Below are 52,867 nucleotides of genomic sequence, written 5' to 3' on the forward strand. Positions count from 1 at the left end.
GGATGACGGAGTTGTTATCAGGATGACAGAGGTGGTATCAGGATGACAGAGGTGGTATCAGGATGACGGAGTTGTTATCAGGTTGATGGATGAGTTATCAGAATGACTGAGGCGGTATCTGGTTGACTGAGGTGGTCTCATAACGATGGATTTGGTATCAGGATATCAGCAGTCGTCATCCGTGAGTAACGTATATCATTACCACTAAAAATCCAATGAGTACGGTATTTAAAGCAATAATATAAGCAAAACCTTTCACACCTTCTTTTACACTAAAGCCTTTAGCATCTAGATATCGCCACCAAAAAAGGCACATGATAATAGGGAGTAGAAAGAACAGTTTAATCATATTAATTCCTCGGTTTTATTTTTTGTTTCGAAAGGGACTTTTTCGCTCCAAGGAGCAACTTTAAATAACATAAGCATTCCTGGGATCGCGAGGAAAGTACAAAGAAAGTAGAACGATGTCCAACCTATTTGCTCTACAATAAGGCCAGTTGTTGCATTGGCAAAGGTTCGAGGCAAAGCGGTTAGCGCCGTAAATAGTGCAAATTGCGTTGCAGCAAAAGCGGGGTTGGTTGTTCTTGCTATAAAGGCAGTAAATGCCGCTGTACCTAAACCAACACCTAAGTATTCAAAGCCCATCGCAAAAGCTAAAGCATAAGTATTATGACCTATTTCTGCTAAAGCGGCAAAGCCTAATATGCTGATGATTTGCACAAAGCCAAACAGCCATAATGCCTTATTTATACTGAGCTTTATCATTACGATGCCGCCAACAGCAAGCCCAATAGTCATCGCAATAAGCGACGCTGTTTTAGCAACCACACCAATTTCTGTTTTAGTAAAGCCTAAGTCTATAAAAAAGGGAGTTTGCAGGGCTGTAGCCATACTGTCGCCTAATTTGTATAAAAATAAAAAAATGAGAATTTGTAAGGCACTTTTAAAACCTTTTCGTGAAATAAAATCTCTAAAAGGCAATACAACAGCATCATGTAATGTTTTAGGAGCAAGATGTTCGCTTTTACTCTCTTTAATACATAAGGTCAGTAAAATACCGATGAGCATAAACGCAGCAACAATAAGAAAAACTGATTGCCAGCTGATATGGTCAGCCAATATAAAAGCTAACGAGCCCGGCACTAAGCCAGATAGACGATAAGCCTGTACATGGATAGAATTACCTAAGCCCAGTTCGTGTTCTTGCAATAACTCCCTGCGATAAGCATCAAGAACAATATCTTGGCTTGCACTAAAAAAAGCAACAGCAGCGGCAAGATAAGCGACAGACCAAATATTTATAGTAGGGTCTATAAAACCAAAACCAGCGATTGAGAAGAGTAATAAAACTTGCGTAGCGAACATCCAGCTTCGACGTCGACCTAGCATCGGAAAAGAATACCTGTCCATCAATGGTGACCAAATAAACTTCCAAACATAAGGAATGCCAATTAATGAGAATAAACCTATCTCAACTAGACTTACTCCTTCTGATCTTAACCAACCAGGTACCAGTTGATATAAAATAAATAACGGCAAGCCCGAAGTGAATCCGGTGAAGATACAAATCAACATTCTTTTATTGAGAATAGCTTCTTTGAATGTTTGTTGAGTGGTCATGCAATTGCCTACAAAAATCTTAGTAGGCATAGGCTATCAAAATGTTATTGAAAACAGAAGTTTATTCTTGAGTTCTGTGAGCAAGTGTCGAGGATTTTACTAACGTTAGCCTAAGGTAACGGACGCCAACCAATACAGTCAATAGGATAACTGCCAGTACCTGTGAAGAAATCTAAACAGGTCGTTATTTCACTTTTAAAATACAAGTCATGGCTCAGTGATTGTGCTCCATGTAAACTCATCTCATGGACTAAGTGCCAAAAAACGCGCTCTTTTGCACTACTCGGCATTTCATCATTTACCTTGAGCAATGTCCATTCCTCCATGGTATCAAGGATGAATGTGTCGAGTTCGGTATAATGCAATGATTGGTTAATCACAGCTTTAATATAGTAAGCTATTTGTTGTGTTTTTTCGTTGATAAACGGCTCAATTATCATGGCATCCTCAGTTCACTTTCGTATTTAAATCATTCGAGTAGGAAAGTAGCTACCACTTTATTGAAATGGTGAAAATAGTTGTTATTGTTTATTTACTACCTTATATATCGTAGATTAAAAACAGTTTGTCAAAGGTGTAGGCAATTTAATTTTCATTTAATTGTAAGAACGTACAAAAAAGAATGTTTATTATGGCATTATTATAGTCAGAAATATTGCCTCCTGACTATAATTTACAGCTGAAATTTTATTGGATAAATTTATTCTTCTGGTAATAAAGTGGCTTTAATTAAGGTAATAGGTTCTACGGGCACATCGTCCCAGCCCATCGCATCGCTATAGTGTGTTTTAGCTAAATTCATAGCATCAACAACTGCCTGACCTTCAATAATGGCGCCGAATACGGTATATCCCCAGCGACGGCCTGGATCTAAACTTTTATTGTCAGCCATATTAAAAAAGAATTGACGATTTGCGGTATGTGGGCGATTTTCTTTTGCCATAGCAATAGTGCCACGTTCATTTTTTAAACCATTACCTGATTCATTAACAATATTTCCAGTGACTTTTTTAAAATTGAAGTCCTCATCATAGCCACCGCCTTGTACGATAAAGTCTGAGACAATACGATGAAAAATCGTATTGTTGTATTCACCTTTAACCACATACATTAAAAAATTATCAACAGTTAATGGCGCACGAATGCGGTCTAATTCAACAATGATGACTCCTTTTGATGTTTCTAATTTCACTTTTGGAAATAAGTTATTAGGATCAATGGCAATATTATTCGCTGATAGAGTGCCAGATAAAAATATAAGTAAAAAAAATAAACCTTTCATTATCATTTCTTCTTTTAAAGGAGCTGTTAAAAATTACTTTATAAAACGCTGAATTTCAATGTTATTAATAACTTGAGATAATAACTGAGTAAGTTGTTGACTAAAGTCTCGCTCTAATACCGCAATATCTGCGCCCAATGGGCCTTCACTAGTTCCGCGAACTTTAAAGGTGTTGCTCAACGTTTGTGAGCCATTGTTTACAGTTACGCGGATCACAAGTTCATTGTTAACTTGATATTTCATCATTTCTTGTTGCACGCTGCTCAAGCCATTATCAATAATTATTTCAATTGCATTACCCGCTTGAGCGTTAATGTCTAAGCCCTGTTTTTTAAATTCAGCGGCTAACGCTTCCTCAACAATACGGTTTAATGGTTGCTGACTAGAATAAACCTCTGCTGCTTCATCTTTTCTTAATACTTGCACAACATGCTGGGCACTTCGCAAATCAGTGACCGTTAAACTCGCTTGTTTATTTTGATAAGCACTTTGGCTAGATGCACCATTATTTATGCTTAAATCTGGAGCAATAACCACGTAAGTGGGTTTGTTGGCACAAGCCGTCAGTACAAGCAGTAAAGTTGTTGCGGCTAATGTTTTAATTTTATTGTTAATGAATATATTTTTCATGATCTGATTAACTCCATTATTTTATTGATGAAAGCGTGACAAATTTATCATTGCTGGCAATGAGTTTTTCATTACCAAAAAGTCGTTTAAGTTTAATATGGTATCCGAGTTGCCGATTACCAATAATGCGTAACTCACCACCGTTCTTTAATGCTCTATGGCTATCGCGAAACATCTGCCAAGCGATATGGTCTGTGGTTGCATTTTGCTGGTGAAAAGGAGGGTTACACAAAATCAAATCAACACTATTAGGCTCCATATCGGCTAAGCAGTCATTTATCATGAACTGACACTGTTCGAGTTGCTCTGGTAAGTTTTTACTGATATTAGTCTTAGCAGAATCAACAGCCATATAAGATTCATCAACAAAAGTAACTAATGCCTGGGGTTGCTCTGCCAGTACGGCTAAACCAATCACACCATTGCCGCAGCCTAAGTCAATAACACGACTACCTGCTTTGACTTCAGGAAGGTGCTTAATAAAGTGGCGAGCACCAATATCAAGTTTTTCACGAGCATAAACCCCTGAATGATTACTGATAATAAAAGCGCTATCTTCTAACGGCCAAACTGTTGGAAAAGGTGAAGATAAAACTTGCTTGTTATCAAGTTGAGAGAATACTAAACGTGCTTTCTTTACCGCTAAAGACGTTTTTGTTGTCCCTAAATATTTTTCAAATAATTTTAACGTCGAGCTATGGATATCTTTGGCTTTATCGCTAGCAATAAAAATAAGCTCTTGATTATATTTAGCTTTAATCGATAAAAGTTGATCGATCATTAATGACTTACTTTTAGGTATCTTGTACAACACCACGGTAATATTATCGGGTAGGTCATCCAAACTCGTTATTTGGCTAATATTGTCAAGCGACAAACCGTTTTGCTCAATATTATATCTTAACCCTTGGTGGCTTATCCAAGAATCGGAAACCGTAGTCACATTTGACTGAGTAAAGTTAGCGGTAATAGCGCCAAAGCTATCATTGAAAATTAGTAAGTTGTGCTGGCTATCCGCTAAACTTTGCTCATTAACATAATTAATTAAATACTCGTCGGCTGAATCCCAAGCAACTAGTGCACGGTTAACTTGACCAACGGGGTAGCGATCTAAAAAAAGGTTCTTGTCATAAACGCCATCTGCGTTAACAATAAAAGGGCTGATCATAATAAAGAGGTTCGATTTTCACCTAGAAGAATGTCAGCTATTGTGACAAAATATAGGGAATTGAGCCAGTGATAGTTGCCTCGAGCGCTTAAAAACTATTTTATAAATAAATGAATTTTTTTTTATCAATAATGGCAACTGTTTACTCGCCATTAATGCCAATGAAACGACTATAGCCATCCAGACTGATGGCATATTGTCTGTAACAAACTAAAATTACTCCACTACAGAAAAACACATCAGGGATTTAATAATGACCATTGAAGCTGTAATAGAACAAAAACTTCTTTCCGCATTTTCTCCAATACATCTCGATGTTATTAATGAAAGCCATCAGCATAATGTTGCACCGGGCAGTGAATCTCATTTTAAAGTGATTATTGTTACCGACGACTTTATCGGAGAGCGCTTAATTAAACGTCACCGAGCCATTAATTCGTTGCTTTCAACAGAGCTTGCCGAAAAAATACATGCGTTAGCGCTTCATACTTATACTAAAGATGAGTGGGACAAGTATTATGCAGATAATACCCCTTTGTCGCCTAAATGCTTAGGCGGTGGTAAAAAAACAGCGTAACTTTTGCTAATAAATGGGGTAAAACGCTAGCTAACCATGATTCGCGATTTTATCCCTAATTTATTCTACCCTCATAATTGTATTCACTTTTCGTGAAATACCTGTTATTTACTCTTATCATTATCTATGTAAAATGAATAATATTTGGCAACAGCTATGTTACTTAATGGGTTAATTTAGCTAACAAGGTTATTGATGGGTCACCGATAACCCGAAACAATCATTTCAGGATTATTATGACTGATGGTGTGATTTACTTTGCTCATTGTGGTGTTGCGATTTAACTTTAATGTTGGTGGGATGCGGTACAATATTTTGCATTGTACTTCCATGCTAGGGTCATTATGTTAGGCGCTGTTTATACGTTAAAAGCTGATGGCCGGGTTTAGGCAGATGTTTTTTATTAAAATAGCTAGCGGCTTTAATCCTTTATTTTGAGGTAAATGTTTACTGGTCATACCTCGTATTCTTTTTAGTAGCGTAAACTATGCGACAATTTTTAAATTTATGTCGCAATAAATATTGAATAATTACTAAATTGCCGAGTCGTTTGGCGATAAAAATAGTATTAATTAAAAGGTCTTCTTATGGTTATTAAACCTAAAATTCGTGGTTTTATTTGTACAAATGCACACCCAGCGGGCTGTGAAGCTCATGTCAATGAGCAGATTTCTTATGTAAAATCTCATCAACAGGCTAATGCCAAGCCAAAAAATGTTTTGGTTATTGGTTCATCTACTGGTTATGGCTTATCGTCACGTATAACCGCCGCATTTGGTAATAATGCTAAAACATTAGGTATTTTCTTTGAGAAACCGCCCACTGAAAAGAAAACAGCAAGTGCAGGTTGGTACAATACTTCGGCGTTTCAAAAGGCTGCTGAACAAGAGGGGCTTTGGTCTAAAAATATTAATGGTGATGCGTTTTCACATGAAATTAAAGCAAAGGCTATTGAAACCATTAAAGCTGAATTAGGTGAAATTGATCTAATCGTTTACTCACTTGCTTCGCCTCGTCGAACTGATCCAGATACCGGTGAAGTTTATTCATCGACGCTTAAACCTATTGGTCAAAGTGTAACCACTAAAAACCTAAATACCTCAAAGCGTGTTATTGATGAAATTTCTGTTGAAGCAGCAAATGAAGCTGAGATACAAGGTACCATTGATGTAATGGGAGGCGCTGACTGGGAACTATGGATTAAGGCATTGAATGAGGCTGGCGTTCTTTCAGAAGGATTTAAATCAGTAGCTTATACCTATATTGGTAAAGAATTAACTTGGCCAATATACGGAAAAGCGACCATAGGTAAAGCGAAAGAAGATTTAGACCGTGCTGCATCGGCAATTAACAAAGCTACTGCTAACCTTAAGGGCGAAGCCCATGTTACCTCATTAAATGCGGTCGTTACGCAGGCGAGTTCAGCAATACCTATCATGCCACTTTATATTTCAGCAATGTTTAAGGTGATGAAGGCAGATGGCACTTATGAAGGGTGTATCGAACAAATTCAGAACCTATTTGTTGATAACATCTACAGTGAAACACCTCGCTTAGATGATAAAAATCGTTACCGTCAAAATCATAAAGAGCTTGAAGATAGCGTTCAAAAACGCGTGACAGACATTTGGAATACCGTTGATTCTGATAATATTGATGAGTTAACTGACTATGTTGGCTATCATCAAGAGTTTTTAAAGTTATTTGGCTTTAGTGTTGCAGGTGTTGATTACGAAGCTGATGTCGATACAATGGCAGAAATTAAGCATCTTTTATAACGATTAACTTTCATTATTTACGATTAGCATCAATAATAAAAAGCCGACATAAAATGTCGGTTTTTTTAGGTCTGACAAAATTTTTGGCTGATAAATGAGCGAAATCAATAATATTCAACTAATTTGTAATTTAAGTAACTGAGATCGTAGATAGCCTTAGAGTTTTTGTGTTAAAATCGCGCTAGAAATTTTAACTTAGAGCCAGTGGGTCTTTTTTATTCTAAAGCAACTTCCTTTGTTGCCAAGAAAGAAGTACTTACTGAAATACACTGAAATCGATAATTTGCTTTACCTAAATAATATTGATTACAAGTCATCGTAAAATAGTTTGTTTAGGTAAGTAGATGATTGGTTTTGATACTCCCATCAAAAGTAGTGCATGTGTTTATGATTACAATAAAAAAAGGTCTGGATGTTCCTGTCGTTGGTTCTCCCCAGCAGGTAATCCATGATGGCAACGCCATCAAAACCGTTGCAGCATTAGGTGAAGAGTTTGTGGGTATGCGACCAACCATGTTTGTTAAAGTGGATGATCGTGTTAAAAAAGGTCAGATTCTTTTTGAAGATAAAAAGAACCCTGGCGTTAAATTCACAGCTCATGCTGCCGGTGTTGTTAAAGAAATCAACCGTGGTGAAAAACGTGTTTTGCAATCAGTCGTTATTAAAATTGACGGCGATGAGCAAATTACATTTCCTTCATACACAGCGAATGAACTTAACTCAATAAAACGTCAAGATGTTGTTGATAACCTTGTTAATTCAGGTTTGTGGACAGCATTGCGTACACGTCCATTTAGTAAAGTTCCTGCCGTTGATTCAACGCCAACCGCCATTTTTGTTAGTGCAATGGATACTAATCCGCTAGCCGCTAACCCTGAAGTGATTATTAATGAACAAAGTGAAGCCTTTAAAAATGGCTTAACAATACTTACTCGTTTAACGAGTGGTGAAGTGTTTGTTAGTAAAGCGCCGGGTGCTAATATTCCCGTCGAAGCTAATGTGCAAGTTAACGAATTTGCAGGAAAACATCCTGCTGGTTTAGTTGGCACACACATGCACTTTTTAAAGCCGGTTAGTGCAGAGAAGTCTTCATGGAACTTAGGCTATCAAGACGTGATTGCTTTTGGACAGTTATTTACTACTGGTGAGTTAAATAACACCCGTATTATTTCACTTGCTGGTCCTGCTGCTAAGAACCCTCGTTTAGTGCGTACTATTTTAGGTGCAAATACTGACGAATTAATCGCTGGTGAATTTGCCGACGGTGAATTACGTATCATATCGGGCTCTTTACTTTCAGGAGCAAAAGCAAAAGGTGTTCACGCTTATTTAGGTCGTTACCATGTGCAAATTTCGTTGATTTTAGAAGGTCGCGAGAAAGAGTTTATTGGTTACATGTATCCTGGACCTAATAAATTCTCGGTAACACGTGCATATATGTCTCATTTCTTCCCAAAGAAATTATTCAATATGACCACAACAACTAACGGTAGTCCTCGTGCCATGGTGCCAATTGGTAACTTTGAACGTGTGATGCCATTAGATATTCTCCCAACAATGTTATTGCGTGATTTATGTGCCGGTGATACCGACAGCGCGCAGCAACTTGGTGCTTTAGAGCTTGATGAAGAAGATTTAGCCTTATGTACATTTGTTTGCCCTGGCAAAACAGATTACGGCGTTATTCTTCGTGAATGCCTAACCACAATAGAGAAGGAAGGTTAGACATGGGCTTGAAAAAGTTTATTGAAGATATTGAACCGCAATTTGAAAAAGGCGGTAAGCTAGAAACGTGGTACGCTTTGTATGAAGCTGTAGCCACCGGTTTATTTACTCCTGGTCAAGTGAACAAAGGTGCTACTCACGTTCGTGACAGTATTGACTTAAAACGCATCATGATAACGGTATGGTTAGCTGTTTTTCCTGCTATGTTTTTTGGTATGTACAACATTGGTTTTCAAGCAGCTGATGCCTTAGCTGCTGGTTATGCTTTACCTGATACTTGGCAAGTAGGCTTGTTCGAATTCCTTGGAGGTAGCTTATCTGCTGACTCGAGTGTCTTCGGTATGATGCTTTATGGAGCAATGTTCTTCTTACCTATTTATGCGACTACCTTTATTGTTGGTGGCTTTTGGGAAGTTCTCTTTGCTTCAGTACGCAAGCATGAAGTTAACGAAGGTTTCTTTGTTAGTTCAATCTTGTTTGCCTTGATCTTACCTGCAACAATTCCATTATGGCAAGTTGCTATTGGTATTACTTTCGGTATTGTTATTGCTAAAGAAATCTTTGGTGGTACAGGTAAAAACTTCTTGAACCCTGCGCTAGCGGGTCGTGCATTTCTGTTTTTTGCTTATCCAGGTGAATTATCAGGTGATGCTGTTTGGGTTGCTATTGATGGTTACTCAGGTGCGACACCATTAAGTGCAGCAGCAGCAGCCATTCCAGGATCGGTTGATTTTGCAATCAATACTAACTGGTGGAATGCATTCTTGGGCTTTATCCCAGGTTCTATGGGTGAAGTATCAACAGCTGCTATTTTCCTAGGTGGTGCATACATTCTGTATAAAGGTATTGCTTCGTGGCGTATTGTTTTAAGTGTTTTCGCCGGAATGGTGTTCACTTCATTACTGTTTAACAGTATTGGTAGCGATACTAACGCAATGTTTGCTATGCCATGGTACTGGCATTTAGTCACAGGTGGTTTTGCTTTTGGTATGATGTTTATGGCTACTGACCCTGTCACTATGTCTTTTACTAATACGGGTAAATACTGGTTTGGTGCATTAGTTGGTGTAATGGTTGTACTCATACGTGTAGTTAACCCGGCATACCCTGAAGGAATTATGTTAGCTATTTTATTCGCTAATTTATTCGCCCCTCTTTTCGACTATTTTGTTGTTCAAGGGAATATCAAACGGAGGCTCGCTCGTAATGTCTAGTAATAAAGAAACTCCAATTAAAACAATCGGCTTTGTGTTTTTAGTTTGTCTGGTTTGTGCTGCGTTAGTCTCTGTTGCTGCGATTAGCTTAAAACCGTTACAACAAGCTAATAAACTACTTGATAAGCAAACTAAAATTCTTGAAGCTTCCGGCTTATTAGAAAAAGCAGGTACTGATATTGTTGGTACTTACAACAAATATGTTGTTGCTAAAATGATTGACCTAGATTCAGGGAAAATTATTGAAGGTAACACCGATATATTTGACGAACGTGCAGACGCTCGTGATGCCGCTAAAAGCTCAAAGCTTACTAACGATACCGCAGGTATTAATCGCCGTGCTAACCGCGCTGTTGTTTACTTAGTTAATAACGAGCAAGGTCAGCTAAATACTTTAGTTTTACCTATTGTTGGTTCAGGGCTGTGGGACTTAATGTACGGTTATATTGGTTTAGCGCCAGATTTAAATACCGTTCGTAGTCTTATTTATTCTGACTTAAAGGAAACTCCGGGTTTAGGCGCTGAAGTACTTAACCCTAAGTGGAAAGCTTTATGGCCAGGTAAGAAAATTTACAATGATAGCGATGAAGTGGCTATTAAAGTGATTAAAGGTGGTGCTAAAGCCGGTGATGTTCACGGCGTTGACGCATTGTCAGGCGCTACATTAACCAGTAATGGCGTGCAAAACACCTTACATTTTTGGTTAGGTGAGCAAGGTTATGGACCTTTTATTACTAAATACCGCAGTGTTGCTAGCGAAGGAGAGATGAACTAATGTCTTCAGATACTAAAAAAGTACTATTTGGACCTATTGTAGATAACAACCCTATCGCTTTACAGGTACTAGGTGTTTGTTCTGCTCTAGCGGTAACCAGTTCAATGGCAAACGCTTTGGTTATGACCATAGCGGTAATGCTAGTTACTGGCTTTTCTAACTTTTTTATCTCACTTGTGCGTAATCATATTCCATCAAGTGTGCGTATTATTGTGCAAATGGCGATTATAGCGTCATTAGTAATTGTGGTTGACCAAGTATTAAAAGCCTTCTCTTATCAGTTGTCGAAAGAGTTGTCAGTTTTCATTGGTTTGATCATTACTAACTGTATTGTAATGGGCCGTGCAGAAGCCTTTGCTATGAAAGAAAAGCCGGGTGTTAGCTTTTTAGATGGTATTGGTAACGGTTTAGGTTACGGCGCAGTTTTGATGATTGTTGCTTTTTTCCGTGAATTATTTGGTTTTGGTGAGATCTTTGGTATTGAAGTGTTTAAATTAGTTCAAAACGATGGTTGGTACCAAGGTAATGGCTTATTAGTCTTACCATTTAGTTCATTCTTCATTATTGGTTTAATCATCTGGGCTGTACGCCAGTGGAAACCAGAACAAGTAGAGAAGGATTAGCCCCATGGAACATTATTTAAGTATTTTTATTAAAACCATATTTATTGAGAATATGGCGTTAAGCTTCTTCTTGGGTATGTGTACTTTCTTAGCTGTGTCTAAGAAAGTAAGTACAGCCATTGGTCTGGGTGTTGCGGTTGTGGTGGTATTAGGTTTAGCTGTTCCAGCTAACCAAATTATTTATCAAGCTATTTTAGCGCCAGGTGCTTTAGACAGCATGATGGGAATTACTGAACAGAAAGATTCAATTGATTTAAGCTTTTTATCATTTATTACCTTTATCGGTGTTATTGCTGCTTTAGTACAAATTTTGGAAATGATTTTAGATAAATATTTTCCTGCTTTGTATCAAGCCTTAGGTATATTTTTACCTTTAATCACTGTTAACTGTGCAATTTTTGGTGCGGTTTCTTTCATGGTAGCGAAAAACTTAACTTTGGGTGAAAGTGTTGTTTACGGCATTGGCTCTGGTGTTGGTTGGATGTTAGCTATTGTGCTATTGGCTGCCATACGTGAAAAGATGAAATATTCTGACGTACCAGACGGTTTGAAAGGTTTAGGTATCACGTTTATCTCCGCTGGATTGATGGCTTTTGGCTTTCTTTCTTTTGGTGGTATTTCACTTTAAAAAATATCGGTCTAAGTCACTTATTACCAAAATAATTTGAACTTAGGCCCTAGATAATTTAAGGAAAAGTCGATGGAAATCATTCTCGGCATATCGATGTTTACCGCGATAGTGCTAGCATTAGTTTTAGTTATTTTGTTTGCTAAATCTAAGTTAGTCTCTTCAGGTGACGTAACAATTAGTATAAATGGTGACCCAAATAAATCAGTAGTAACCGCTGCTGGTGGCAAGCTTCTTGGCGCTTTAGCAGATCAAGGGATTTTTATTCCTTCTGCTTGTGGTGGTGGTGGTACTTGTGGTCAATGTCGTGTTGACGTGCATTCAGGTGGTGGCGATATTTTACCAACTGAAACGGGTCATATCACTAAGCGTGAAGCTAAAACAGGTTGTCGTTTAGCCTGTCAGGTTGCTGTTAAGCAAGACATGGTTATTGAAGTAGAAGATGAAATCTTCGGTGTACAACAATGGGAATGTGAAGTTATCTCTAATGATAACCAAGCAACTTTCATTAAAGAACTTAAACTTCAAATACCCAATGGGGAATCTGTTCCGTTTAAAGCCGGTGGTTATATACAGATAGAAGCTCCAGCTCATCATGTGAAATATAGTGATTTTGATATTGATGATCAGTACAAAGGCGATTGGAACCATTTTGGCTTTTTTGATGTTGAATCAAAAGTTAATGAACCAACGTTACGTGCTTACTCAATGGCTAATTATCCAGAGGAAGAAGGCATTATTATGCTTAACGTGCGTATTGCTACGCCTCCTCCAGGACGTTTACATTTACCAGCAGGTAAAATGTCATCATATATATTTAGCCTTAAGCCTGGCGATAAAGTCACTATTTCTGGTCCGTTTGGTGAGTTTTTTGCTAAAGAAACAGATAATGAAATGGTGTTTATCGGTGGTGGTGCTGGTATGGCGCCAATGCGTTCGCACATCTTTGATCAACTTAAACGTTTACAATCTAAACGTAAAATGTCGTTCTGGTATGGCGCTCGCTCTAAACGTGAAATGTTCTATGAAGATGATTACAATGGTTTAGCCGCTGATAATGATAATTTCAAATGGCATGTTGCGTTATCAGACCCACAAGCTGAAGATAACTGGGAAGGCATGACAGGTTTTATTCATAATGTACTTTATGAAAACTACTTAAAAGATCATGAAGCACCAGAAGATTGTGAGTACTACATGTGTGGTCCTCCAATGATGAATGCTGCCGTTATTCATATGCTTAAAGATTTAGGCGTAGAAGACGAGAACATCATGCTAGATGACTTCGGCGGCTAATCGTTTATTTTAACTTGCCTATTGGCTTTATTTCGTCGGCTGCTGTGCTCATTGACTAACGTCAACTCCGCACAGCCTTCTCGAACTAAAGGCAATATACAGCGTTTAAATTAAACATTTACTCAATGAATGAAAGCTTCAAATAAAAGACGACTTTGGTCGTCTTTTATTATTTATATAAGACGTTTTCCCTAGACGTTTTACCTAAATAATAAATTTATAGGTATCAAAATGATTAAAGTAAAAGTATTGATGATCAGTTTTATGCTGGTGTTTTTTGCCGGTTGCTTTCCAAGTAGTGATTTAAGTAAGCAAGAAGTCTTGTTGCAAGGTCGTACTATGGGGACTACGTATAATATTAAAGTGGTCATCGAGAATAATGCGATTGATACTAAACAAGTCCACACAGGCATTGATGCACTATTGGTGCAATTAAATCAAGAAATGTCGACCTATATCGTTGACTCTGAATTATCACGATTTAACACATCGACATCACTTACGCCTGTTGCAATATCTGTTGGTTTACAACGCGTTATTAAAGAAGCGATTCGCTTGGGGCAATTAAGTGAAGGCAATCTTGATATTACTGTCGGGCCTTTAGTCAACCTTTGGGGATTTGGCCCAGAATATCGGCCAAATACTATACCAACGGCGGAGGATTTACTGTTAGCGCGCCAACAAATAGGTTTGTCAAAGCTGGTGTTAGACGGGAATAAACTTTCTAAAAAAACGCCTAGCCTTTATGTTGATTTATCAACCATTGCCAAAGGTTATGGGGTCGATTTAGTCGCAGAATATTTAGAAGAAAAAGGCATTAATAATTACCTAATAGAAATTGGTGGAGAAATGCGTTTAAAAGGTTTTAAACACACCGGTGAACTTTGGCATGTCGCGATAGAGAAGCCTATTCAGGATGCAAGTGGTGAGCATCGCTCTGTTTATCAAGTGATCATTCCAAAAGACAATGCAGTGGCAACATCAGGCGATTACCGTAATTATCACCAAGCCAAAGATGGTCAACGTTTTTCACATATTATTGATCCAGCGACGGGCAAACCCATCAATCATAAGTTAGTCTCAGTAACGGTCATTCATCCGTCTTCTATGACCGCAGACGGTCTGTCTACCGCGATGATGGTTATGGGTGAAGTAAAAGCCATCGACTTTGCAGAGAAAAATGGTATAGCTGCTTACATTATTGCTAAGACAGAGCATGGCTTTGTTGAGCAAAGCACGGTAAAATTCATGCAGTATTTAAAGTAACTGGTTAAAGCGAGTTACTGTTTATTCATCTTAATAGATAAAGAAAATAAGTAGGTTAGTTTATGATGATATTTATGATCACTTTAGGTTTTTTCCTTGTAGTTGTTGTTGCTATGTCGGTTGGCTATATCTTTCAACAAAAGTCGTTAGCAGGCAGTTGCGGCGGATTAGCAACAGTGGGTATTGATAAGTCGTGTAATTGCGATAACCCTTGTGAGAAACGCCAAGAGCGCGAACGTATTGCTGCGGCTAAAGAGCAAATGATTGATATTAAAATTATCTAGCTGAGTAACACTTTTATTTTAGCTTGAGAAACATAATCAGTATCTGCTAACTGTGGATACTGTTTAACACTAATGATTTTAATAAAATTGGTTATTAATTTACAACACCAATAACTTGCTAAGCCACACTTAACTTATTCATAATAAGAATTACCATCCCCTCCAATGCTACATTTCGCCTACGATTAAAAATTATATGATTAACAAGCTCGACAGCATACTTGCAGGTATGCGCAGTTAATAAACGACTACAAGTATCGACAAAGCTTACCTGAATATTCATCTTCTAAGTCATTGTTACCCGGGGTGATGAGCGCTTTTGCAGTACTCAACTATAAACTTAGATAAGCATTACTATATAGGTTAAATCACTGCGTAATTTAGGTGATAGCTAGCATGTGTAAACGTCTTAAAGAAGTGCTTAGTTATTACTTAGTCGCGATTATGATGGGTGTAACACTAAGTGCAAGATTGTTGAAAAGTGGTAAATCATTGAAGTCCGCAGATGTGTCTATGCGCGTTATTGTTATTAGAAATTTACAGCGAACTGTTTAATACCATCGCTTAATCATCATAGGATAGAATTAGGCGACTTAGATAAAAATCGTCTTCTCTTACTAGGCGCGATAGTGTCAAATGTTTGTACTTTTTAATTCTTGCCGATTTTTTGTGATAAATACGGAAAATTGTTATTGTGTTCGGCTTACCTAGCCAAATTAAATTCACCTCTATTCTTGTATCCTACATCGTTGATTTACTGTTCAAGCCCGCGTATACACTGGATCCTACTAACTATACTTATAGATGTTAGTTTATTTTTTTATGACCACTTCCCTTACTGGGCATAATTTTTGCTTTATTATTTTTATATAAGCTATTATCTAGATAACACATTATTTTTAATGATATTTCTTACTGATGTTATTTCATTACAAATTAATTTATAGTAGATTTACTACATAGAAAGTAAATGATTATTTCTTTCAATTCATTGCATATCACAAGTGTTACTAAAAGAAATTAAAGCAGATATGACTACAGATTTTTTAAAGTACCAAAAGATAATTGAACAGTTTCGTGGGAAGGTTTTAAAGAACGATTTTGAAACAAATTTTTCTGCGATGACTCAACATATCCCCAAAACAGAGCGCTTTTTGCTTAAAATGGAGCTCAAGCGTTTAGCTGTTCCATGTACGCGTCTAATCGATTTGCGTGGTCATGTTGATGGTGAATGTCGATCTTTTGAGCATGATGGACGCGTTCACTATCTTGATGATATTGCGATTAAAGTTTATCAAGAAAATATAGGTTTTTATCAGGGATATACTTTTGGTGTTTACGAAGCAGTAATGAACACTGAAAATAACTTTCGGGTTATATATCAAAAAGAAAAAAGTAACATGGGTAAACCGGTACAAGTTGAGACGACTAAAGCCAGTAAGACCTTTGAAAAAACGCAGTACCCAGCAAGTTTGTTTACTTTTGGTCCGTATCATAATCGTAGTGAAGAGCGAATGAATTTCGCTATTACCTTAGACATACTGCTTGAAAACGATAAAAATGAATACGAGTGTACGAGTTCAGATATCAGTGTTGAAGGGTGTAAGTTTCGCTTTAATTTCAAAAATACAATTACGGTTGGACAACATATAAGTATTCGGTTTCGAGGTCTCGAAGACGAATTTCAATTTGGTAAAGAAAAAAGTTTTCATTTTGAAGTTAAAAACATACAAAAAATTGAGAAAACTCAGTTAATTGGCTGTCAGAGAGTTTACTCGAAAGATAAACGCGTTGACGGTTTTCAAACTTTTCTTCAGGGCTTCATCCAAGGCAATAAACGCCGTTATAAAGTTAACCTAGACAATACTATTCATGCTATTCAATCACGTAGCTTTGAGCAATATAGTTTACCTAAATTAAATGAATTACCGATTTTTGTAGAAGATAACAAAGGCGATCTTTTACCTAGATACGCGCTCACCTGTCATAATAACCAAGCCACTTTTCAATATTGGCAAGATGAAAATCGCCACTCAACCTTATACTGTCTGATAACACCTGAACGCTTGCTCAGAATGAGAAAAGCCCATGCTTTAGGTAAGTCATTATTAGTCTATAGTTTCGTGCACAAAAGCCAAGGTAAATCATTTTTTTATACGGCAGATGTGGAGCAATTAAATAATGATAGTGATTTTAAGGTACAATTTTTAGGATTTGCTGCGTCAAAGCCGAGCTTTGCTATTACTCAACTATCGATTATGGACGTTGATAATGATAAAGCGCATTCGCCGTTAACGTTATCGAATACGCTAACAAAAAAGAATGAATACTTAAATCTCCCTATCCCTAGTGATGCAATAGAAACCCTTCATAATCTGCAAAGTATCGTGGTCGCTAGTGATGTAACCAACCCAGCATCAACTAGGCAGTATCAACAACTATCATTTGAAAACATTGATACAATTCGGTTAAAAAACTTTGGTCATAAACGACTTACATTACCGCTATTGATGGATGAAGTAGGCATTAATTATAAAAATCAACGACAAGAGTCAAGATTTAAATATGTTACTCCTGTTGAACTTGAAATTGCAGGTGTTCGTTGCTCAGGTAAATCGCATGATTTTTCCATTTTAGGTTTAAAACTAGAACTTGATAAACCTTCGGTATTAAACAAAGGAGACGTTGTCTATTTAACTTTTCCTGGCTTGCAAAAAATTACCTCTGCCTTTGATTTAAAAGGTTTGCCTTATGAAGTTATGCGAGTTAATAAAAAGAAAAACATACTTAACTTACGGGTTTATGTTGAAAAGCATCAACACATGGGAAGAGCATTCTTTAAAGCATTAATTACAAAAAATCGTGATAAGTTAACGCCAGATGAATATGCCTTAATGATACCTGGCCTTGCTAAGGCATTGAGAAATATTTACAGTAGAAGTTTAACTATTCCGACATTAATGGTACAAACCAGTGGCAGTCGCTATAAGTTAGAAGCTATCGTTTGTGGTACTGTTAAAGATAAGTTATTGCCGGTTATGAAACAGTTAAGTGATTCGCCATCACAGTATAATCTATACCCATTACTCAATAATTTACAAGCAACTAGTACCTTAACCTTACCATTGAAGAAAATGCAAACCGATGATACTCCGGTGCTTGAAACATTATATATTGCTGTAAATTTAGATAATGAAATCATTGATCAAGCGGTTACGACCAAAACATCAAGCGAATTAGAGTCGCCGATGTTGCAGCGAATGTTTATATCGCGGGCATTAAATCGTGGTTTATTCTTTTGCGTACAGGTTAGATTATCTCGAACAGATGACCCCGATATGGACCATCTTAATCCAGAATTAAGCTACATAAGTTCCTATGCTATTCACCGTGGTAAACAAATAGAGCAAGATATTTGGAGTGTTGCTGGGGTTATGCAGTTTCTTGATATTACTCAAGAAACTTTAGTTCGTCATGAGCTATTAAGTAACGTTATTTAAAGGGTCCTACGCAAGCCAATGTAAAAGACAATCAAGACCATCGGCATTAATGGCAGTGTCTGCCTTTGCTAAAACTAGTGGCTTAGCATGAAATGCTACGCCCAAATGTGCAGCGGCCATCATGACTAAATCATTGGCACCATCACCCATAGCGACGGTTTGCTCCTTAGCTAAGTGATATTTCTTTTGTAAAGCGACTAAACAATCTGCTTTTGCTTGTGCATCAACAACATCTCCTAAAACTTTACCCGTTAACTTGCCATCAATAATTTCTAAGGTATTAGCGTGGGCGGCATCAAGTTCCAGTAAACCTTTTAAGTGATCGGCAAAGTAAGTAAAGCCACCTGAGGCAATCGCAACTTTCCAACCATGGGATTTTAATGTACTAACAAGTATCTCTAAACCAGCCATTAACGGGATATTCTTAGCAACCTCAGCCAAAATGTTTTCTGAGGAACCTTTTAAGGTGGCGACCCGTTGATGCAAGCTTTGTGCGAAATCAAGTTCACCAAGCATAGCAAGTTCAGTAACGGCTGCCACTTGTTCTCCAACACCGGCAAGTATTGCGATCTCATCGATACATTCAATCTCTATGGTCGTGGAGTCCATATCCATAACCAAAATACCTGGTTCTGATAATTTTGGCGCGTTTTCAATCAGTGCGGCTTCGATTTTATTGCTGAGGGTAAAGTTGACTAAGCTTTCTCTTGCAGTTTTTAAGTTTGCACAAGTAACGCTAAAGCGATAGCTAGTAAGATTATTCCTTAGATTGATAGCATTTACCGCCCAAATTGATAGTTGGCATTGACTGATTAAATTACTGAGCATACTAAGACTAATTTCACTGAAAACTACAAGCTCTAAGGCTGTTTTAGCGTGTATCTTCTCGGCTAAACACGTCTGACCACCTTGTTGTTGGGTAAGGCGCTGATCAACGCACCAGTCACTACCTTCGAAAGTGGTAAAGCAAGGCAAACATTTTTCTGATGTTGTTGAAGAAATAAACTCAGCCAAAGTAAGTTGTTGAATATGCTCAAGGGAAAAACGTTTAATAGCAATGGACACAGTACCGCCTTTTATGTGAATGTTAGTTTTAGCGATTATTTTCAATGAATAATGCTATAGTATAAAAATGAACGTAATGATAAATTTTATACATTTGTAGTGCTTATGACACAAATAGAACAGCCTTTATACCCTAAATTATCATCCATTTATAATAAAATTATGCAATTAGCTATAGCGATTGTCTTTATTGTCGTGCTAATGAATCTATGGATATACAGCCAGACACAAAATAAGCAAACTATCGATCAACATTTTTATGATGTTGGTCAGCAGTATTTGCAACAAGCTTCAGCAGGTTTATCTGTATTAATCACCGAGGTTAACACGAAAGAGAGTCGACAATTACTGCAAAACTACGTTGATGAATTGCAACTGGCTGAGGTAATAAAAGAAATTCATCTCTATGATTTATCAGGGCAATTAATTATTAGCAGTCAAAATGCAAAAAGCGTCAAAGCTCTTTTTGGGCTGTCTGAATATAAATTAAATAAGAGTGAATTCGCCGTGCCTTTCGTTAGTGAAATCCGTAAAGAAAGATTAATTGGCTACGTTCGCTTAACCCTAGACAAAAACTATTTAACCACTAAGTTATTAAAAAATAATGATCAACAGTTTACGCTGTTACGTTTAATGATGATAATCGCTGGCGTCGTTGGCTTTCTGCTTACCAGAGGTCTCAACCGGTTTAGTCGTCAGGGGTTTAGATTAGTCGATAAAGATAAAAGGCTGACTTAAGTAGGCATCATTTGATGGAGCTAGTTAATCCGTTTCATCGCTGAGCCAACTGAAAGAGGGTTGAAATATTATCTTCAATTTTTTCGGCTATTTCTTCTTTGCTCTCTTGGCGCAATTCGGCTAATCTTTCAAAAACATCAATAACACGCAGAGGTGAGTTATCTTCGCCTTGAAAACCATTTAGCGGCATCGAAGGTGCATCTGTTTCTAATACTAGGCTACTCAAAGGTAAGCGCTTAATGGCTTTTATTGTTTTCTCCGCTCTAGGGTAGGTGATTGTGCCACCGATGCCTAACTTAAATCCCAAATCTATATATTGGCAAGCCTGCTGGTAGCTTCCTGAAAAAGCATGAATAATACCTCCTCGGGAAACTTTTATTTGTTTTAATAGTGTGATCGTTTCGTTGTGCGTGCGCCGGTGATGAACAATAATCGGCAGTTGATGCTGTTGTGCAAGGTTAAGTTGGAATTCAAAAAATAACATTTGTTGGTTAATATTATCTTGCTGCTTTGCGATAACGCCATCAAGCCCAGCTTCGCCAATTGCAATTATTTGCGTTTTATTCTCTAATATTTTTTGCGCTAAGTCATCGAGATTTTTTTGCGCTAATCCCTCTAAAAACCAAGGATGAATACCTAAGCAGGCAAAAACATTGCAATCACTCAAAGGTTGGTTTTTATTATGATGGGCTAAGGCTAAAACATTTTGCCAGTTATCTGGTCTAACCGCAGGAACAATAATTTGATGAATACTTTCCTTTGCACATTGCTCAAGCAGTAAATTTGTTGAAGCACTACCTTTATGGGTAAAAGCTTTGAAATCTAAATGACAGTGGCTATCGGTAAATTTCATAAATTAATCGGCTTTACTTGAAGTGTAAATAATGGATGTGTGAAATTATAGCTTATCTAAAGTTTAGCTTGGTGATTACTGCCTTAGCTTTGCTGCTCTTTTTTCCAAAGCGCCAAGCACATTTTCTAATTTAAAATGCTCGATAAATTTTGGCTCGGGTTGTTGCTCTCTTAATAATATATCGGCTAGATAAACGGCTTGTGCGATACCAAATGATTTTTTTAAGAGCTTCTCCGGCTGATGATGCATAACTACCGCCTCAATTAAATGATAAGAAAAGCTCCACAGGTGCAGGAGATAGCCACCAACATGGTTATGATCTGTGCCAAATATTTTTTGCTCTAAGGCATTATTGTTGGCATTTTTAAGCCGATATTGAAAATATGTTTTTGTAAGTGTTGGGTCCATCTCAAATAGTACAATTTTACCAATGTCGTGCAATAAACCCGCAAGTAGAGCATCTCGCTTAAGTTCTACTTTCACCATTGAAGCGGCCAAGCGGGCCGTTGATAAACAGTGTAGTTGTTCTTTGATCAATGAAAAGTCAGCAATGTCGGGTTCATAAGAAAAAAGTTCAGCCGTCATAACAATACAGCAGAGTGTTTCTAGTCCCATACGTGTTATTGCTTCGCTAATGTCGTTGATTGGCTTGCCTTGCTTCATAAAGGAACTATTGGAAAACTGCAATACTTTAGCGGCTAATGCTGGGTCTTGAGAAATTATCTCTGATATTTTTCCTGAATCGGTATTACTTTCTTCTAAAATTGCATTGAGTTGTAAATAGACTTTGGGTGGGCTTGGTAATGTTTTAACTTTGGCAACTGCCTTGATAATATGATCTTTGGTGATCGCTTTATTATCATCGCCAAGGGCTGTGATGGTTTGATGAATATTTTCAACGTTAAGCGGCAGTGCGTAAGTGTAATGGCAATTATTAGCGGCTTGACCATTAAGCTGGCTCTGTGCGATGTTATCATTAGTAATTGCTATTCGTATCATAGCAGGATGTTTAAGTGCTATGGCTTTAAGAAGATCTAAGCCACTTATTTGTCCTAAATCCAATACGCTAATAATAGCGTCAAATTTATATTTCTTTAAGGCTTTCAGGGCATGTTTGCCGTTATCAACATAAGCGGTTTGGCAAGGACCATTATAAAATGCCTGCTTTAATGGCAAGAGTTTTTGGTCTGTATTATCAACGATTAGCACTTTCATTTATTGACACTTCCTACCTTAATACTTGCTCTATGCTGAAACTATTTCAATTTTTTGGCATTGACCCTTGAGTAAACAAGGGCTAATGCCATATGTGCTTTTATGCAGACTACATGCGTTCCATAACGTCAATGCCAAGAATATCTAAGCCTTGTTTTAAGGTTTTCGAGATACTTAAACAAAGTGCTAAGCGAGACTGTTTTACATCTTGGTCAATACCCTCTTTGAGAATAGGGCAAGCTTCGTAGAAGCTCATGTATAAGCTCGCTAACTCATATAAATAATTACACAATAGGTTAGGCATAGATTCGCTAATGACCGCATCTAGCACTTCTTCAAGTTGGAGTAATTTTAACGCTAAGGCTTTTTCTTGTGGTTCAATAATGGTGATATCAGCACTAAAGTTTACTTGTTCAATTTTTGCCTTGCTGAAAATACTTTGAACACGTGAATAAGCATACTGCAAGTATGGGGCCGTAGCGCCTTCAAAACTCAACATGGTTTTCCAGTTAAAAATATAGTCGCTGGTTCTATTCTTAGATAAATCAGCAAATTTAACCGCGCCAATACCTACTTTTACTGCAATTTCATTTAGCTTATCTTCAGGATAATCTGGATTTTTTTCTTTAATGACCGCTTTTGCACGAACAATGGCTTCATCAAGTAATTCTGCTAATTTTATAGTACCGCCAGTTCTTGTTTTAAATGGCTTACCATCGTCACCCATCATCATACCAAACGGGCAGTGATCATAACCAACATGCTCTGGCAGTAACCCTGCTTTACGCGCTACAATTTCTACTTGTTTAAAATGTAAGCTTTGACGGGCATCGGTAAAAATAATGATACGGTCGGCTTTTAGTTCATTGCTACGGTAGCGACAAGCAGATAAATCTGTGGTCGCATATAAATAGCCGCCACCGGTTTTTTGGATGATAAAAACGGGGGCATCACCGTCTTTATTCGCCATTTCATTAATGAAAACCACTTTTGCGCCTTCGCTAACTTCAGCAATACCCTTAGTCATTAATTCATCAACAACCTTGGGTAAATCTTCGTTATACGCACTTTCGCCCATGATATTGTCGCGGGTTAAAGTAACATTAAGTTTTTGATAAATATCTTCACTGTGGGCAATAGATATATCAATGAATAATTTCCATAAGACTAAACAATCTTTGTCGCCACCTTGCAGTTTTACCACATAATCACGAGCACGGTCAGCAAAGCCTTCTTCGTTATCAAAACGTACTTTCGCTTCGCGGTAAAAGTTTTCTAAATCAGAAAGTGCAGTTTCAGCAACTTCGTTGGCATTGAGTTTATCGCTTAAATGCGCCAATAACATGCCAAATTGTGTGCCCCAGTCACCCATGTGATTCTGGCGGATGACTTTGTCACCACGAAACTCTAATGCACGTACTACTGCATCACCGATAATGGTTGAACGTAAGTGGCCAACATGCATTTCTTTGGCAAGGTTTGGCGCTGAATAATCAACGATAACCGTTTGTTTTTTGTCTTCTTCAGTGGCACCACGCTGGGTTACACCTAATTTTTCATCATCAGTCATTTTAGCGAGTTGAGCGGCTAACCATGATTTGTCTAAATGAATATTAATAAACCCCGGTCCGGCTAATTCTATATGGTCAGCAATACCAGTTAAATCTAAGTGGTTAACAACGGTGGTCGCTAATTCGCGTGGGTTCATTTTCAGTTTCTTAGCTGCACCCATAACACCATTCGCTTGGTAGTCACCAAAATTAGGGCGACTTGACAGGCTTACCGCTGGGTTAGTGCCTTCAGGTAATCCAGCCAAAACCATGGCCGCAGATACTTTTTCACTTAGTAATTGCTTAATATTCATTTTGATCTCTGTTTTCTTTTAATAGAAATTATTTGCTCATTTTTTGCAAGTATATGGCATTTTAGCAAAGCGTTTGTTACTTTTTATTGGTGAGTTTAGTTTACTAAATAAGCCAATAAAAAGTATCGAACAACGTGGGTAAAATACCTACTACGCAGAAAAACTTAGTGTTCTCGGGTCTTGTGGAACTGAATGTCAGGATGACGCTCTTGTGCCAAATTCAAATTCACCATAGTTGGAGCAATATACGTTAAGTTATTACCACCATCTAGTGCTAAATTGTCATAGGCTTTTTTGCTAAATTGCTCTAGTGTTCTTTCATTATCACAAGTACACCAGCGCGCAGTTGCTACACTTATCGGTTCGTATATAGCGTCAACTTTATATTCAGTTTTTAAACGTTGTACAACGACTTCAAACTGCAATACACCGACCGCGCCAACTATCATCTCGTTTGAGTTGAAAGGTCTGAATACTTGCACAGCACCTTCTTCTGAAAGTTGTATTAAACCTTTTTGTAATTGTTTAGCTTTTAATGGATCACGTAAACGAATACGACGAAACATTTCAGGGGCAAAGTTTGGAATACCACTAAATTTCATCATTTCGCCTGAAGTAAAGGTATCACCGATTTGAATACTACCGTGGTTATGTAAACCGATAATATCGCCGGCATATGCTTCTTCTACATGTGCACGGTCTCCAGCCATAAACGTTACGGCATCGGCAATTTTTACATCTTTGTTAATACGTACTTGACGCATTTTCATGCCTTTTTCGTATTTACCTGAGCAAATACGCATAAAAGCAATACGGTCACGGTGTTTTGGATCCATGTTCGCTTGAATTTTAAAAACAAAGCCAGTGAATTTTTCTTCTTGAGCGGTTACTTCTCTAACATCAGTTAAACGAGGTAAAGGTTTTGGTGCCCATTTAGTTAAACCATTAAGCATATGGTCAACACCAAAATTACCTAAAGCCGTACCAAAGAATACTGGCGTTAGTTCACCTTTTAAAAACTCTTCCAAATTAAATTCATGTGATGCACCTGCAACCAGTTCTAATTCTTCACGTAAATCGTCAGCATAAGTTCCAATGACCTTATCTAACTCTGGGTTATCAAGCCCTTTGATAATTCTTTCTTCTTGGATCATATGGCCAAGTCCTGACTTATATAAAAATATTTCGTCAGTTAAAATGTTATAGACACCTTTAAATTCTTTACCCATACCAATCGGCCAAGTAATAGGGGCACATTTTATTTTCAGCACATCTTCCACTTCATCCATAACTTCCATCGGGTCACGAACATCACGATCCATTTTATTCATAAAAGTAATGATGGGCGTATCACGTAAACGGGTTACTTCCATTAACTTAACTGTTCGTGCCTCAACACCTTTAGCTACGTCGATAACCATTAAACATGAATCAACCGCGGTGAGTGTTCTGTAGGTATCTTCTGAAAAGTCCTCGTGACCAGGTGTGTCCAGTAAATTAACTAAACAACCGTTATAAGGAAATTGCATTACAGAGGTCGTGATAGAAATACCACGCTCTTTCTCCATTTCCATCCAGTCAGACTTTGCATGCTGGCCTGATTTCTTACCTTTTACCGTGCCGGCTCGTTGTAAAGCCTGACCAAAAAGTAATACTTTTTCAGTGATGGTGGTTTTACCCGCATCAGGATGAGAGATAATTGCGAAAGTACGTCTTAGATTGACTTCATTAGCCTGTAGCGTTGTCATGTTTTAAAAGTTCTCTTTGGTGTACATGCTGATGCACATAAAATGCTTTTTTTAAATACTGAAAGGACATATGAACAATCCTAAATTTTGCGCGCATTGTACCATAAATATAAATAGCCGCATTAGGGGACTGTCTTTAAATGATTATTTTTAGCAAGAATCCGAGACATTAACACTTTTTCTTTTGTTATTTGATTAAGTGGTAAGTGATCGTGCAGATAATAATTATTTGATTGGTTATTTTTAAGGTTGAGATTCAATAATAAATTCAATACAAGCTGGTTTTTTTGAATTTAATAAAGAGATTAATAGTCATGTTATTTGAAAGTCTTGATCGAAATCAATATCTCACCTTCGAGTATAAGATAAATTACTCTTTGGGTAGAAAGTCTGAAATATGATGTAAAAATAACGAGATAGCATGGTTGATTTAGCTAGAAGAAACTTTTTTAAAGCAAAAAAATTAACAACCGCTCCGGCAATCAGATTGCCTTGGGTGCTCAATGAAGCCACTTTTATTGATGGCTGCACACAATGTGGTGACTGTTTAACGTCTTGTCCTGAAAATATCATTCAAAAAGGTGATGGCGGTTTCCCTGAAGTTAACTTTTTAAAAGGAGAGTGTACTTTTTGTCAAGCGTGCGTTGAAAGTTGTCAACAGCCACTTTTTGCCGAACGTGCACTTGCTCCAGAAGTAAATGCTTGGGATTTAGATATCTCCATAAAGGGCGATTGCTTAGCGGTTAACGATGTGTTTTGTCAAAGTTGTCAAGATAGCTGTGAGACAGAAGCTATATCTTTTAAATATATAAATTCATCAGTACCACAACCCCAGATAAAACTTAGTGACTGCACAAATTGTGGGGCCTGTGTTGCTATTTGCCCGCAATCATCTATTGAATTAACACCAAAAAATTCTGTGGGTGAGCAACCCACACATACTAATAGGAGAGTTATATGAGCGCTCTTGAACAAATGATTTGGAATATCTTAGGATATTCATCGATGCCTGTTATTTTTTTAGCTGGTTTTGCCGGTACCGCTTTAGTCGCTATCGCACTTTTAAAAATGTTAGGTATTAAGCCGGCAGGGGAATAATCGTGATCAATCTACTAGAAGAAAAACCTATTAATATTGCTGGTGTGCTTTTTGTTGCTCAGCCAAGTAATACCGCCAAAGTGGCCGAAGAACTGGGCGGATTTCCTGGCGCTGAAGTGCATGAGATTGCTGATAACGGCTCTATGGTGGTTACCATAGAAGAAAATGATTTAAACAGAGGTGAAAAAGGCAAAGGCCTTATTAACACCATTACAGATATGAGTAATTTACCGGGTGTGATCTCTTCATCATTGATTTTTCATCATAATGATTATGGGCTACCACAACATCAGGGGATAAAGGTATGACATTAACAAGACGTGATTTTATAAAAGCGAACGCCATTGCAGCAACAGCTGTCGCCGCAGGTATCGCCGTGCCATCTTCAGCTTCAAACTTGCTGACTAAATCGTCGGATACTACCATTAAATGGGATAAAGCCCCTTGTCGTTTTTGTGGCACAGGTTGTAGTGTGCTTGTTGGAACACAAGAAGGAAAAGTGGTGGCGACTCAAGGTGACCCTCAAGCAGAAGTTAACAAAGGTCTTAACTGTATTAAAGGTTACTTTTTATCCAAAATTATGTATGGGAAAGACCGATTAACTCAACCGTTATTACGGATGAAAGATGGTGTTTATGCCAAAGAAGGTGAGTTTACACCGGTAAGCTGGGATACCGCCTTTGATGTTATGGCTGAAAAATTTAAAGCCGCTTTAAAGAAAAAAGGCCCGACCTCAGTTGGTATGTTTGGTTCGGGTCAGTGGACTGTTTGGGAAGGTTATGCCGCTTCAAAATTAATGAAAGCGGGCTTTTTAACCAACAACCTTGATCCTAATGCTCGTCATTGTATGGCGTCAGCTGTGGGTGGTTTTATGCGTACCTTTGGTATCGACGAACCTATGGGTTGTTATGATGATTTAGAGCACGCCGATGCATTTGTCCTTTGGGGTTCTAATATGGCGGAAATGCACCCTATTTTATGGTCGCGTTTAGCTGACCGTCGTTTAAGTCATCCTCATGTAAAAGTAAACGTATTATCAACGTATAAGCATCGAAGTTTTGAACTTGCTGATAACGGTATGATTTTTACACCACAAACAGATTTAGCGATATTAAACTTTATTGCTAATTATATTATTCAAAATAACGCCGTTAACGAAGATTTCATGAAAAAGCATGTCAATATTCGTGAAGGTGTTACTGATATTGGTTATGGTTTACGTCCTTCTCATCCATTACAAAAAGCGGCTAAAAATCCTGACAGTGGCGCATCTAAACCGATGAGCTTTGATGACTTTGCTAAATTTGTTAGCACTTATAGTATTGAATATACATCAAAACTTTCGGGTGTTTCTGAAGATAAATTATTAACGCTGGCTAAACTTTATGCGGATCCTAAAGTTAAAGTGACTTCGTTTTGGACTATGGGTTTCAATCAACATACTCGTGGTGTTTGGGCAAATAACCTCATGTACAACGTGCATTTATTAACGGGTAAAATATCTGAACCGGGTAACAGCCCGTTTTCATTAACCGGACAGCCATCAGCCTGTGGAACGGCGCGTGAAGTTGGAACTTTCTCACATAGATTACCTGCCGATCTCGTTGTTAAAAATCCTAAGCATAGAGCGATAGCTGAAAAAATATGGAAATTACCTGAAGGTACTATTCCACCTAAACCTGGTTATCACGCAGTTCTGCAAAATCGTATGCTTAAAGACGGTGAATTAAATGCGTATTGGGTTATGTGTAATAACAACATGCAAGCCGGACCAAATATCAATGAAGAAGGGATCCCTGGCTATCGTAATCCAGAAAATTTCATCGTCGTTTCAGACCCTTACCCAACGGTAACGGCACAGGCGGCTGATTTGATTTTACCTACTGCTATGTGGGTAGAAAAAGAGGGAGCGTACGGCAATGCAGAGCGCCGTACACAGTTTTGGCATCAACAAGTGAATGCGCCAGGTGAAGCGCGTTCAGATTTATGGCAAATAGTTGAATTTTCTAAACGTTTTAAAATTGAAGAAGTATGGCCTGAAGAATTACTTGCCAAGAATCCTGAATACCGTGGCAAAACTATGTTTGACGTGCTTTATGCAAACGGTAACGTAGATAAATTCCCAATGAGTGAATCCAAAGGTGATACTAACTTTGAAGGTGATTATTTTGGTTTCTATATTCAAAAAGGTTTATTTGAAGAATATGCGACCTTTGGCCGAGGACATGGTCATGATTTAGCCCCCTTTGATCGCTATCACGAAGAGCGTGGCCTTAGATGGCCGGTTGTTAATGGTAAAGAAACTAAGTGGCGTTTTCGTGAGGGGCACGACCCTTATGTAGAGAAAGGCAGTGAAGTGCAGTTTTATGGCCATAAAGATAAAAAAGCCAATATATTTGCCTTACCCTACGAACCAGCAGCAGAGTCACCCGATGAAGAATTCGACTTATGGCTGAGTACCGGTCGTGTTCTTGAACATTGGCATTCAGGCTCTATGACTGCGCGTGTACCTGAACTTCATAAAGCATTTCCTGATGCGGTGTTATTTATCCACCCTGACGATGCTAAAGCAAGAGGTTTACGCCGTGGTGATGAGGTTTTGATTGAATCTCGTCGAGGTGAAGTAAAATCTCGTGTTGAAACTCGTGGCCGTAATAGACCCCCGAAAGGTTTAGTTTTTATGCCTTGGTTTGATGCAAAACAATTGGTTAATAAGTTAACCCTAGATGCTACCGATCCTTTGTCTAAACAAACTGACTTCAAAAAATGTGCGGTGAAAGTGAAAAAAGTCACTGTTTAGCACTAATTAAATTTACTTAATCTACCGGGTAGAGGTAAAAAATGAAAATATTATCAATAATAATGATAACAGCCAGTTTAGCCATGGCATTAAGCGTACAAGCTTATCAAGAAGTAACGACAGGCGGTTTAGAGACTATTCGTGGCATAGCTAAAATTAATGAAACCAAAAGTGCAGAAGCGCTTAAACGTGTCATTAAAGATAAAAATCCTATTCAGCGTAATTATGTGCATCAACCACCTGTTGTGCCTCATCAAACACGTGGTTATCGGGTCAATAAAGACAGTAATAAGTGTTTAACTTGTCATGGTTGGAAATATGCGAGAGAAACCGGCGCAACCAAAATAAGTTTAACGCACTTTGAAACACGTGACGGTAAAACACTGTCAGATGTTTCTCCGCGTCGCTACTTTTGTTCTCAATGCCATGTTACACAAGCTGATGCACCTGAGTTAGTTGATAATCTTTTTAAACCCGTTGAATCGTTAGGTAATGATTAAATAATGGTTTATCTAAACGTAATTTAGGGGATTAACATGACCAAAAAATCAAAAATAAAAAGCTTACTTTCGTATTTAAAGTCGCCAAGCAGTGCCGCCTTATGGTTTATTTTAGCTATCGGCTTTGCTGGCGGTGTTATCTTTTGGGGGGGATTTAATACCGCCCTTGAAGTGACCAATACCGAAGAGTTCTGCATTAGTTGTCATGAAATGGAAGATAATGTTTATGAAGAATACAAAGAAACTATTCATTACTCTAACCGTTCGGGGGTTCGTGCAACTTGTCCTGACTGCCATGTTCCCAAAAAATGGACACATAAAATCGTTCGTAAAATTGCGGCGAGTAAAGAAGTTTGGGGTATGCTTACTGGCTTGATCGACACAAGAGAAAAGTTTCAAGATCATCGCCGTGAATTGGCAGAACGTGAATGGAAACGCATGAAAGAGAATGATTCACTGGAATGTCGTAATTGCCATAACTTTGAGTACATGGACTTTTCAGAACAAGGTAATCGCAGTGTTAAAATGCACTCAAGTGCACTGGCTTCTGGCGAAAAAACCTGTATAGATTGTCATAAGGGTATCGCCCATGAATTACCAGACATGAAAGGTGTTGAAAATTGGTAGTTTACTTACTTGTTTGAATAGCTTAAACGCTTATTCGTGAAACCGTGATATGTAAAAGCCTCTTTAATTGTCATGATTAAAGAGGCTTTATTTTGTTTTGTGTATGATGGTTTTAACTCTTATCGCCCTTACTATTGAAGCAGTTTTTTTACTGAACCCTATTAACTGGAATCTTATTTATGCCTGCTTTATTAGGTATTAGAGCACTTTCTTCATGACTATAGCGTCTTCATAACCGAAACCAGAGGCACTTGGGTAGTAACCTGTTCTTCTGCCAGTTTCAATAAAACCACTATTGATATACATCATTTGAGCACTGATGTTTTTTGCTCGAACTTCTAACCAAATAACGGTATTGTTAAGTTGTTTTGATTGCATAAAAAAGTGTTCTAGTAATGCTTTACCATAACCCATGCCCTGCAGTGTTGGTAATACACAAACATCCATTAACGTTGCTTCACCAGCGACATGCTCGCCAATATAAAACCCCACTAACTCATTATCCACTTGTAAGTAATGACCAAAATATCGCGCGCCAATACAGCTGTTAAAGGTTTTTTCACTCCATGGGTGAGAGTGACAAGCATTCTCTATAGGGATTAATAAGTCTACGTCGTTATTTGATACTTTATGATAGCTAAAAGTCATGTTATTGAATTTCTTGTAGTTTTTGCCAAAGTGTTTGTTTTAATAGCGGAGAATTTTTCAAAACGTTAATCGACGGGGTAACCAAGTGATGCTTTGTTAGTGATATATCAGTCTGTTCACTAAATTGCCAGGTTAATAAACCTATCGATAAGGCATTATTATTGCAACTTACTTCACCAATAGAGCAACCTAAAGAATGCAGGATGTCGGTAAATATATGAGTATCAACTAATGTAGCAAGTTCTATGTCTAGATAAAGAGGGTGGTCGCTATTTTTCGTTTTTTCGCTATTTTTTAACTGCCAAAGTTCAATACCCATAGCCTGCAAGTGCGAAAACTGTCTTTTAGTCATGGTCATAAATTAAGGCGATAAAGCATAGCGTAAGTAAGAAGCACATAATGACAGAATTTTCACTTAATACCAAATATACCCGTTATTATTGGTGGTGTATTAATCCTGTGACTCTCAATTAATCGCAAATTAAAAGATAAAGCCATTGTACTTTATAGCGTTTTGATTTGAGTCATGACTAGTTGCTCTAACTCTTTAAAACCAATGGCTTTACTGAAATAATAACCTTGATACTCCTGACAGTTTAATTGTTGGAGAAACGCTAAATGCTCACTTAATTCCACGCCTTCTGCGATAACACTTAAATTTAAATTATTAGCCAAGTTAATAATAGAGCGAACAATACTTTGATCGATTGAAGATTCATGCATTCCCATAATAAACGAACGGTCAATCTTGAGAATGTCGATAGGAAATTGTTTTAAGTAACTTAAAGAAGAAAAACCTGTACCAAAATCATCTAATGAAAGCTTAAAGCCAAGTGCCTTAAGCTGTTGCATGGTTAAAATAGCGATATCTATTTTATCCAGTAACATGCCTTCAGTAATTTCAATTTTTATCCTGGCGGGAGAAATGCCATATTGGTTTAGTTTCGCTTTTAAAAGTGCAATAAGGGCTGCTGAATCAGAAAACATTTTTGCTGATAAATTAATGGCAATAGGTCCAAAGTCTAACGCTTGTTTTTGCCATAAAGCAACTTGAGCGAAGACCTTATTTATTGCGATTTTATCAAGTTGGTCTATTAGACCAAGCTTTTCAGAAAAGGGAATAAAACTGTCAGGGTAAATAATATTACCGTCCGCTTCAACCCACCGGATTAAGGCCTCTGCCCCCGAAATCAAGCCAGATTTAGTATCAACAAAGGGTTGATAATAAAATTCAAAGCTCTCATTTTTTATTGCTGTGAGTAGCTTTTGTTCTTGCGCTAATTGTTCTGCAACTTCACTGTTCATGCGCTGTTCAAAAAATTGATAATTATTCTTTTTTTGAGCTTTAATATCAAAGATTGCCAACGCTGCTTTTCTTAATAGCTCCTGAGGAACATCAGCATCTTCAGGGTATCGAGTAATGCCAATGCTTGCGGTAACAGGCAACTGGTGGTCATCAAATATATATGCAGTGTCAAAACAAGACAGTATTTTCCGTGCAACAGCGATAGCGCCATAATTAGGGTCAGAAAGCTCAACTAAAATACAAAATTCAGCACCATTAATACGTGCAATAACGTCTTTTGGGTATAATACCGTACTTAAACGATCGGCAATTTCACGGATAACTTCATCACCGGCACTATGGCCATAAGTGTCATTAATTTTTTTGAAACTATTTACATCAAGTAATAGTACGGTTGGTGACTTTTGAGAGCGCTGAGAGTTCAAAGAAGATTGGACAATCAATTCATGCAATAGGGTTCTATTCGGCAATTCGGTTAAATCATCGTGGGTAGCAAGCTTACTTAATTGCTGTTGTATTTTTACTTTTTCAGTAATGTCTCTAAAAACACCAAGATAATGGATAATTTCATTATTATCGTTTGTTATCGCTTCAATCTCTAATTCTAAACTATAAATTTCACCGGTAGATTTTTGATCAAAAAGCTCCCCTAACCAACTACCATGCACCATAGCCTGAGCGCGCAATTTTTCAGATAAATCAGCAGGCTGGCCATTTATTTCTGCAAAAACTACCTTTTGACCTATTACTTCAGATTTATGCTTGTGGGTATGTGTCACGTAAGCATTGTTTACTACTTCAATTTCGAAGTCTTTATTGGTTATCCATACCGCATCAGCCGTATTCTTAAAAGCAATAGACAATAACATCAACTGTTCTTCATTGGCTCTGATTTGATTATTGTGGCGTGTTAAACGTACTTTTTCTTTTCGTATATAATGACGATTTACCGTAAGTAATAAAATGATTAAGGAAAATAGACTAATAACAATGGTCACAACACTTTGACTTTTTGCTGACTGTAGCTCTAATGTTTGTAATTGATTTTCAGCTTGTAATAAGTTGATCTTTTTCTGTTTTACTTCTGCTTTATATTGATTTTGTAGGACCCTGATTGATTTTTGCTGTGCTTCGTCATTAAGTTTATTAATTAACAGGATATGTTTTTCATAAAAATTAAAGGCTTGTTGCCATTTTTTCTGCGCTTGATAAGCTTTGCTGATGCGTTTATAAGTCTCTGCTTCAAGTTGTTGAAGTTTGGTCTCCTGATAGTAAAGTAATGCGCGATTATAAATGGCTAACGCTCGAAGAGGCTCTCCCTGCAGTAGATAAATATCGCCAATAAAGCCTTCCGCACTAATTTGTGATTTTTTATTCTTGGTTGCTGCAGTTAATTGCAACGCTTCTTCTAATTGCTTTTTTGCTAATGTTAATTCATTAATTGTAATGTAGGCATCGGCGAGACCAATAATGGCGCCTAATGTCTCTTTAGGAAAATATTTACTGTCAGGGTGATTAATCGCTTTTTTATAGGATACGATTGCATTCTCAAACTGTTTGAGATCAGTATAATAAATACCTTGATTTGAAATGTTAATGATATAAAGCGCACTGTCGTTAAGCTGTTGTGATATCTCTATAGGTCTCTCTAAATATTTTAAGGCAGCATGAAAATCTTTTTGTGCCCAGCTAATTAGGGATAAATTATTAAGCGCCGCCGCGACACCTTGTAAAGCCTGCAAGTCTTCATATAAACGCAAACTAGTAATAAAATACTGTTGTGCTTGGTCATAGTCGCCAATTGAGAAATACGAAATACCAGTTAAATTATTAATTTCAGCAACATCTCGGTTGGTCAGGTAGACATCATCATTTAAAATACTGTTATTTTTTTTTATTATTACGTTGTTCATCTGATTAAATAACGCCAAGGAAATCTTTAATGCTGGCAGATGTTGTTGATCATTTTGTAACTCAAGCAGCTGATTTTTTTTTAATAGAAGATTTAACGCGAGTAAGGATTTTTTTGAAATGATTTGATTAAGGTTTTTTTTAAAGCGATCTAGCCATCGTTGAGCATTAACAGTATCTCCTTGTAAGATAGCATTGTAATGCAACTGATTAATAATTAGTGCTTCAAAGCGCTTGTTTTCAAACGGCGTTACTTGTTCAAGCAGTTTAGTATAGCTATTTTCTTTTTCTTGAAATGAAATCGACGTATTATTACGGATAGACTGATAATCGGTATCTAAATTTACTTCACTGGTTATTTCTGTGGCAACAGCGCTAAATATTATAAAATATAAAGAAAATAATAAAGAGGGTGATTTTATTTGGGGCACAGTACTAAAAAGTGTCAAATTATTCCAGTCAGATATTATTAGAAGCAATAAATATATTATAGGTTATATTTTTATTTCTTCACCTAAATATAAATTATACTTTAATAAGTATAACGACCGCTCTTATTTAGATATGACTGAGTAACTATTAGGTTTACGATGATTTATAAAGATAATACTATTGATCTTAGCTAGAAATAGCTAAGAAAATAATTGGCAGGGGTGGAGAGATTCGAACTCCCAACCGTCGGTTTTGGAGACCGCTGTTCTACCAATTGGAACTACACCCCTGCAACGGATTCGAATTATACGCAAGCAATAGCAAAGGTAAAGCGCTAAAGTCAAAAAAAATGAAATAAATGACTGTTTGCTTAAAATAACAACATTGCGTTTGTTTTAAACTCAATTATTGTCAGGTAAAGCAAACAATCACAGATACAATATTAATTATTACAAAAACGTAGTGCCTCTGGGTAGGGGAATACATCTTCAAATTTACCCGTAGCCACACTTTTTTGGCATTGTTGCCAAAAACTGGCTTCTAACAAATCGGCATGATGTAATAAAAAAGCATTGCGGTATTTCTTATTTGCCAACGCAAAAGTCGCAATTTCCTCTGGAAACATGTCGCCAGGTGCTACCGAGTACCAAGGTTCTGCTGCATAAATTTGTTCCTCGGTAATGGCTTCTGGTTTCACCCTAAAGTTAACTTCATCCATATAGGTTATTTCATCATAATCGTAAAATATGACTCGTCCGTGTCGGGTTACGCCAAAGTTTTTGAGTAACATGTCGCCGGGGAAAATATTGGCAGCAATTAACTGTTTGATCGCGCTGCCATAGCCATACATTGCTTCTTCAATTTCCTCATCACTCGCTTTAGCTAAATATAAATTGAGCGGTGTCATACGACGCTCAATATATAAATGTTTGATGATAATTAATTCATCTTCAAAACGAATAATAGATTGAGCAACATTGAGCAGCTCTGTTAATAATTCTTCACTAAAACGGTCTTTGGGAAAAGCAACTTCAGAGTATTCCATGGTGTCAGCCATTCGTCCAACTCGGTCATGTAATTTAACTAAGCGATATTTTCCTTTAACTTCTTGCTTAGTCATGGTCTTACTTGGGGCAAATTTATCTTTTATAATTTTAAAAACATAAGGGTAAGAGGGTAAGGTAAATACTGACATCACCATACCTTTAATACCTGCAGCTAATTCAAACTTGTCATCACTTGCGTCGAGGTGATTGAGAAAATCGCGATAAAACTGTGTTTTACCTTGTTTATGAAAACCAATGGCTGAATATAAATCGGCTAAGGTTTTATGAGGAATTAAGCGTTTTAAAAATTGCACTAAAGCAAAAGGGTGCTGACAGTCGACAAAAAAGTAAGCGCGGGCAAAACCGAAAACTACCGCCATATTTGCCCCTTCGGTTAACAAAGCATCTATGTATAATCCTGCTGCTTTTCCTTCTTTTTCATTATTAACAATAGGGACAATAAAAGGTGTTTCACCGCCAGGAGAAATAACGCGACCAATAATATAAGCCCCTTTGTTACGATAGAATATAAAATCAAGAATATCGAACTTCAATTCGCTAAGTTTATATCGTGTTTTATGTGCTTGAACGCGAAAAGACTTTATAAGACTTTTCATGTCTCTTTCTAAGTTAACAAAGGGAATGTTGAAGTTGGCATTATTCATAATAGCCGCAATAGTTTGCTCTAGGCCTAACTCACTTGGCAAATAGCGCGTGTATATAACCGGACTGGCAATGTTTTCTATTTTTTCAACGGTACTTTTTACAAAAATAAAAGCATTGTGGTAGTACTTACGTTCAAATAAATGACAAAAGATAGAGTTATAAAAACTCTCTGCTAGCTCTGGTTGATGGTGTTCTTTTAATAAATCGACGTAACTTACCTTAACGTTTTGCCATAAAAGCTCGTCAAGATTCGAGACAAAAAAATCTTTTTTAATGGTCTCAAGTGTTTCTTCAACACGTTTATCATAAAAGTCTGTTCTACTTTTTGCTGCATCTTGAACCGCTTGCCATTGGCAGAGTTCAAAGCGTTTTTTTGCGGATTGAGTAATTTCACTAAAAAGATAGATATGTCGCTCAAAGCCATTCAGGATGGTTTTAGCGAGAGCAAAAGCAATATTGTTCATGATATTTTCAACTATAAATTTATCGATAATCTCAGCATACGGTAAATTGTCAAAAAGGGGAGATAAAGTTTCCAATATGATGATTATAAACAAGGTAAATACAGAGCTGTTTTATATTTAAGGTCTCTTGACCCTTTATTGCCACTGTATCGGCGTTATTACTTGCTATTGTTGGCGCTGAACACTAAAATTACGCGTTTTTTATTCTCTTAAAATAGATATTATAATTGGTATTTACATGCGCGTAGCTGACTTTTCTTTTGATTTACCCGAAGAACTTATTGCCCGATATCCGAAAGCGGATCGTACCTCAAGTCGTTTAATGTCTGTTAACGGTAATAGTGGTGAAATCCTTGATCTTGGATTTACCGACATTATTGAACAACTTAATGCTGGTGATCTACTTATCTTCAATAATACCCGCGTAATACCCGCACGTATGTTTGGACAAAAAGAAAGTGGTGGGAAAATTGAAGTTTTGGTTGAAAGGATCCTCGACGAAAAACGTTTTCTTGCTCATATTCGTGCCAGTAAGTCACCAAAAGTGGGTAACAAACTTATTCTAGAAGGCAAAGTCTCTGCGACTATGCTTGGTCGCCATGGTGCTCTATTTGAATTAGAAATACAGGGTGAACAATCAGTTTTATCTGTGCTTGAAGAAATTGGCCATATGCCATTACCTCCGTACATAGACCGTCCTGATGAAGACAGCGATCGTGAAAGATATCAAACTGTTTATAATGAAAAACCTGGTGCGGTTGCTGCACCTACCGCAGGTTTACATTTTGATGAAAATTTATTAGAAAAAATAAAAGCTAAGGGTGTCGATCTCGCTTTTATTACCTTACACGTTGGCGCGGGTACTTTTCAGCCAGTAAAAGTCGATGAAATAGCCGACCATATTATGCATGCTGAGTATGTTGAAGTATCTGACGAAGTTGTTCAACAGATAGCCCTTACAAAAGCGAATGGCGGTCGCGTTATCGCAGTTGGTACAACATCGGTACGTTCTATAGAAAGTGCCGCTAAGGTGGCTAAAGATAAAGCTTTACCGCTTAGCGATTTTTATGGTGACACTGATATCTTTATTACCCCAGGATATGAATTTCAAGTGATTGATGCCTTAATCACTAATTTTCATTTATCAGAGTCAACACTGTTAATGCTCGTTAGCGCCTTCTCGGGTTACGAACACATGATGTCTGCATATCAACATGCAGTGCATGAAAAATATCGTTTTTTCAGTTATGGCGATGCGATGTTTTTAACGAAAAAAGATTACAATATTTAAGATGACATACAAAGCGTTTAATAATTTATAATAAACAACCGCTAGCCTGTTTCGCTAGAGGGTTTGGAGAAAGTCTATATGACAGATAAAACAGTAGCACCAGTGACTAAACCAGTAAAAAGCAAGATGAAGTATCAATTAATCAATACTGACGGTAAAGCACGTCGAGGCCGTTTAACGTTTGATCGCGGTACAGTAGAAACGCCAGCGTTTATGCCAGTAGGGACTTATGGCACGGTTAAAGGCATGAAAATGGAAGATGTTGAGGCAACAGGCGCTGAAATTATTCTAGGCAACACTTTTCATCTTATGCTACGTCCTGGTACTGAAATTGTTGAACAGTTTGGCGGTTTACATAATTTTATTAATTGGCAAAAACCAATTCTTACTGACTCTGGTGGTTTTCAGGTGTTCAGTTTAGGTAAAATGCGTAAGATTACCGAAGAAGGGGTTAAGTTTAGTTCTCCTATTAACGGTGATAAAATAATGCTGACCCCTGAACGTTCAATGGAAGTTCAGCGCAGTTTAGATGCCGATGTTGTGATGATTTTTGATGAGTGTACGCCATATCCTGCATCACATGAAGAATCAAAAAGTTCGATGGAATTATCACTACGCTGGGCACAGCGTTCTAAAGTTGCTCATGGCGATAATCAATCAGCTTTGTTTGGTATTGTACAAGGCGGCATGTATGAAGACTTACGTGAAGTTTCTGTTAAAGGTTTAAAAGACATCGAGTTTGATGGTTATGCGATCGGTGGTTTATCAGTAGGTGAACCCAAAGAAGATATGATCCGCATTCTTGATCACACCACCCCCTTGATCCCTGAGAATAAACCCCGATATCTTATGGGTGTTGGAAAGCCTGAGGACTTGGTTGAAGGTGTGCGTCGTGGTATTGATATGTTTGATTGTGTTATGCCAACACGTAATGCCCGAAATGGTCATCTATTTGTGACTAACGGCGTTATTAAAATCCGTAATGCCAGCCACAAAACAGATACAGGGCCATTAGACAGCGAATGTGACTGTTATACCTGTAAAAATTATTCACGCGCTTATTTGCATCATTTAGATAAGTGTAATGAAATTCTAGGCTCACAATTAAATACCTTACATAACTTACATTTTTATCAACGTGTTATGAAAGGATTGCGTGCGGCTATAGAGCAAGGTAAGTTAGACGACTTCGTGAGCGAGTTTTATGCGTTACGCGGATTACCCGTTCCAGAACTACAATAGCTATTTACACAAATTAAAAGAATTATCCATTTATTAACAATAAAAATCAGAGGAAATTATGAGTTTATTTATCAGTGAAGCACACGCAGCAACCGGCGCACCAGCAGGTGCCGATGGCACATCAATGTTGATCATGCTAGCCGTTTTTGGTTTAGTTTTTTACTTTATGATTTACCGCCCACAAGCTAAGCGTGTAAAAGAGCATAAAGGCCTAATGTCAGCATTATCAAAAGGCGATGAAGTTTTAACACAAGGCGGCATCGTCGGTAAAATTGTGAAAGTTTCAGACGAAAAAGATTATATCGTAGTAAGTGTTGCTGAAGGTACTGAAGTTGTTCTTCAAAAAGCAGCAATCAATGCGGTATTACCTAAAGGCACAATGAAGTCATTGTAATTCGTAGTGGGTTAGTTATTTGCTTAGCTTCTTGCTAAACAAGTTTAGCATTATGACTAACCTGCAATGATTTAAAAGAACGTTAATAAAAAGGATGAACTTGTGCTAAACAAATACCCCTTATGGAAAACACTGATGGTGCTATTTATAGTCGCTTTTGGTGCTTTATATGCTTTACCTAATTTATACCCTGAAGACCCTGCCGTGCAGGTTTCAGGTTTACGTGGCGTTGAAGCCAATGCTGCAACGCTTGATAGCGTAAAGAGCGATTTGACTGCAGATAATATTTCATTCTCAAGTATTGTGCTTGAAAATGGCCAATTACTTGTCCGTTTTAGTGATACCGAGCAACAACTTCGTGCCCGTGATTTGCTTGAGGAAAGTTTAGGCGATAAATTTTCGGTGGCGTTAAATCTTACGCCGGCAACACCTGCATGGTTAGCAAGTGTTGGTGGTACACCGATGAAGTTAGGTTTAGATTTAAGTGGTGGTGTTAGCTTTCTAATGGAAGTGAACATGAGTGAAGCGATAGTTAAAGCGCAAGACGCCTTAGTTGATGACTTTCGTACTGATTTACGTGGCGAAAAAATTCGTTACCGCAGTGTCAAAAAATCGAACGACTCCATCAATGTTCAGTTTCGTAATGCGGAAGACTTAACTACAGCACATGACTTTTTGAAAAAACGCTACCGTGACTTTTTAATGTCAGAAAATGCGGATAATTTAACTTTGTCTGCAAAAATGACCGATGAAAAAATTAAAGAAGTTCGCGAATATGCCTTGCAACAAAACATTACCATTATTCGTAATCGTGTTAATGAATTGGGTGTCTCTGAGCCGCTTGTGCAACGCCAAGGCAAAAAACACATCATCATTGAATTACCCGGCGTGCAAGATACAGCTAAAGCAAAAGAAATTTTAAATGCAACGGCAACTATCGAATTTAGACTCGTTGATACCGACGGCGATTTAAGTGCTGCACTCAATGGCCGAGTGCCAGCGAGCTCTAAGTTATTATATGAACGTGACGGCAAACCTGTTTTATTGAAAAAACGTGTGATGCTAACCGGTGATCATATTGTTGATGCAGGCTCAAGCTTTGACGAATATAGCCGTCCACAAGTAAATATTTCGCTTGATTCTGCCGGCGGTGGAAAAATGTCCAATGGGACTAAAAGTAATATCGGTAAGCCAATGGCGACCGTATTTATTGAATATAAACCCACTGACCGTAAAGATGCTGAAGGGAATACTATTTTTGAAAAAATAGAAGAAGTTATCTCAGTAGCAACCATTCAAGCACGTTTAGGTAAAACCTTCCGCATTACTGGTGCGGGTAGCCAAAGTGAAGCACATAATTTAGCATTATTATTACGTGCTGGAGCGCTTGTCGCACCTATTCAAATTGTTGAAGAGCGAACGGTTGGACCTACATTAGGTGCTGAAAATGTTAGGCTTGGTTTTGAAGCTATTTTAATGGGCTTTGGCTTAGTGTTTATTTTTATGATTATTTATTACCGTGCTTTTGGTGTGGTAGCAAATCTAGCGCTTGGTGCTAACTTAATCTTAATTGTTGGGGTGATGTCGTTAATTCCTGGGGCAACGTTAACGTTACCCGGTATGGCAGGTATTGTACTAACAGTTGGTATGGCAGTAGATGCCAACGTACTTATATTCGAACGTATACGAGAAGAAATACGTGAAGGTAAGTCGATTCAACAATCTATTCACCAAGGATATGAGGCAGCATTTTCAACCATTATTGATGCCAATATTACCACGCTTATTGCGGCACTTATTTTGTATGCTGTTGGTACAGGTCCGATTAAGGGTTTTGCGATAACGTTATCTATCGGTATTCTTACCTCAATGTTTACAGCGGTTGTTGGTACACGAACCGTAGTTAATGCTGTTTGGGGCGGAAAACGTCTCGACAAACTTTCAATATAGGGCGTAGATATTTATGCAAATTTTACAATTAAAAGAAACTGTCGCCTTTATGAGTTACCGCAAGGGAGCATTGATGTTTAGTGTTTTATTGATGCTTGCTTCTGTATTTTCTTTAATGACCAATAAATTAAACTTTGGCCTAGATTTTACGGGTGGAACATTAATTGAGGTGGGTTTTGAAAAAGCGGCTGATTTAAACAAAATTCGTGCGGTAATGGACAGTAATGGCTATCCAGATGCGGTTGTGCAGTTATATGGTACTAGCCGTGATGTGGTTATTCGTTTAGCAGAGCGCGAAGGTTTAAACGTTGAAATGCTCGGTAATGAAGTACTTAGTGCCTTACAAGAAGGCACAGGGCAAACCATGGAAATGCGCCGTATTGAATTTGTGGGTGGCAGCGTCGGCGATGAATTAGCAGAGCAGGGCGGATTAGCGATGTTAACTGCGCTAATTTGTATTCTCGTTTACGTAGCATTCCGCTTTGAATGGCGTTTCGCTTTAGGTTCGGTGTTTGCTTTATTTCATGATGTATTGTTAACACTGGGCTTGTTCTCGGTATTAAAACTTGAGTTTGACCTGACGGTGCTTGCAGCGATATTGGCGGTTATAGGTTACTCACTCAATGATACGATTGTTGTATCTGACCGTATTCGTGAAAACTTTCGTAAATTACGTGAAGGCGGGCCAGCAGATATTATCAATATTTCGTTAACACAAACCTTAAGTCGTACTTTTATAACGTCAATAACCACGTTATTAGTATTAGCTGCACTGTTTTTTAGAGGTGGTGAGCTTATTCATGGTTTCGCAACCGCGTTATTGTTTGGGGTCTTTGTTGGTACTTATTCATCTATTTATGTAGCAAGCTCAGTTGCACTCGCTTTTGGTATTTCTAAAGAAGACTTGATACCAGAAGTGATTGATAAAGAAGGCGCAGATCAAGAAGAGATGACGCCTTAACGTATCAATCAGATAATAAAAGTTGTTAACTAAAAGCCGAGTATTCTTACTCGGCTTTTTATTGTCTTATCAAGAAGATTAACTGATTAGCACCGTTTAAAAGGGCTTATTAATAACTATTAAGATGATATTTGAAATAAAATTGTGCTAATTTTCAATTTTATTAGTGTATGGTATTTACATTAAATAGTTTATTAGTATAATTACTCTAGTTCTTAAGGGCGATGCTCTTACCAAACTTTTGTTATTCCCTTACAAATGTTTTTATGCCGCGTAACTTACGCGGCTTTTTTTTGCCTAAAAAAGGACATTTAAGGTACGTTAGGCTTTATTGGCAATGTCGTGTATCACTTTAGCAATGTTAATATTATAGTCTTCAGCTCGGGCCGAGCCAACGATGGTAATAGCGACAAGTGAAAGGTCGCAATCTTTTGAATTAATATAATTTTGGAGTTTTAAGCTATAAAAAATTTTTACTTTAGGTTTTAGCGGGTCAGCTCTGTTGCCTTCAACTACAATGGCTATTTTATCATTTGATAGTTTAACCAGTGAGCCCACCGGATGGACACCTAAATATTTAATAAACTGTTGAACAAGTTGCTGATCAAACTTGCCTTTTTCTGCTAATAAATAACGTAACGCGTTAATGGGTTGTTGACCTTTTTTATAAGCTTTATCACCTGTTACAGCGTCATAAACATCAATAATTGCAGTAATACGAGCAAGTTTAGAAAGTTTTTCTTTTTTTAAACCCCTAGGGTAGCCAGAACCATCTAATCGTTCATGGTGATTAATCAACATATCCATAATAATAGGATCATTAAAGCCATCTTTTTTACAAAGCTGATGTCCCCATGCAAGGTGTTTTTTAACAATATCCATTTCATTAATTGTTAGTTTATCTGGTTTTTCAATGATCCCTTTGGGTATTTTTGCAACACCAATATCATGTAATAAAGCGCCTAATGCCATTTTTTCAGCGGTTTCTTTATTTAAGCCAAGGAAAAGTGCAAAGCCACAGACTAAGATGGCGCAGTTAGTGGCATGCTCCCATTGATAGGTAGAGTGATGGCGAATACGCGTTAAAATAGTTATGGCATATTGATTACGAATAACCGAATTGGTTATCTCTGACGCGAGCAAACTGATTGCCTGTGGTGATAGATTTTTTTGACTTTTTGCTTGGTTGAATAAATCCTGAATTTTTTTATTACTATCATCATAGATTTCACACGAACGTGAAAATTCTTCATTTAATGAGCAAGGTAAAGTCACTGACTCTGCAGTTGATAATTTCTCTTCTTTAGCTGTTAAATTTTTATTTTGTTCCTTATCAGACTCAAGTTTGATAATAACTTGAGTAACGCCTTGTTTTTTTAAAGACATTATTGTGCTTTGAGAGTTAACTCTGCCTTGGTTTTTTACTTTTGTTTTGCTGTGTTTAAGCATTACTGTGGTAACGAACATACCAATTTCTAATTCATCAATGCTTAATGTCTTCAATCTAACTTCTTCAGTCATATAGTATTTTTATTATTATTGTTCCATATTCATTCATACTTGCTTATTTTTTATACTTTTACAATAAATTGTTATATTAGCAAATGAGATGGTGTGAGATAATTAAAGACTGCTCATTAATTAATTGATACCAATAATCATGAATTCAACAATCTTAAGCACCTTTTTAGTCGACGTTAAAAACAATCAATCGTTCTGGGCACTGCAAGAAAAGTCAGCAGAAGATTGGGTGGTACTTGACTCTATTAATTTTGAAAACACTGAAGTTATGCCATTATGGTCAAGCCAAGAACTCGCTCAGAAGCATTGTGTTGATGAATGGCAGGAATATGTACCGACTAAAATAACTTTAAGTGACTGGTTGGAATTTTGGTTAGAAGACCTTAGTGAAGACGGCGTTATTGTTGGTATTAACTGGCAAGAAGAAACTAGTGATACAGATGATAATACATATGTTGAGTTAGATTTAGCCGAGTTTAGTCAAGCACTCGCTGAAATTGAAGCTTTGTAACGTTAGAAAAAGCAGTATGTTGACTTTATTATAGAGCTCAACGTGCTGTTGTTATTCGCCTGATACATCTAAATAAGTTAGTAAACTTATTCGACCATTCTTGGTCGACGCTATTTTATTTTTATTGATTAAATCTTTCCAGGCGGTCACTTTGCCACCCGTATTGAGCCGCTCAAAGCTTGCCGACTCATTTCCTTGCGCTAAAGATAAAAAGTTGAGTAATTTCTGATAACTGTCTGACTCGCTAACATCTATAGTGAGTAAGTCTTGTGGGCGAGCAATAAAATATTGCCCAACCTCACTCTTATGCCGCTGGTAGCATAATGATAAAAAATTATCATCTTCAATATTATCTGACGTAAAAGGTGAAAATGTACTCTGGTAACAGCGTTTAATGATCGTATTAAAACCACCATCATCTCGGGTGACATTGATATACATTCGTTGAAGTAATTGCTTAATCGACGGTAACCATTTTTGTGACTCACGGGACAAATAGATAAATTTACTGTTAGGGTAAAATGTATCTAGACGTTTAAAATCAGCAAAAATGGGCGTATCGGCGATCACTTGTGCATGATCAAAAGTTTTTTGCGTATAAGCTGTGTGTGCGACGGTATAGCCGAGTTCAAGCATAGCGGCACAAATACTGGTGGTGCCGGTGCGAGGTAAGCCGATAATGAATATTTTAGTGCTGTTCATCTCTTAGTTACATCCAAGATTTGCGGCTGCTTTCTACTTGGTAAAGTGCATTATCAAGTAATTGGTAGGCAAACTCCTGTTTGATAAAAGGAATATCTTGAGCGCCTGCCGCTAATACTATGCTTACTGAACTGAGTTGGTGGCGCTTTTGAAACCAACTTTGTTTAAACTGAACTTGTTGAGTTTTAAAAATAGGAAAACAGTAATAGTCGACGCCAAAATAACCTTTACGGATATAAATAAAATCTTCATCTTTAGCATAGCCCCAACGAAACCAACGCATAAAAATTAACAAACCAACAAATAAATAACCCGGAATTATAGCCATTAATAAATTAGTTTTATCAACAGTGATGAAAAAGACTAACAGTGAAATAAATATCGGGGTGAGAATATAGCCAAGATTACGCAAAAGAAAGCGTTTACTAATGCTTTGATAATCAACAGTCATCATTTTATTAGTTGGGTATACGTTGTTAACCAACGCCAAACATTCGCTAGGATTAATTGATGGAACAATAATACGATTATTTTCTGCACTCGCTTGATACTGATTTAAAGCACTATTGCTTTGCTCAAATTTAAGGTTAATTCGTTTGAGTATCACATCAAGCCAATCTTGTTGACGAACTACCATTTGCAGGCGGGATAACCGCATGATCACTTCATACTTGGTTAACAGACCACTACGGCGAATATAACGATCGTCGACTTTACTTAAGGTGAACTGGTAAAAAGTAATAATAGAACCGGCGATAGAAAATAAGGTAAAAGGTAATAAAATAATAAAAGTTAAGGTCAGTGCGTATAAACCAACTTGCCACATGGGTTTATCAGCAAACGTTAAGAATTTTTCAAGGTCGATACCTAAGCCATTAAAAAATTCAACAATATAGCGACCAAAATCATCAAAAAATGGTGCTAAGCCACCGAGGAAAATCCAGATTCTGTTGTTAGTTAAGCCATGAATAATAAGGTCTGTAATACTACGTGTGTTTAAAATAGTTTCGTTGTTTTGATCCTTAGATGCTAAGTCATTAACTGTTTCGGTCTCGGCATCGGCGACTGTTGAACTTGCTATTTTATGCTGAGCTAAAATTTCTACTTTAAGTTGTTCGGCAAAGTCTACTTTTAAAGCGACGACTTTAGCTTCTTGCATAGCGGAGCCTGCAGTATCAAGCTGGAGGCAGGTAAAACCGAATAGTCGATAATACAACGGCTGCTCTAGTTTTACGTTTTGAATTTTAGCAAAGGGTAAATTAACGTATTTCTTTGAAATTACGCCAGAGCGTATTTCAATATGATCCTGATATAATCGATACTGAAAGAAGTAGAAACTTAAAAAGGTCGAGATCATAATAATGGCGAGTATGGCTAAACCTATTGGTAGCCACAAATGGGGATGTGCAATAAAATTATCGTAACCTAAATATAATGCGGGTAAAAAAACGACGATATTACTTAAAAATCCCATCACAAATTTTGCTAAAAAATAAATAATAGCGATAGGTGATATACGCTGCCAGTCTTTGGTGTTTTGTTTCGAGCCAAGAGGGGGAATTGTTACTTCTCCGTCGCTCTCTAGCGTCGGTGTTGATTTATCCATGATGGTTAACATCTTTGTGATCAAGAATAAATTGGCGAATGCTCTCTGCTTTCTCTAACGGTAAACCTGGGATTTCAAAAGTGTGCAGTGCACCACCAGCGCTGAAAACTTGCAGTTTAGCCAAACCTATTTTTCGGTCAATAGGACCACGCTTTAGCTCTACATGTTGAATACGTAGCATGGGTTGGCTAACAGTTTTGAGAAAAATAACGCCACTTTGATAACTAAGATCTTGTTGGCGAAGTGCGTAAAACTTTCTTTTATCAGCAACTATAGTGTAAAGGGTACTCATAAAGCCAACTAGAGCTATTACCCAAATAACATAACTTACAAAGTTACTTACTGCAGTAGTTAAGGTAATAAAGTGTTGTAGCTGAACGATAAATAAAATACTTATAATAAACAGGGTGATAAATAAGGTGATATAGCGGTTACTTTTTGCATAAAGCGGCGATAACATTTCAAATTTTAGAGAGTCTAATCTTGGTAAATCGTTACTCGTTAAACCTGTGTTTGAAAAGTTAACCGTTCCTGGGATATTCTCGGTGCCCTGCATAATCGCTATTCCTATTATTTTTATTATCAAAAGAGTGGGTAATTGTTATTATAATTATTAATATAAACCGAACAATATGATTAATATTGGCGCAGTGCGGAGCTTGATTTTCTTAAACGATTTTTTGGGTGTTTAGTATTATTCGGGTGATAAATAACCTAAATTCATCAAGCGCTTCTCATCAAAGGTGTTAATAACATCACCAATAATGACTAATGTTGGTGGTTTTATATCATGTAATTCAACTAAGTGGTTCAATCCCACTAACGTACCACGGTAAACTTGTTGTTCTGGATTTGTTCCTTTATAAATCAATGCTGCGGGTGTTGAAGCTTTACGACCCGCCTTGATTAGTTGCTCACTGATAATGGGTAAGCTTTTGATCCCCATATAAAAGACAACGGTTTGTTTATTATCGTTAAGTGTGTGCCATGGCAGTGATAATTCACCATTGTCTTGGACGTTACCAGTAATAAAGGTGCAACTTTGTGCAACTTGTCTATGTGTTAAAGGAATACCTACATAGCTTGTACAAGCAGAGGCCGCGGTCATTCCTGGTACAATATGACAAGCGATGCCATTTTTTAAGGTATATTGTGCTTCTTCACCTCCTCGACCAAAAACAAAAGGATCGCCGCCTTTTAAGCGTAAAACTTTTTTGTTTTGTTTAGCATAATCAACTAATAGCTGATTAATTTTGTCTTGGGGTACTCTGTGTTCTGCTTGTTTTTTGCCGACATAAATTCGCTGACAATTTTCGGGTAATAACGCTAATATTTCAGCACTTACTAATCGGTCATAAATGGCGACTTCAGCTTGTTTAATAAAACGAAAAGCTTGTATGGTTAATAAATCAGGATCGCCAGGACCCGCGCCAACTAAAGCGACTTCGCCACAAGCAAAAGGTTGTTTACTGTTAGGTGAGTCAGGCATTATTAAGGTCATTGGTTATTTACCATTAGAAGAAACGTTTAAGTTCTTCAAAATACCGTCGTGTATATTATAGACAAAGCCGTGTACGGTGACATCTTGATTGGCATTCCAGGCACTGACTAATGTGGTGGTATGACAAACATTGGCTACCTGCTCAATCACATTGAGTTCACAAAGTAAGTTGACCTTTGTTTGCTGGTCTTCAACGGCATCAAGGCGCTCTTTGTGAAAACGATAAACATCTTTAATATGCCCTAACCAATTATCGATTAGCCCATGACGCTTATTATCAATTGATGCTGTAATACCGCCACAGCCATAGTGACCACATACTATTATATGTTTAACTTTTAGGTTTTCTACAGCAAATTGAATAACAGAAAGGCAATTTAAATCGGTATGGATAACTTGATTAGCAATATTACGATGAACAAACACTTCGCCTGGAGACATACCGAGCAATTCATTGGCTGGTACTCTTGAATCAGAGCAACCTATCCATAAATACTCCGGTTTTTGTTGTTCTGACAAGCGTTTAAAAAAATCGGGGTCTGCTTTTTTTATCTTTTCAGCCCACTGCTGATTATTGTCGAACAAATGTTGAATTGAAGTCACGGAATGCCTTGTTAAATAATCTATTCATTGATTTTATGAGAATACACCAAAAAGTGAAAGATAAATGTGATATCAATTATTTATGATGTATATCCATTTAGTTGGGCACTTAGCCATAACTGCCGATATTATGAAAACTTAACTAGGCAGAGTCATCTCAACCGTATGTGAGCGACAATTTTAGCAATACAAAAACTAAAGCAGTTGTACTAAAAAGAAAAACAATCAAAGTAGCTGAGTTTGGTGTGCTGACTAAGAAGAAATCAACTTATCTATTAGCTAAAAAAGGGCGATTTAGGTGAATTTAAGCAAAGCAAATAGCTAAGACTTTTAATCATGTCGTTATAAAGGGAAAATTAAATGGTTTATGTCCCAATAAAAATAAAGTTTGGCTTTGATTTTAGCTAAACTATTTATTGTCTTTCTCTTTTTATTTATCCGCCAGCACCTATCATTATATTATAAGTGCTGGCGGTTAACGTTGAATGTTCGACAATCAATTGTTACTTGGTATCGTTAAAATAACAGCTGATTTTTGTCGAATGGTATAAATTAGTAAATATTATTAGCAAAACTGCTAAATAATAGGTAATTTATAAGGAAATAAAGACAAGTAGCTTTAATCTCAGCTATTTTTTTTAAACTAACATCATGGATACTCTATGTTTACTCGCTTAAGCGTGAAATTACTTATACCGACTGCTGTTTTTGGATTATTAGCTGTATTATTTATTTTGCTATTTACAGATGAGTTAAGTAAGTCGTCTGTTATCGGTATATTGTCTCTATTAGTGATTGCCCAATTAATATCAGGTTATATATTTACTCAAAGTCAGCTGTCGTCTCGATTAACAAAGTTACTTCATTACTTAACGCTTGTGGTGAGTACCAAGCAGGCGCCTCCTGGCCCATTAGTTGATGAAGGTAATGATGAACTCGCTCAAGTCACCAATGAGCTTAGTGCTTTTATTGGAGACTTATCCGATGTGCTTGCTGAATTGCGAACCGAGTCTGAATCGTTAAAAGAGGGGTCATTTTTACTGGCCACACAAATGACTGATTCAGTGAGAGCCGTTGATGATTCTGCCCGTCAAATAGAACTTATGGCTCACTCTATTGATGAAGTTGCGTCAACGTCTAGTATACTTTCAGAGAGTGCTTCACAGGTAAGTGAGACGACTAATCAAGTTATTGACATTTTATCGCAAGGGACAACTTCTTCAAATACCAGTCAGCAAACCATTGAAGCTTTTTCTAAAGAAGTTACCGAAATGGCGACAGACTTAGCGCTACTGCAAACAGAGTGTTCAAATATCGGTTCTGTTCTGGATGTTATTCGTGGCATTGCCGACCAAACAAACTTACTCGCATTAAATGCAGCGATAGAAGCAGCGCGAGCAGGTGAGCAAGGTCGCGGTTTCGCAGTTGTTGCCGATGAAGTAAGAGCTCTTGCGCATAGAACACAAGAAGCAACGGTTGAAATTCATTCAATGGTTGAAGGTCTGCAAGAGAAATCAACGAATGCTGTAACCGCGATTTCGCGTGGTCAAGCATTGACGCAAGACAGTTTAACGCATTCAGCCGAAGTTGTTGAAGCGTTAGAGCAAATAGGTCGAGTCTTTAAAGAGGTTAATGCCTTAACCTCTCAAATTGCTAGTGGCACTGAACAGCAACAGCAATCAACTGCAGCGGTTAATACCAATATGGCTGAAGTTGCCTCTTTGAGTCGAGATATCACTAATGGCTTAAGTTCTGTTGCCCAGCATGCAGAGCAACAGCAAAAGGTATCTGTTGATGTTGCTACGACCCTAAATAGGATTTGTGTTTAAAAACTAGCATGTAAAAGCACAGAGAGTAACGTTATATCATAAGCCCATTTAAACATGGGCTTTTTTATGTTCAGGATAAACGGTGATGATTTTTGCGAAACATCATAAGTACATCCTTGTATATCATCATAAGGTGTGACGATGCCTATAGCAGCAAGACCATTCAATGGCATCATGGCATTATTACTTTCGAGTATGTCGATACCGAGTGAAGCTCCACAGACGTAGTATAATGTTTGATATTGGCATCATATACGACAGTTGACTTTTAATAGGTGATAAACAGATTATCTTGTTTTTTAGAAATTGCATTTTAGTGAAAACCTCTGATCTTCAGCCAGCAATACTAATAATCATTTTATGTACATTATAGTTAGTCATTCATTAATTTCTAAGTCCGCTTTAAGCTCATTGCGGACGGTGCTATTTCACATATTAACGCTAACTAATGCCACAAAGCCGACCTCATTATTAGAGCGTTCAACTCCACTTTTATGTCAGCTATCTTCAGGGATAGCTGACATTAGGATATATACTCTATGGCGCTAACGCCCCCATTGGGCCATAGCACTTATAATAACTTTGCCAAAAGTAAAGTCATATAATATTAATCTTCAGGTATATAACTGCAATCATCTGAATCAAGACCTAACTGATAGTCTTTTGATTTTTCCTCTAACCAATCGACTAACTCTTTGGCCGCAGGTGAAAGGTTGACTTCAGCTCCTCCCCCTCTCCTTTCCAAAAGGTAGGGGGTATATAGCTCTGTTTCATTATTAAATTTAAAGCTCAAAAAACGAATACTTCCAGCGTCAGAACAACGTTTTTGCAATTCAGTAAAATATTGAGAAGTCACCTCGCTAGCAATACTTTGAATGCCCTTGACAACTTCAATATCTATAGTTTCAAGTAAAGTACCAGCCCCACCCATCACTTTAGTGAGTTCAATTTCTGACTGCTCTGCCACATCATCTACAGAAAGATAACCGTCATTCTTCCCTTTATTATGATAATAATGATAAAAGTTGCCTTGAATATCAACAAAAATTCCAGCATGACTTGTCCCCCATGCGTTGTTATCATAAGCCACAGCCAGTAAATATTTTTGTTCAGCTTTTTGTTCTTCCTTTCCTTCTGAATCACCCTGACAAGCGGTAATAAAACAGATAATTACAAGTATCAAAAGATTGTTAATTTTCATTTTATATCTCAATTATTTTAATTTTAAGTCAACCGTTTATTGTACGCTCAGATGATATTGGTCATTATTATACTCTAACAGCGCCTGAGCTTAATTTATTACAAATCGCCACCACCGCCACCACAACTAGCATTTACTAAAGTTGACGTTGCTGTGCCACAGTCACCCATATGGTTACAGACTCTTGCTTTAAAATATTGCAAACCAC

The 52,867-nt window shown here is 37.4% G+C and carries 48 protein-coding genes and 1 tRNA gene; 26 read left to right on the top strand and 23 right to left on the bottom strand.

All coding sequences use genetic code 11. From position 1 onward, the window contains the following. Positions 1-175: 175 nt before the first annotated feature. The 6 genes from H4J75_RS16160 to H4J75_RS16185 all read right to left on the bottom strand — a co-directional run bounded on the left by H4J75_RS16160 (position 176) and on the right by H4J75_RS16185 (position 4,700). Positions 176-349 carry a hypothetical protein gene (locus H4J75_RS16160; protein WP_170246384.1) on the bottom strand — a complete coding sequence of 58 codons (174 nt, stop codon included), beginning with the start codon at positions 347-349 and terminating at the stop codon, positions 176-178. After that, on the bottom strand, positions 346-1,620 hold the full coding sequence (locus H4J75_RS16165) for an AmpG family muropeptide MFS transporter (protein WP_182217568.1): 1,275 nt from the start codon (positions 1,618-1,620) through the stop codon (positions 346-348). The genes H4J75_RS16160 and H4J75_RS16165 overlap by 4 nt, the downstream gene beginning before the upstream one ends. A 110-nt stretch (positions 1,621-1,730) precedes the next feature. Then, positions 1,731-2,060, bottom strand: a complete 330-nt coding sequence (locus H4J75_RS16170; RefSeq protein WP_182217569.1) for a hypothetical protein — start codon at positions 2,058-2,060, stop codon at positions 1,731-1,733. Between the two features lie 260 nt (positions 2,061-2,320). Next, positions 2,321-2,902: a peptidylprolyl isomerase gene (locus H4J75_RS16175; RefSeq protein ID WP_182217571.1), complete on the bottom strand. Its 582-nt coding sequence runs from the start codon at positions 2,900-2,902 to the stop codon at positions 2,321-2,323. A 33-nt stretch (positions 2,903-2,935) separates the two neighbouring features. Next, entirely contained in the window at positions 2,936-3,532 is a 597-nt protein-coding gene (locus H4J75_RS16180) for a YajG family lipoprotein (RefSeq protein WP_182217573.1), read from the bottom strand. 16 nt (positions 3,533-3,548) lie between these two features. Next, entirely contained in the window at positions 3,549-4,700 is a 1,152-nt protein-coding gene (locus H4J75_RS16185) for a methyltransferase (RefSeq protein WP_182222703.1), read from the bottom strand. A 253-nt stretch (positions 4,701-4,953) separates the two neighbouring features. Between H4J75_RS16185 and H4J75_RS16190 the strand changes: the two genes are divergently transcribed. From H4J75_RS16190 to H4J75_RS16245, 12 genes are all read left to right on the top strand, one after another. Then, positions 4,954-5,277: a BolA/IbaG family iron-sulfur metabolism protein gene (locus tag H4J75_RS16190; protein ID WP_182217577.1), complete on the top strand. Its 324-nt coding sequence runs from the start codon at positions 4,954-4,956 to the stop codon at positions 5,275-5,277. Between the two features lie 587 nt (positions 5,278-5,864). Next, entirely contained in the window at positions 5,865-7,055 is a 1,191-nt protein-coding gene (fabV, locus tag H4J75_RS16195) for an enoyl-ACP reductase FabV (RefSeq protein WP_182217578.1), read from the top strand. Between the two features lie 387 nt (positions 7,056-7,442). Further along, complete coding sequence (locus H4J75_RS16200) at positions 7,443-8,780, top strand: Na(+)-translocating NADH-quinone reductase subunit A (RefSeq protein ID WP_182217580.1); 1,338 nt, start codon at positions 7,443-7,445, stop codon at positions 8,778-8,780. 2 nt (positions 8,781-8,782) lie between these two features. Continuing rightward, positions 8,783-9,994 carry an NADH:ubiquinone reductase (Na(+)-transporting) subunit B gene (locus H4J75_RS16205; RefSeq protein WP_182217581.1) on the top strand — a complete coding sequence of 404 codons (1,212 nt, stop codon included), beginning with the start codon at positions 8,783-8,785 and terminating at the stop codon, positions 9,992-9,994. Next, entirely contained in the window at positions 9,987-10,769 is a 783-nt protein-coding gene (locus H4J75_RS16210) for a Na(+)-translocating NADH-quinone reductase subunit C (RefSeq protein ID WP_182217583.1), read from the top strand. Before H4J75_RS16205 ends, H4J75_RS16210 begins: the two co-directional genes overlap by 8 nt. Then, positions 10,769-11,392: an NADH:ubiquinone reductase (Na(+)-transporting) subunit D gene (locus H4J75_RS16215; protein ID WP_146800034.1), complete on the top strand. Its 624-nt coding sequence runs from the start codon at positions 10,769-10,771 to the stop codon at positions 11,390-11,392. Before H4J75_RS16210 ends, H4J75_RS16215 begins: the two co-directional genes overlap by 1 nt. 4 nt (positions 11,393-11,396) lie before the next feature. Next, positions 11,397-12,020 (top strand): NADH:ubiquinone reductase (Na(+)-transporting) subunit E, encoded by a 624-nt coding sequence (gene nqrE, locus H4J75_RS16220; RefSeq protein WP_182175777.1) that lies wholly within the window; start codon positions 11,397-11,399, stop codon positions 12,018-12,020. A gap of 72 nt (positions 12,021-12,092) precedes the next feature. Further along, a complete protein-coding gene (gene nqrF / locus H4J75_RS16225; protein ID WP_070376018.1) occupies positions 12,093-13,316 on the top strand; it encodes an NADH:ubiquinone reductase (Na(+)-transporting) subunit F in 1,224 nt (407 codons plus the stop codon). A gap of 231 nt (positions 13,317-13,547) precedes the next feature. Further along, positions 13,548-14,582, top strand: coding sequence for an FAD:protein FMN transferase (locus H4J75_RS16230; RefSeq protein WP_182222704.1), 1,035 nt, complete (start codon positions 13,548-13,550; stop codon positions 14,580-14,582). 62 nt (positions 14,583-14,644) lie between these two features. Further along, complete coding sequence (gene nqrM / locus H4J75_RS16235; RefSeq protein WP_070376020.1) at positions 14,645-14,866, top strand: (Na+)-NQR maturation NqrM; 222 nt, start codon at positions 14,645-14,647, stop codon at positions 14,864-14,866. Positions 14,867-15,262: 396 nt separating this feature from the next. Continuing rightward, the gene (locus H4J75_RS16240; protein ID WP_182222705.1) at positions 15,263-15,421 is read left to right on the top strand and encodes a hypothetical protein; all 159 of its coding nucleotides are present in this window, start codon (positions 15,263-15,265) and stop codon (positions 15,419-15,421) included. Positions 15,422-15,897: 476 nt separating this feature from the next. Next, a complete protein-coding gene (locus tag H4J75_RS16245) occupies positions 15,898-18,366 on the top strand; it encodes a PilZ domain-containing protein (RefSeq protein WP_182222706.1) in 2,469 nt (822 codons plus the stop codon). 6 nt (positions 18,367-18,372) lie between these two features. Here the strand turns inward: H4J75_RS16245 and serB are convergent, their stop codons facing one another. After that, positions 18,373-19,431 (bottom strand): phosphoserine phosphatase SerB, encoded by a 1,059-nt coding sequence (gene serB, locus H4J75_RS16250; protein ID WP_310733747.1) that lies wholly within the window; start codon positions 19,429-19,431, stop codon positions 18,373-18,375. A 105-nt stretch (positions 19,432-19,536) separates the two neighbouring features. Here serB and H4J75_RS16255 point away from each other — a divergent pair, with 105 nt between their 5' ends. After that, on the top strand, positions 19,537-20,169 hold the full coding sequence (locus H4J75_RS16255; RefSeq protein ID WP_182217587.1) for an AhpA/YtjB family protein: 633 nt from the start codon (positions 19,537-19,539) through the stop codon (positions 20,167-20,169). 34 nt (positions 20,170-20,203) lie between these two features. Here H4J75_RS16255 and H4J75_RS16260 read toward each other — a convergent pair whose 3' ends face one another. The 4 genes from H4J75_RS16260 to prfC all read right to left on the bottom strand — a co-directional run bounded on the left by H4J75_RS16260 (position 20,204) and on the right by prfC (position 25,849). Next, complete coding sequence (locus tag H4J75_RS16260; protein ID WP_182222707.1) at positions 20,204-21,022, bottom strand: TatD family hydrolase; 819 nt, start codon at positions 21,020-21,022, stop codon at positions 20,204-20,206. 75 nt (positions 21,023-21,097) lie between these two features. Next, positions 21,098-22,237 carry an HDOD domain-containing protein gene (locus H4J75_RS16265; protein ID WP_182222708.1) on the bottom strand — a complete coding sequence of 380 codons (1,140 nt, stop codon included), beginning with the start codon at positions 22,235-22,237 and terminating at the stop codon, positions 21,098-21,100. A 109-nt stretch (positions 22,238-22,346) separates the two neighbouring features. Next, positions 22,347-24,101, bottom strand: coding sequence for an arginine--tRNA ligase (gene argS, locus H4J75_RS16270; protein ID WP_182222709.1), 1,755 nt, complete (start codon positions 24,099-24,101; stop codon positions 22,347-22,349). Between the two features lie 164 nt (positions 24,102-24,265). After that, complete coding sequence (gene prfC / locus H4J75_RS16275; RefSeq protein ID WP_070376025.1) at positions 24,266-25,849, bottom strand: peptide chain release factor 3; 1,584 nt, start codon at positions 25,847-25,849, stop codon at positions 24,266-24,268. A gap of 421 nt (positions 25,850-26,270) precedes the next feature. Between prfC and napF the strand changes: the two genes are divergently transcribed. Genes napF through H4J75_RS16305 form a run of 6 tightly spaced genes read left to right on the top strand, consistent with a single transcriptional unit; the run spans position 26,271 to position 30,874 of the window. Further along, positions 26,271-26,810: a ferredoxin-type protein NapF gene (gene napF, locus H4J75_RS16280; RefSeq protein ID WP_182222710.1), complete on the top strand. Its 540-nt coding sequence runs from the start codon at positions 26,271-26,273 to the stop codon at positions 26,808-26,810. Then, positions 26,807-26,947 carry a TIGR02808 family protein gene (locus H4J75_RS16285; protein WP_070376027.1) on the top strand — a complete coding sequence of 47 codons (141 nt, stop codon included), beginning with the start codon at positions 26,807-26,809 and terminating at the stop codon, positions 26,945-26,947. The genes napF and H4J75_RS16285 overlap by 4 nt, the downstream gene beginning before the upstream one ends. Before the next feature lie 2 nt (positions 26,948-26,949). Next, the gene (locus H4J75_RS16290) at positions 26,950-27,255 is read left to right on the top strand and encodes a chaperone NapD (protein WP_182217595.1); all 306 of its coding nucleotides are present in this window, start codon (positions 26,950-26,952) and stop codon (positions 27,253-27,255) included. Next, the gene (gene napA / locus H4J75_RS16295) at positions 27,252-29,747 is read left to right on the top strand and encodes a nitrate reductase catalytic subunit NapA (RefSeq protein ID WP_182222711.1); all 2,496 of its coding nucleotides are present in this window, start codon (positions 27,252-27,254) and stop codon (positions 29,745-29,747) included. Before H4J75_RS16290 ends, napA begins: the two co-directional genes overlap by 4 nt. A 41-nt stretch (positions 29,748-29,788) precedes the next feature. Beyond that, positions 29,789-30,247: a nitrate reductase cytochrome c-type subunit gene (locus H4J75_RS16300; protein WP_182217599.1), complete on the top strand. Its 459-nt coding sequence runs from the start codon at positions 29,789-29,791 to the stop codon at positions 30,245-30,247. Positions 30,248-30,283: 36 nt separating this feature from the next. Further along, positions 30,284-30,874, top strand: a complete 591-nt coding sequence (locus H4J75_RS16305) for a NapC/NirT family cytochrome c (protein ID WP_182217601.1) — start codon at positions 30,284-30,286, stop codon at positions 30,872-30,874. 198 nt (positions 30,875-31,072) lie between these two features. Here the strand turns inward: H4J75_RS16305 and rimI are convergent, their stop codons facing one another. The 5 genes from rimI to aceK form a co-directional block, all read right to left on the bottom strand. Then, positions 31,073-31,522, bottom strand: coding sequence for a ribosomal protein S18-alanine N-acetyltransferase (rimI, locus tag H4J75_RS16310; RefSeq protein WP_182222712.1), 450 nt, complete (start codon positions 31,520-31,522; stop codon positions 31,073-31,075). Position 31,523: 1 nt separating this feature from the next. Beyond that, a complete protein-coding gene (locus H4J75_RS16315) occupies positions 31,524-31,874 on the bottom strand; it encodes a DNA polymerase III subunit psi (RefSeq protein ID WP_182222713.1) in 351 nt (116 codons plus the stop codon). Between the two features lie 152 nt (positions 31,875-32,026). Beyond that, entirely contained in the window at positions 32,027-35,188 is a 3,162-nt protein-coding gene (locus tag H4J75_RS16320) for an EAL domain-containing protein (protein ID WP_182222714.1), read from the bottom strand. Positions 35,189-35,384: 196 nt separating this feature from the next. Then, positions 35,385-35,461, bottom strand: a tRNA-Trp gene (locus tag H4J75_RS16325). A 152-nt stretch (positions 35,462-35,613) separates the two neighbouring features. After that, complete coding sequence (aceK, locus tag H4J75_RS16330; protein ID WP_182218311.1) at positions 35,614-37,347, bottom strand: bifunctional isocitrate dehydrogenase kinase/phosphatase; 1,734 nt, start codon at positions 37,345-37,347, stop codon at positions 35,614-35,616. 238 nt (positions 37,348-37,585) lie between these two features. Between aceK and queA the strand changes: the two genes are divergently transcribed. From queA to secF, 5 genes are all read left to right on the top strand, one after another. Continuing rightward, complete coding sequence (gene queA, locus H4J75_RS16335) at positions 37,586-38,638, top strand: tRNA preQ1(34) S-adenosylmethionine ribosyltransferase-isomerase QueA (RefSeq protein WP_182222715.1); 1,053 nt, start codon at positions 37,586-37,588, stop codon at positions 38,636-38,638. Positions 38,639-38,764: 126 nt separating this feature from the next. After that, positions 38,765-39,880, top strand: a complete 1,116-nt coding sequence (tgt, locus tag H4J75_RS16340) for a tRNA guanosine(34) transglycosylase Tgt (RefSeq protein WP_182222720.1) — start codon at positions 38,765-38,767, stop codon at positions 39,878-39,880. A gap of 58 nt (positions 39,881-39,938) precedes the next feature. Then, entirely contained in the window at positions 39,939-40,274 is a 336-nt protein-coding gene (yajC, locus tag H4J75_RS16345; protein WP_182171028.1) for a preprotein translocase subunit YajC, read from the top strand. Between the two features lie 102 nt (positions 40,275-40,376). Then, a complete protein-coding gene (secD, locus tag H4J75_RS16350; protein ID WP_182218315.1) occupies positions 40,377-42,224 on the top strand; it encodes a protein translocase subunit SecD in 1,848 nt (615 codons plus the stop codon). A gap of 13 nt (positions 42,225-42,237) precedes the next feature. After that, complete coding sequence (gene secF / locus H4J75_RS16355) at positions 42,238-43,185, top strand: protein translocase subunit SecF (protein WP_070376037.1); 948 nt, start codon at positions 42,238-42,240, stop codon at positions 43,183-43,185. A gap of 321 nt (positions 43,186-43,506) precedes the next feature. Here the strand turns inward: secF and H4J75_RS16360 are convergent, their stop codons facing one another. Then, positions 43,507-44,688 carry an HD-GYP domain-containing protein gene (locus H4J75_RS16360; RefSeq protein WP_182231392.1) on the bottom strand — a complete coding sequence of 394 codons (1,182 nt, stop codon included), beginning with the start codon at positions 44,686-44,688 and terminating at the stop codon, positions 43,507-43,509. 157 nt (positions 44,689-44,845) lie between these two features. On the opposite strand from H4J75_RS16360, the gene H4J75_RS16365 reads away from it, so the two are divergent. Then, entirely contained in the window at positions 44,846-45,217 is a 372-nt protein-coding gene (locus tag H4J75_RS16365; protein WP_070376038.1) for a DUF2750 domain-containing protein, read from the top strand. A gap of 51 nt (positions 45,218-45,268) precedes the next feature. Here the strand turns inward: H4J75_RS16365 and H4J75_RS16370 are convergent, their stop codons facing one another. The 5 genes from H4J75_RS16370 to can form a co-directional block, all read right to left on the bottom strand. Continuing rightward, positions 45,269-45,919 (bottom strand): sulfotransferase, encoded by a 651-nt coding sequence (locus H4J75_RS16370; RefSeq protein ID WP_182218318.1) that lies wholly within the window; start codon positions 45,917-45,919, stop codon positions 45,269-45,271. Positions 45,920-45,926: 7 nt separating this feature from the next. Beyond that, on the bottom strand, positions 45,927-47,525 hold the full coding sequence (locus H4J75_RS16375) for a PH domain-containing protein (protein ID WP_259366441.1): 1,599 nt from the start codon (positions 47,523-47,525) through the stop codon (positions 45,927-45,929). After that, entirely contained in the window at positions 47,518-48,081 is a 564-nt protein-coding gene (locus tag H4J75_RS16380) for a PH domain-containing protein (protein WP_259366440.1), read from the bottom strand. Before H4J75_RS16380 ends, H4J75_RS16375 begins: the two co-directional genes overlap by 8 nt. A 138-nt stretch (positions 48,082-48,219) precedes the next feature. Next, entirely contained in the window at positions 48,220-49,026 is an 807-nt protein-coding gene (gene cobA / locus H4J75_RS16385) for a uroporphyrinogen-III C-methyltransferase (RefSeq protein WP_182222717.1), read from the bottom strand. 3 nt (positions 49,027-49,029) lie between these two features. Then, on the bottom strand, positions 49,030-49,629 hold the full coding sequence (can, locus tag H4J75_RS16390) for a carbonate dehydratase (protein WP_070376043.1): 600 nt from the start codon (positions 49,627-49,629) through the stop codon (positions 49,030-49,032). A gap of 662 nt (positions 49,630-50,291) precedes the next feature. On the opposite strand from can, the gene H4J75_RS16395 reads away from it, so the two are divergent. Continuing rightward, positions 50,292-51,458, top strand: coding sequence for a methyl-accepting chemotaxis protein (locus tag H4J75_RS16395; protein WP_182218333.1), 1,167 nt, complete (start codon positions 50,292-50,294; stop codon positions 51,456-51,458). A 607-nt stretch (positions 51,459-52,065) separates the two neighbouring features. Here H4J75_RS16395 and H4J75_RS16400 read toward each other — a convergent pair. Next, positions 52,066-52,659, bottom strand: coding sequence for a hypothetical protein (locus tag H4J75_RS16400; RefSeq protein ID WP_182222718.1), 594 nt, complete (start codon positions 52,657-52,659; stop codon positions 52,066-52,068). Positions 52,660-52,867: the final 208 nt, after the last annotated feature.

This window comes from Colwellia sp. BRX10-1 (assembly GCF_014077545.1).
Lineage (GTDB): Bacteria > Pseudomonadota > Gammaproteobacteria > Enterobacterales > Alteromonadaceae > Colwellia_A.

Coding starts and splice junctions, on each gene's coding strand:
- H4J75_RS16260 (WP_182222707.1), bottom strand. CDS start 21,022: ATGAAATTTACCGATAGCCACTGTCATTTAGATTTCAAAGCTTTTACC.
- H4J75_RS16170 (WP_182217569.1), bottom strand. CDS start 2,060: ATGATAATTGAGCCGTTTATCAACGAAAAAACACAACAAATAGCTTAC.
- H4J75_RS16175 (WP_182217571.1), bottom strand. CDS start 2,902: ATGAAAGGTTTATTTTTTTTACTTATATTTTTATCTGGCACTCTATCA.
- aceK (WP_182218311.1), bottom strand. CDS start 37,347: ATGAACAATATTGCTTTTGCTCTCGCTAAAACCATCCTGAATGGCTTT.
- tgt (WP_182222720.1), top strand. CDS start 38,765: ATGAAGTATCAATTAATCAATACTGACGGTAAAGCACGTCGAGGCCGT.
- H4J75_RS16365 (WP_070376038.1), top strand. CDS start 44,846: ATGAATTCAACAATCTTAAGCACCTTTTTAGTCGACGTTAAAAACAAT.
- yajC (WP_182171028.1), top strand. CDS start 39,939: ATGAGTTTATTTATCAGTGAAGCACACGCAGCAACCGGCGCACCAGCA.
- cobA (WP_182222717.1), bottom strand. CDS start 49,026: ATGACCTTAATAATGCCTGACTCACCTAACAGTAAACAACCTTTTGCT.
- nqrM (WP_070376020.1), top strand. CDS start 14,645: ATGATGATATTTATGATCACTTTAGGTTTTTTCCTTGTAGTTGTTGTT.
- napF (WP_182222710.1), top strand. CDS start 26,271: ATGGTTGATTTAGCTAGAAGAAACTTTTTTAAAGCAAAAAAATTAACA.
- H4J75_RS16375 (WP_259366441.1), bottom strand. CDS start 47,525: ATGGATAAATCAACACCGACGCTAGAGAGCGACGGAGAAGTAACAATT.
- H4J75_RS16205 (WP_182217581.1), top strand. CDS start 8,783: ATGGGCTTGAAAAAGTTTATTGAAGATATTGAACCGCAATTTGAAAAA.
- nqrE (WP_182175777.1), top strand. CDS start 11,397: ATGGAACATTATTTAAGTATTTTTATTAAAACCATATTTATTGAGAAT.
- H4J75_RS16305 (WP_182217601.1), top strand. CDS start 30,284: ATGACCAAAAAATCAAAAATAAAAAGCTTACTTTCGTATTTAAAGTCG.
- H4J75_RS16255 (WP_182217587.1), top strand. CDS start 19,537: ATGACACAAATAGAACAGCCTTTATACCCTAAATTATCATCCATTTAT.
- H4J75_RS16215 (WP_146800034.1), top strand. CDS start 10,769: ATGTCTTCAGATACTAAAAAAGTACTATTTGGACCTATTGTAGATAAC.
- H4J75_RS16315 (WP_182222713.1), bottom strand. CDS start 31,874: ATGACTAAAAGACAGTTTTCGCACTTGCAGGCTATGGGTATTGAACTT.
- H4J75_RS16185 (WP_182222703.1), bottom strand. CDS start 4,700: ATGATCAGCCCTTTTATTGTTAACGCAGATGGCGTTTATGACAAGAAC.
- H4J75_RS16380 (WP_259366440.1), bottom strand. CDS start 48,081: ATGCAGGGCACCGAGAATATCCCAGGAACGGTTAACTTTTCAAACACA.
- H4J75_RS16300 (WP_182217599.1), top strand. CDS start 29,789: ATGAAAATATTATCAATAATAATGATAACAGCCAGTTTAGCCATGGCA.
- nqrF (WP_070376018.1), top strand. CDS start 12,093: ATGGAAATCATTCTCGGCATATCGATGTTTACCGCGATAGTGCTAGCA.
- H4J75_RS16210 (WP_182217583.1), top strand. CDS start 9,987: ATGTCTAGTAATAAAGAAACTCCAATTAAAACAATCGGCTTTGTGTTT.
- fabV (WP_182217578.1), top strand. CDS start 5,865: ATGGTTATTAAACCTAAAATTCGTGGTTTTATTTGTACAAATGCACAC.
- H4J75_RS16200 (WP_182217580.1), top strand. CDS start 7,443: ATGATTACAATAAAAAAAGGTCTGGATGTTCCTGTCGTTGGTTCTCCC.
- H4J75_RS16285 (WP_070376027.1), top strand. CDS start 26,807: ATGAGCGCTCTTGAACAAATGATTTGGAATATCTTAGGATATTCATCG.
- H4J75_RS16165 (WP_182217568.1), bottom strand. CDS start 1,620: ATGACCACTCAACAAACATTCAAAGAAGCTATTCTCAATAAAAGAATG.
- napA (WP_182222711.1), top strand. CDS start 27,252: ATGACATTAACAAGACGTGATTTTATAAAAGCGAACGCCATTGCAGCA.
- H4J75_RS16395 (WP_182218333.1), top strand. CDS start 50,292: ATGTTTACTCGCTTAAGCGTGAAATTACTTATACCGACTGCTGTTTTT.
- rimI (WP_182222712.1), bottom strand. CDS start 31,522: ATGACTTTTAGCTATCATAAAGTATCAAATAACGACGTAGACTTATTA.
- H4J75_RS16190 (WP_182217577.1), top strand. CDS start 4,954: ATGACCATTGAAGCTGTAATAGAACAAAAACTTCTTTCCGCATTTTCT.
- argS (WP_182222709.1), bottom strand. CDS start 24,101: ATGAATATTAAGCAATTACTAAGTGAAAAAGTATCTGCGGCCATGGTT.
- prfC (WP_070376025.1), bottom strand. CDS start 25,849: ATGACAACGCTACAGGCTAATGAAGTCAATCTAAGACGTACTTTCGCA.
- H4J75_RS16230 (WP_182222704.1), top strand. CDS start 13,548: ATGATTAAAGTAAAAGTATTGATGATCAGTTTTATGCTGGTGTTTTTT.
- secF (WP_070376037.1), top strand. CDS start 42,238: ATGCAAATTTTACAATTAAAAGAAACTGTCGCCTTTATGAGTTACCGC.
- queA (WP_182222715.1), top strand. CDS start 37,586: ATGCGCGTAGCTGACTTTTCTTTTGATTTACCCGAAGAACTTATTGCC.
- H4J75_RS16400 (WP_182222718.1), bottom strand. CDS start 52,659: ATGAAAATTAACAATCTTTTGATACTTGTAATTATCTGTTTTATTACC.
- H4J75_RS16160 (WP_170246384.1), bottom strand. CDS start 349: ATGATTAAACTGTTCTTTCTACTCCCTATTATCATGTGCCTTTTTTGG.
- H4J75_RS16245 (WP_182222706.1), top strand. CDS start 15,898: ATGACTACAGATTTTTTAAAGTACCAAAAGATAATTGAACAGTTTCGT.
- H4J75_RS16265 (WP_182222708.1), bottom strand. CDS start 22,237: ATGAAAGTGCTAATCGTTGATAATACAGACCAAAAACTCTTGCCATTA.
- H4J75_RS16240 (WP_182222705.1), top strand. CDS start 15,263: ATGTGTAAACGTCTTAAAGAAGTGCTTAGTTATTACTTAGTCGCGATT.
- H4J75_RS16180 (WP_182217573.1), bottom strand. CDS start 3,532: ATGAAAAATATATTCATTAACAATAAAATTAAAACATTAGCCGCAACA.
- H4J75_RS16370 (WP_182218318.1), bottom strand. CDS start 45,919: ATGAACAGCACTAAAATATTCATTATCGGCTTACCTCGCACCGGCACC.